General features: G+C 72.5%; 45 protein-coding genes and 1 tRNA gene. 6 read left to right on the top strand and 40 right to left on the bottom strand.

The features are described 5' to 3' along the window. Positions 1–240 precede the first annotated feature (240 nt). From Q1V71_RS02645 to Q1V71_RS02620, 6 genes are all read right to left on the bottom strand, one after another. A complete protein-coding gene (locus Q1V71_RS02645; protein ID WP_300640400.1) occupies positions 241–1,191 on the bottom strand; it encodes a hypothetical protein in 951 nt (316 codons plus the stop codon). A 309-nt stretch (positions 1,192–1,500) separates the two neighbouring features. Continuing rightward, entirely contained in the window at positions 1,501–2,280 is a 780-nt protein-coding gene (pstB, locus tag Q1V71_RS02640; RefSeq protein WP_300640397.1) for a phosphate ABC transporter ATP-binding protein PstB, read from the bottom strand. Positions 2,281–2,327: 47 nt separating this feature from the next. Beyond that, positions 2,328–3,425 (bottom strand): phosphate ABC transporter permease PstA, encoded by a 1,098-nt coding sequence (gene pstA, locus Q1V71_RS02635; RefSeq protein ID WP_300640395.1) that lies wholly within the window; start codon positions 3,423–3,425, stop codon positions 2,328–2,330. A 9-nt stretch (positions 3,426–3,434) separates the two neighbouring features. Then, a complete protein-coding gene (gene pstC / locus Q1V71_RS02630) occupies positions 3,435–4,388 on the bottom strand; it encodes a phosphate ABC transporter permease subunit PstC (protein WP_300640392.1) in 954 nt (317 codons plus the stop codon). A gap of 136 nt (positions 4,389–4,524) precedes the next feature. Continuing rightward, positions 4,525–5,643: a phosphate ABC transporter substrate-binding protein PstS gene (locus tag Q1V71_RS02625; RefSeq protein WP_300640389.1), complete on the bottom strand. Its 1,119-nt coding sequence runs from the start codon at positions 5,641–5,643 to the stop codon at positions 4,525–4,527. Positions 5,644–5,856: 213 nt separating this feature from the next. Next, positions 5,857–6,741, bottom strand: coding sequence for an NUDIX domain-containing protein (locus Q1V71_RS02620; RefSeq protein ID WP_300640386.1), 885 nt, complete (start codon positions 6,739–6,741; stop codon positions 5,857–5,859). A 47-nt stretch (positions 6,742–6,788) separates the two neighbouring features. On the opposite strand from Q1V71_RS02620, the gene Q1V71_RS02615 reads away from it, so the two are divergent. Further along, positions 6,789–7,832 carry a hypothetical protein gene (locus Q1V71_RS02615; protein ID WP_300640383.1) on the top strand — a complete coding sequence of 348 codons (1,044 nt, stop codon included), beginning with the start codon at positions 6,789–6,791 and terminating at the stop codon, positions 7,830–7,832. Between the two features lie 178 nt (positions 7,833–8,010). Here Q1V71_RS02615 and Q1V71_RS02610 read toward each other — a convergent pair whose 3' ends face one another. The 5 genes from Q1V71_RS02610 to Q1V71_RS02590 all read right to left on the bottom strand — a co-directional run bounded on the left by Q1V71_RS02610 (position 8,011) and on the right by Q1V71_RS02590 (position 11,518). After that, entirely contained in the window at positions 8,011–10,227 is a 2,217-nt protein-coding gene (locus Q1V71_RS02610) for a cation-translocating P-type ATPase (RefSeq protein ID WP_300640403.1), read from the bottom strand. Positions 10,228–10,268: 41 nt separating this feature from the next. Then, the gene (locus Q1V71_RS02605) at positions 10,269–10,478 is read right to left on the bottom strand and encodes a heavy-metal-associated domain-containing protein (protein ID WP_300640381.1); all 210 of its coding nucleotides are present in this window, start codon (positions 10,476–10,478) and stop codon (positions 10,269–10,271) included. 23 nt (positions 10,479–10,501) lie between these two features. Beyond that, complete coding sequence (locus tag Q1V71_RS02600) at positions 10,502–10,801, bottom strand: metal-sensitive transcriptional regulator (protein WP_300640378.1); 300 nt, start codon at positions 10,799–10,801, stop codon at positions 10,502–10,504. 58 nt (positions 10,802–10,859) lie between these two features. Further along, positions 10,860–11,054, bottom strand: coding sequence for a hypothetical protein (locus Q1V71_RS02595; protein ID WP_300640375.1), 195 nt, complete (start codon positions 11,052–11,054; stop codon positions 10,860–10,862). 260 nt (positions 11,055–11,314) lie between these two features. Further along, positions 11,315–11,518 (bottom strand): cold-shock protein, encoded by a 204-nt coding sequence (locus tag Q1V71_RS02590; RefSeq protein ID WP_300640371.1) that lies wholly within the window; start codon positions 11,516–11,518, stop codon positions 11,315–11,317. A gap of 337 nt (positions 11,519–11,855) precedes the next feature. Between Q1V71_RS02590 and Q1V71_RS02585 the strand changes: the two genes are divergently transcribed. Continuing rightward, positions 11,856–11,928, top strand: a tRNA-Lys gene (locus Q1V71_RS02585). 140 nt (positions 11,929–12,068) lie between these two features. On the opposite strand, the gene Q1V71_RS02580 is transcribed toward Q1V71_RS02585, so the two are convergent. The 3 genes from Q1V71_RS02580 to Q1V71_RS02570 all read right to left on the bottom strand — a co-directional run bounded on the left by Q1V71_RS02580 (position 12,069) and on the right by Q1V71_RS02570 (position 13,872). Next, positions 12,069–12,698, bottom strand: coding sequence for a response regulator transcription factor (locus tag Q1V71_RS02580; RefSeq protein ID WP_300640368.1), 630 nt, complete (start codon positions 12,696–12,698; stop codon positions 12,069–12,071). A gap of 200 nt (positions 12,699–12,898) precedes the next feature. Continuing rightward, positions 12,899–13,579: a response regulator transcription factor gene (locus tag Q1V71_RS02575; RefSeq protein WP_300640365.1), complete on the bottom strand. Its 681-nt coding sequence runs from the start codon at positions 13,577–13,579 to the stop codon at positions 12,899–12,901. A gap of 20 nt (positions 13,580–13,599) precedes the next feature. Continuing rightward, positions 13,600–13,872 (bottom strand): Rho termination factor N-terminal domain-containing protein, encoded by a 273-nt coding sequence (locus tag Q1V71_RS02570; protein ID WP_300640362.1) that lies wholly within the window; start codon positions 13,870–13,872, stop codon positions 13,600–13,602. 156 nt (positions 13,873–14,028) lie between these two features. Here Q1V71_RS02570 and Q1V71_RS02565 point away from each other — a divergent pair, with 156 nt between their 5' ends. After that, positions 14,029–14,634, top strand: coding sequence for a TetR/AcrR family transcriptional regulator (locus tag Q1V71_RS02565; protein WP_300640359.1), 606 nt, complete (start codon positions 14,029–14,031; stop codon positions 14,632–14,634). Here the strand turns inward: Q1V71_RS02565 and Q1V71_RS02560 are convergent. Further along, positions 14,631–15,419: a hypothetical protein gene (locus tag Q1V71_RS02560; RefSeq protein ID WP_300640356.1), complete on the bottom strand. Its 789-nt coding sequence runs from the start codon at positions 15,417–15,419 to the stop codon at positions 14,631–14,633. The genes Q1V71_RS02565 and Q1V71_RS02560 overlap by 4 nt on opposite strands. An 83-nt stretch (positions 15,420–15,502) precedes the next feature. On the opposite strand from Q1V71_RS02560, the gene Q1V71_RS02555 reads away from it, so the two are divergent. Next, a complete protein-coding gene (locus tag Q1V71_RS02555; RefSeq protein ID WP_300640353.1) occupies positions 15,503–16,375 on the top strand; it encodes an A/G-specific adenine glycosylase in 873 nt (290 codons plus the stop codon). 103 nt (positions 16,376–16,478) lie between these two features. Here the strand turns inward: Q1V71_RS02555 and Q1V71_RS02550 are convergent, their stop codons facing one another. The 12 genes from Q1V71_RS02550 to Q1V71_RS02495 all read right to left on the bottom strand — a co-directional run bounded on the left by Q1V71_RS02550 (position 16,479) and on the right by Q1V71_RS02495 (position 30,036). After that, positions 16,479–19,046, bottom strand: a complete 2,568-nt coding sequence (locus Q1V71_RS02550; protein ID WP_300640350.1) for an ATP-dependent Clp protease ATP-binding subunit — start codon at positions 19,044–19,046, stop codon at positions 16,479–16,481. A gap of 255 nt (positions 19,047–19,301) precedes the next feature. Beyond that, positions 19,302–19,994: a response regulator transcription factor gene (locus Q1V71_RS02545; protein ID WP_300640347.1), complete on the bottom strand. Its 693-nt coding sequence runs from the start codon at positions 19,992–19,994 to the stop codon at positions 19,302–19,304. Then, entirely contained in the window at positions 19,987–21,156 is a 1,170-nt protein-coding gene (locus Q1V71_RS02540; protein ID WP_300640344.1) for a histidine kinase, read from the bottom strand. The genes Q1V71_RS02545 and Q1V71_RS02540 overlap by 8 nt, the downstream gene beginning before the upstream one ends. A 284-nt stretch (positions 21,157–21,440) precedes the next feature. After that, entirely contained in the window at positions 21,441–21,773 is a 333-nt protein-coding gene (locus Q1V71_RS02535) for an Lsr2 family protein (protein ID WP_300640341.1), read from the bottom strand. Between the two features lie 147 nt (positions 21,774–21,920). Next, complete coding sequence (locus tag Q1V71_RS02530; protein ID WP_300640338.1) at positions 21,921–22,739, bottom strand: type III pantothenate kinase; 819 nt, start codon at positions 22,737–22,739, stop codon at positions 21,921–21,923. A gap of 3 nt (positions 22,740–22,742) precedes the next feature. Next, on the bottom strand, positions 22,743–23,663 hold the full coding sequence (nadC, locus tag Q1V71_RS02525) for a carboxylating nicotinate-nucleotide diphosphorylase (protein ID WP_300640334.1): 921 nt from the start codon (positions 23,661–23,663) through the stop codon (positions 22,743–22,745). Beyond that, a complete protein-coding gene (locus Q1V71_RS02520; protein ID WP_300640332.1) occupies positions 23,660–25,408 on the bottom strand; it encodes an L-aspartate oxidase in 1,749 nt (582 codons plus the stop codon). Before Q1V71_RS02520 ends, nadC begins: the two co-directional genes overlap by 4 nt. A gap of 40 nt (positions 25,409–25,448) precedes the next feature. Beyond that, the gene (gene panD / locus Q1V71_RS02515; protein ID WP_300640329.1) at positions 25,449–25,886 is read right to left on the bottom strand and encodes an aspartate 1-decarboxylase; all 438 of its coding nucleotides are present in this window, start codon (positions 25,884–25,886) and stop codon (positions 25,449–25,451) included. A 24-nt stretch (positions 25,887–25,910) separates the two neighbouring features. Further along, positions 25,911–26,795: a pantoate--beta-alanine ligase gene (gene panC, locus Q1V71_RS02510; RefSeq protein ID WP_300640326.1), complete on the bottom strand. Its 885-nt coding sequence runs from the start codon at positions 26,793–26,795 to the stop codon at positions 25,911–25,913. Then, a complete protein-coding gene (locus Q1V71_RS02505) occupies positions 26,792–27,748 on the bottom strand; it encodes a Rossmann-like and DUF2520 domain-containing protein (RefSeq protein ID WP_300640323.1) in 957 nt (318 codons plus the stop codon). The genes panC and Q1V71_RS02505 overlap by 4 nt, the downstream gene beginning before the upstream one ends. A gap of 236 nt (positions 27,749–27,984) precedes the next feature. Continuing rightward, on the bottom strand, positions 27,985–28,899 hold the full coding sequence (locus tag Q1V71_RS02500) for a hypothetical protein (RefSeq protein WP_300640321.1): 915 nt from the start codon (positions 28,897–28,899) through the stop codon (positions 27,985–27,987). 15 nt (positions 28,900–28,914) lie between these two features. Next, positions 28,915–30,036, bottom strand: coding sequence for a sulfotransferase family protein (locus Q1V71_RS02495; RefSeq protein WP_300640318.1), 1,122 nt, complete (start codon positions 30,034–30,036; stop codon positions 28,915–28,917). A gap of 67 nt (positions 30,037–30,103) precedes the next feature. Between Q1V71_RS02495 and Q1V71_RS02490 the strand changes: the two genes are divergently transcribed. Beyond that, positions 30,104–31,225 carry a glycosyltransferase gene (locus Q1V71_RS02490; protein ID WP_300640315.1) on the top strand — a complete coding sequence of 374 codons (1,122 nt, stop codon included), beginning with the start codon at positions 30,104–30,106 and terminating at the stop codon, positions 31,223–31,225. A gap of 200 nt (positions 31,226–31,425) precedes the next feature. Here Q1V71_RS02490 and Q1V71_RS02485 read toward each other — a convergent pair whose 3' ends face one another. From Q1V71_RS02485 to Q1V71_RS02475, 3 genes are read right to left on the bottom strand one after another with little or no spacing between them, the layout of a single operon-like run. Continuing rightward, positions 31,426–32,394, bottom strand: a complete 969-nt coding sequence (locus Q1V71_RS02485; RefSeq protein WP_300640312.1) for an ABC transporter substrate-binding protein — start codon at positions 32,392–32,394, stop codon at positions 31,426–31,428. Next, positions 32,391–33,173, bottom strand: a complete 783-nt coding sequence (locus Q1V71_RS02480; RefSeq protein ID WP_300640308.1) for an ABC transporter permease — start codon at positions 33,171–33,173, stop codon at positions 32,391–32,393. The genes Q1V71_RS02485 and Q1V71_RS02480 overlap by 4 nt, the downstream gene beginning before the upstream one ends. Then, positions 33,170–33,967: an ABC transporter permease gene (locus Q1V71_RS02475; protein ID WP_300640305.1), complete on the bottom strand. Its 798-nt coding sequence runs from the start codon at positions 33,965–33,967 to the stop codon at positions 33,170–33,172. Before Q1V71_RS02475 ends, Q1V71_RS02480 begins: the two co-directional genes overlap by 4 nt. A gap of 4 nt (positions 33,968–33,971) precedes the next feature. Between Q1V71_RS02475 and Q1V71_RS02470 the strand changes: the two genes are divergently transcribed. Then, positions 33,972–35,012: an ABC transporter ATP-binding protein gene (locus tag Q1V71_RS02470; RefSeq protein ID WP_300640302.1), complete on the top strand. Its 1,041-nt coding sequence runs from the start codon at positions 33,972–33,974 to the stop codon at positions 35,010–35,012. Positions 35,013–35,059: 47 nt separating this feature from the next. Here Q1V71_RS02470 and Q1V71_RS02465 read toward each other — a convergent pair whose 3' ends face one another. From Q1V71_RS02465 to Q1V71_RS02420, 10 genes are all read right to left on the bottom strand, one after another. After that, positions 35,060–36,166 carry a GNAT family N-acetyltransferase gene (locus tag Q1V71_RS02465; protein WP_300640300.1) on the bottom strand — a complete coding sequence of 369 codons (1,107 nt, stop codon included), beginning with the start codon at positions 36,164–36,166 and terminating at the stop codon, positions 35,060–35,062. Between the two features lie 165 nt (positions 36,167–36,331). Beyond that, positions 36,332–36,961 (bottom strand): hypothetical protein, encoded by a 630-nt coding sequence (locus tag Q1V71_RS02460; RefSeq protein WP_300640297.1) that lies wholly within the window; start codon positions 36,959–36,961, stop codon positions 36,332–36,334. Positions 36,962–36,971: 10 nt separating this feature from the next. Further along, positions 36,972–37,454 (bottom strand): DUF3180 domain-containing protein, encoded by a 483-nt coding sequence (locus Q1V71_RS02455; RefSeq protein WP_300640294.1) that lies wholly within the window; start codon positions 37,452–37,454, stop codon positions 36,972–36,974. Continuing rightward, entirely contained in the window at positions 37,451–38,020 is a 570-nt protein-coding gene (folK, locus tag Q1V71_RS02450; RefSeq protein WP_300640291.1) for a 2-amino-4-hydroxy-6-hydroxymethyldihydropteridine diphosphokinase, read from the bottom strand. The genes Q1V71_RS02455 and folK overlap by 4 nt, the downstream gene beginning before the upstream one ends. After that, the gene (folB, locus tag Q1V71_RS02445; protein WP_300640288.1) at positions 38,017–38,388 is read right to left on the bottom strand and encodes a dihydroneopterin aldolase; all 372 of its coding nucleotides are present in this window, start codon (positions 38,386–38,388) and stop codon (positions 38,017–38,019) included. Before folB ends, folK begins: the two co-directional genes overlap by 4 nt. Beyond that, a complete protein-coding gene (gene folP / locus Q1V71_RS02440; RefSeq protein ID WP_300640285.1) occupies positions 38,381–39,214 on the bottom strand; it encodes a dihydropteroate synthase in 834 nt (277 codons plus the stop codon). The genes folB and folP overlap by 8 nt, the downstream gene beginning before the upstream one ends. Before the next feature lie 58 nt (positions 39,215–39,272). Beyond that, the gene (folE, locus tag Q1V71_RS02435) at positions 39,273–39,896 is read right to left on the bottom strand and encodes a GTP cyclohydrolase I FolE (protein WP_300640282.1); all 624 of its coding nucleotides are present in this window, start codon (positions 39,894–39,896) and stop codon (positions 39,273–39,275) included. Between the two features lie 145 nt (positions 39,897–40,041). Beyond that, positions 40,042–42,099: an ATP-dependent zinc metalloprotease FtsH gene (gene ftsH, locus Q1V71_RS02430; RefSeq protein ID WP_300640279.1), complete on the bottom strand. Its 2,058-nt coding sequence runs from the start codon at positions 42,097–42,099 to the stop codon at positions 40,042–40,044. A 103-nt stretch (positions 42,100–42,202) separates the two neighbouring features. Further along, positions 42,203–42,754 (bottom strand): hypoxanthine phosphoribosyltransferase, encoded by a 552-nt coding sequence (gene hpt / locus Q1V71_RS02425; protein WP_300640276.1) that lies wholly within the window; start codon positions 42,752–42,754, stop codon positions 42,203–42,205. A gap of 89 nt (positions 42,755–42,843) precedes the next feature. Next, positions 42,844–43,653, bottom strand: a complete 810-nt coding sequence (locus Q1V71_RS02420) for an Ig-like domain-containing protein (protein WP_300640273.1) — start codon at positions 43,651–43,653, stop codon at positions 42,844–42,846. Between the last annotated feature and the right edge of the window lie 337 nt (positions 43,654–43,990).

The following is a 43,990-nucleotide window of genomic DNA, read 5'->3' as shown; positions in this document are numbered from 1 at the left end:
GCACGGGTAGCGTCGTGCACGTCGAGGTCTTTCGGGTGGCTGGCGTAGGAACCGCCATCTTCGAAAGACCTCGACCCTTCTCACCGCAGCGACGCGCCGGCCCGACCGCGACCTCCGCTACACCCTCATCTGGGAAGAGCCGGTTTCACGCCCGCACAACCTGCAATCGCAGTCGGACTACCCCACCTCGACGGCGCACCCACGCCGACTCCGCGCTCGGGTCGCACCGGGTGGGAGTGGTCAGGCGGCCGGGTCGAGTTGGCGATGTGCCAGCAGGATCCTCCGTTGGTGCGGCGAGAGCCCGCGGCGCTGGGCGACGGTCTCCGTCGACGTCCAGCTCGGCGGGTCGTCGAGCGTCCACCGCCGTTCGGAAGCGGGCTGACGGGCCGCGCGGGCGTACGCGGAGCGCAGCCGGATCAAGAACCGGGTCGGCTCCTCGCCGGCGACCCGCTCGACGTACTCCAGCCCGTGGTCGCGCAGCAGCGCCTCGCGGGCGATGTCACGCCGTCGCTGATCCCGCTCGAAGTGGTGCCCGCCCTGGTACTCACCGACGACCCCGGCGGCCGGGTCGAAGAGGTCCGGGGTGATGAGGTGACGGCCATGGAGGTCGAAGATCGGCACGTTGCACCGCACGGGACCCAACTCGCCGGTCTGGGTCCAGAGCATCCGGAAGCGCACCTCCGCCGGCGACCAGACGTTCTCGTCGGCGAGCGACAGAGCGTCGCGGGCCTGCTGGATGCCGGTCCACCCCTTGCCTTCATCCACCCACGACCTGACCTCGGCCAGGGACACCAGGTCGTTGAAGCAGGCCATGTCGAGCGAGGTGACGGCGGCGACCACGGAATCCGCGTGGCGCATCTCGAAGGTCACGGCACGCACCGCTGTGGTGACGCTCAGCCCGTCCACCCGCTGGAGGTCCGAGGGCCGCAGCCGCTCCTTGGACTGCCGGATGCCCGCCGTGTGGTTGCGGTGGGTGCAGAGCACCGTGATCGGGATGTCCAGCGGCGAGCCCCCGACATCGGTGCCGGTGAACCACCGCCCCCCGAGCCACCTCAGGGCCGCCCATCCCGTCACCGCTCCGTCCTCCGGGACTCGGTAGGACGCCTCGACGATGCGCTGCTCCACGGATGCGGGCGGCTCGACGGGGCGGAACCACCCGGGGCCGACAGCGCGCCAGTACCTGCCGTCCACCTGACCCTTGGTGGGTCCCCTGTCACCCCGCGGGTCCACGCGGTAGGCCCGCTCGAGCATCGGCCGAGCGGGGTGCCACATCACCGGTTCGGGAAGAGGAGTCCTGGTTCGCATGGACCGACCTTGGCCCGCGGCGTGCTCTCAGCGGTGAGCACGAGGGCCGTCTGGGGACGAACCACCCATCCAAGGCGGCTGTGGACGGATGGGGGCCCGTCACGAAAGGAAGCCGGGATAGTCCGACTGCAATTGCAGGTTATGCCCGCGGCAAACCTGGAATGGCAGTCGGACTATCCCGGCTCGCGCCCAGCCTCAGCCGAACCGACCCGAGATGTACGCCTCGGTCGCCTCGTTGTCGGGGTTGGTGAACATCTTCTTGGTGGGGTTGAACTCCACCAGCTGCCCCGGCTCGCCGGTGGCCTTGAGGTTGAAGAAGCCCGTGTCGTCGGAGACCCGGGCGGCCTGCTGCATGTTGTGGGTGACGATGACGATCGTGTACTCGGACTTCAGCTCGTGGATGAGGTCCTCGATCGCGGAGGTCGAGATCGGGTCGAGCGCGGAGCACGGCTCGTCCATGAGCAGGACCTGCGGGCGCACGGCGATGGCGCGGGCGATGCAGAGGCGCTGCTGCTGGCCGCCGGAGAGGCCCATGCCCGGCTTGGAGAGGCGGTCCTTGACCTCGTTCCACAGGTTGGCGCCCTTGAGGGAGCGCTCGACGATGTCGTCGGCCTCGGACTTCTTCATCTTGCGGGCGTTGAGCTTGTTGCCGGCCAGGACGTTGTCGTAGATCGACATCGTCGGGAACGGGTTGGGCCGCTGGAAGACCATGCCGATCTGCCGGCGCACCGCCACCGGGTCGACCGAGGGGTCGTAGAGCGACTGGCCGTCGACGACGACCTTGCCCTCGACCCGGGCCCCGGGGATGACCTCGTGCATGCGGTTCAGGGTCCGCAGCACCGTGGACTTGCCGCAGCCCGACGGTCCGATGAACGCGGTGACCTGGCGTGCCTTCACGGTCATGTTGACCCCGGAGACGGCCAGGAAGTCGCCGTAGTAGATGTTCAGGTCGGAGACGTCGATGCTCTTCGCCATGGGTGGTAGCTCCTTGCGCTGTCTGGTCGCTGGTGGTCGGTGCGGTCTCAGCGACCGGTCTTGGGGCTGAAGAGGCTGCCGACCACGCGGGCCAGCAGGTTCAGCAGCATCACGATCATGATCAGGACGAGCGCGGCACCCCAGGCACGCTCGATCTGGAACGGGACGTACTCGGCGAGCCCGCCGCGGGTCGCCTCGCCGAAGATCAGCACCGGCAGGGTCTGCATGGCGCCGTCGAAGGGGTTGAAGTTCGTGCCGCGCAGGGTGCCGGCGATGAGCAGCAGCGGCGCGGTCTCGCCCGCGACCCGTGCCACCGCCAGGGTGGCGCCGGTGACGATGCCGCCGAGCGCGGTGGGCAGCACGACCTTGGTGATGGTGCGCCACTTGGGTACGCCGAGCGCGAGCGCGCCCTCGCGCAGCTCCTCCGGCACCAGCTTCAGCATCTCCTCGGTGGAGCGCACCACGATCGGGATCATCAGCACCGACAGGGCGATCGAACCGCCGATGGCGATGCGCGGCAGGGGCCCGAGCAGCAGCGTGAAGAGCGCGAGCGCGAAGAGGCCGGCCACGATCGAGGGGATACCGGTCATGACGTCGACCAGGAAGGTCAGCGTCCGCGAGAGCCGGTTGTTCTTCCCGTACTCCACGAGGTAGACCGCCGCCATGATCCCGATGGGGATCGAGATCACCGACGCGATCACCGTGATGATCAGGGTGCCCATGATCGCGTGGTAGATGCCGCCGCCCTCACCGAGGACGCCCTGCTGGGAGGCGGTGAAGAACTCCACCGACAGCGCCCCGGCGCCCCGCTCGACGACGGTGTAGATGACGGCGACGAGCGGCAGCATCGCCAGCGCGAAGGTGCTCCACACCAGGATCGTGACCAGGCGGTCCACCGCCTTGCGACCGCCCTCGATGAGGCCGGACCAGGTGGGCAGCGCGAGGACGAACAGGATCCAGCCGACCACCACCCAGCCTGCGATCGGCCAGGACAGCAGGAGGGCCGGCAGCCCGGCCAGGCCCCAGGAGACCGCCGCGGCCAGGGTGGTCGCGATCGACGGCAGCTGCGGCTTGGTCAGCGGGACGTGGGTGCTGAGGTCGGTGCTGGGGTCGGTGTGGAAGGGCTCGTGCAACGTGTCGGTCATGACTCCTCCTCAGGCCTTCGCCCGGCCCCGGGCCGCGAGGTAGCGGCCCAGGAAGTTGACGGCGAAGGTCACCAGGAACAGCACCAGACCGCCGGCGATCAGGACGTTGACCTTGGTGCCGGAGGCGTTGGCGTAGTTGAGGGCGATGTTGGCAGCGATGGTCGAGGGGTTCTGCGAGGAGATGAGGTTGAAGGTCACGATCCCCGACGCGGAGAGCACCAGCGCCACGGCCATCGTCTCGCCGAGCGCCCTGCCCAGGCCGAGCATGACCGCCGACGTGATGCCGGAGCGGGCGTAGGGGAAGACCGCCATCCGGATCATCTCCCACCGGGTGGCGCCGAGCGCGAGGGCGGCCTCCTGGTGCATCACGGGGGTCTGCAGGAAGACCTCGCGGCACAGCGCCGTGATGATCGGCAGCGCCATCACCGCGAGGACGACACCGGCGGTGAGGATCGTGCGGCCGGTGGTGACCGGACCCTCGAAGAACGGCAGGAAGCCCAGGTTGTCGTGCAACCAGTCGTAGATCGGGAAGACCCAGCCCTGCAACGTCTCGCGGCCCCAGAGGCCGTAGACGACGCTGGGCACGGCCGCGAGCAGGTCGATGAGGTAGCCCAGGAGCCGGGCGATGCGCCGCGGGGCGTAGTGGCTGATCACCAGCGCCACACCGATGGACAGCGGCGCGGCGATGACCAGGGCGATGACGGCCGCCAGGACGGTGCCGAACAGCAGCGGCCAGATGTAGACGACGATGTTGTCCGCGCCGTACGCCTGCTCGCCGCTCGCACCGAGAGCCGGGATCGACTGCAGCACCAGGAAGATCGCGACGCCGGCCAGCGCCAGCATGATGATCATCCCCGCGCCCGTGGCGAGGCCGCGGAAGATCGAGTCACCGGCGCGGCCGGTGGATCCCTCCTCCTGCAACGGGTCGCTCGGCGGGGCCGGGTCGGCCTGGATCGTGGACAAGGGTTCTCCCTCTGCTGCCGTGGGGGATGTGGTGCGGTGTGCTCGGTGCAGTGGTCGCGGTGAAGGCCCCGGACCGTCCCAGGTGTCTACCTGGGCGGCCGGGGCCTCCGACGCTAGCGGCTCGGCCGCTCTTTCGTCAGCCGGCCGAGATCGTCTCGACGATGGCCAGCGCCTCCTCCTGGAGGCTGTCGGCCAGCGGCGCGGAGCCGGCCTCGCTGGCGGCGAAGTCCTGACCCTCGTCGCTGAGGATGTAGGAGAGGTACGCCTTGGCGACGTCGGCCTCGGCCTGGTCCTCGTACGACGGGCAGGCCAGCATGTAGCTGGTCAGCACGATCGGGTAGGTGCCGGACTCCTCGGTGTTGTAGTCGAGGTCGAAGATGAGCTGCTGCTCCCCGGCGTTGTCGGCCTGCGGGGAGACCTCGAGGATGTTGGCGGCCGCCTCCGGGGTGGGGCCGACGAACTCGTCACCGACACCGATGTTGGCCACGGCCAGGTCGCCGGCCTGCGAGGCGTCGGCGTAGCCGATGGCGTTCTGGCCGTCGGTCACGGCCGAGACGACGCCGGAGGTGCCCTGCGCGCCCTCGCCGCCGAACTCGCTCGGCCAGGTCTCGACCTCGCCGGCGGTCCAGGTGTCCGGGGTGCGCACCGAGAGGTAGTTGGTGAAGTTGCCGGTGGTGCCGGACTCGTCGGAGCGGTGCACCGCGTTGATCGGGGCGTCCGGCAGGTCGGCGTCGGCGTTGGTCTCCGCGATGGCCGGGTCGTTCCACTCGGTGATGTCACCGGCGAAGATCGCGCCCAGGGTCTCGGGGGTCAGGTTGAGCTCGTCGACACCGTCGACGTTGAAGATGACCGCGATCGGCGAGACGTAGTTGGGGATCTGGATCGGGGCGTCGCCGCCGCAACGCTCCGTGGCGTCGGTGAGCTCACCCTCGTCGTCGGTGAGGTAGGAGTCGCTACCTGCGACGATGTAGCCGCCGGCGATGAAGTTCTCGCGGCCGCCACCGGAGCCGACCGGCTCGTAGGTCATCGTCACGTCGGGCTGGACCTCGGTGAAGCCGGTGGTCCACGCCAGCTGGGCGGCCTCCTGCGAGGAAGCGCCACCGATCGTGTACTGACCGGACAGCGAGCCCGCCTCGACGCCGCCGGTCGACTCCTCGGCGTCGCCACCCTCGTTGGAGGCGGAGCAGGCGGAGAGGGCCAGGGCCAGGGCTGCCACGCCGGGCAGGACCGCGCGACGGATGGTGTGGGTCTTCACGAGAGTGTTCTCCTGATGGATGTTCGTGGGGGTGTCGGCGGCGACGCTAAGCAGGCCAGGTGACCGGCTCCGTGGCCGTCGGTGAACGCGGGGTGAACCCGGTCGACACGTTCGATGACGCGCCCCCGAGGTCGAGACGTACGTCACGTGAACTCGCCCCGGGAACGCCTTCCGGGTCTTGACGGGCCCGCCGTCGACGGGCCCGAGCGGGGCTCAGCCCACGAGGTGCTGCTCGGTCGCCACGACCCGGCCCCGGCGCAGGTGCACCACGACCATCTCGCCCGGCTCCAGCCCCGGATCGGGCAGCCCGAGCGCGGCGAAGACGCCCGGCAGCACGGGCCGGTGGCTGCACAGCACCGCTCCCCCACGGTCGACCTGCACGGCCTCGGCCAGGCGTCGGACGGTGCGCGTCACCCGGGCCGGGTCGTTGCCCTCCTCGGACAACTCGGGGCGCACCTCCAGGTCCAGGCCGACGGTCTCGACGTACGGCCCCACGGTGTCGTCGCAGCGCGTCGCGCCCGAGCTGACGACCCGCTCCACGTCGTACGCCGCCAGCACCGGCACCAGGCGGAAGGCCTGGTCCATGCCCGAGCGCAGCAGCGGGCGTGCGCGGTCCTCGCCGCGCCAGGCCTTGCGGGAGCGGGCCTGGCCGTGGCGCAGCACGACCAGTGCCTGGGTGGGCTTGCGCAGGGTCAGGGCGTCCTCGAGCAGCGCCCGGTCCCGGGCGTAGCTCAGCCGCTCCAGCGCCTCCGCGGCCGGCACCCAGGCGACCCGGTCGATCTCCGCGTTGGGCTCGTACGCCGTCACGTCGTCGTCCCCGACCACGCGACCCTGCCAGTAGTGGACGGTCTTCATCCGCCCGGCGTTCTCGTAGCGCATGGTCGTCAGCGGCGGCCCCAGGCGCACGTGCAGGCCGGTCTCCTCCATGACCTCGCGCACCGCGGCGGTGGTGGCGTGCTCCCGGGGGTCGAGCTTGCCCTTGGGGAAGGACCAGTCGTCGTACTTGCTGCGGTGCACCAGCAGCACCTCGCGCCCGGGGCGGAAGACCACGGCACCGGCGGCGACGACGTCCGCGAGGCGACGGGGCTGCGAGGCCATGCCCGTAGTCTCACACCCGTCCCCGAGGCAGGAGAGCACCGACCCTCATGCGCAGCCGCATCCTCATCACGTCCGCCGTGGCGCTCGTGCTGGTCGTCGGTGGGCTCGTCGCCGCCCGCCTGCTCCAGGGCCCCGGGTCCCCGCTGGAGCAGGCGGTCGCCCTCGCCCCGGCCGACACCCAGCGCTACACCTTCACCGACTGGGCCGCGGTGCGCGACGAGCTCGGGCTCGATGCCTCGGAGGACGACCTGGAGGCGCTCCTCGCCGACGGTTTCGACGCCGACCTCACCGCAGCCTCCGGGCTGGTGGGGTCCGCGCCGCTGCTCGCGGCGCAGTTCGGCTGGTCCCCCGCCACGGTCGCCTGGGAGCTGCTGGCGCAGTCGCCCCAGGGCGCGGTCGAGATCGTGGCCCTCGGCGACGTCGACCCCGAGACCGTCACCGACCGGCTCGCCGCGCTCGGCTACCAGGCTCCGGCCGAGGAGGACGGCGTGTGGGTCGGTGGCGCCGAGCTGCTGGCGCGGCTCTCCGCGCAGACCGGGCTGGTCGGCACCCCGACGCTGCAGTTCGTCGCCGTCGACGCCGAGGCCGGACTCGTGCGGGCCAGCGACCGCCAGCCCTTCCTGGAGCAGGTGCTCGCCGACGACGCCGAGCCGACCGAGGGCGTCGAGCAGGTCGTCTCCGCGCTCTCACAGCCGCCCACCGCGGCCGTGGTCTACACCGCCGACCAGGCCTGCGAGTCGCTGGCGATGGGCCAGGCCGACGAGTCCGACCAGGCGACCGCCGACGAGCTGGTCGCGCGCGCCGGCGAGCTCAACCCGGTCACCGGCTTCGCCATGGCGCTGCTGCCCGGCGGCGCCGTCGAGGTGCTGCTCGGCTTCGAGAACGACGAGCAGGCCCGGACCAACGCCGACACCCGGGCCGTCCTCGCCGCCGGCCCGGCGCCGGGCCAGGGCGGGGAGTTCGGCGACCGCTTCACCGTCGACGAGGTGAGCGCCGAGGGGTCGCTCGTGCGGCTCGCGCTGGACCCGGTCGACGGAGCGTACGTGCTGTCCGACCTGTCCTCGGGGCCGGTGCTGTTCGCTTCTTGCTGAGGCCCTCGCTGATGGCGTTGCGGCCGGGTTTGTCGGCTACCCGACAAACCCGGCCATCCCACGACAGAACTTCGTCGTCGAGCTGCCGGGTATCGACCACAACCCCCGGGACACCCGGAAGGTTCGTCGGCTACCCGACAATTCTCGCGACGTCGGACCCTCCCCCGCCCGCCGACCCTCAGCGGAACCCCCGCAGCCGCAGGCTGTTGCCGACGACCACGAGCGAGGAGACCGCCATGGCAGCCCCGGCGATCATCGGGCTGAGCAGCCCGGCGACGGCGACCGGGATCGCGGCGACGTTGTAAGCGAACGCCCAGAACAGGTTCGCCCGGATCGTGCCGAGGGTGCGGCGTGAGAGGCGGACGGCGTCGGCCGCGACCCGCAGGTCGCCCGAGACCAGCGTCAGGTCCGAGGCCTCCATCGCCACGTCCGTGCCGGTGCCGAGGGCGATGCCCAGGTCGGCGGCGGCCAGGGCAGCGGCGTCGTTGACGCCGTCGCCCACCATCGCCACGACCCGGCCCTCGGCCTGCAGCCGGCGGACCTCGGCGAGCTTGTCGCCGGGCAGCACGTCGGCCACGACCCGGTCGATCCGCACCTCGGCGGCCACCGCGCGGGCCGCTCGCTCGTGGTCACCGGTGAGCAGCACCGGCTCCAGGCTCAGCGCCCGCAGCCGCTCGACGGCCTCCGCGGAGGTCTCCTTCACGGTGTCGGCGACGACGAGCACGCCCCTCGCCTCGCCGTCCCAGCCGACCAGCACGGCCGTGCCGCCGCCGACGCGGGCGTCCTCGATCGCATCGGCCGCTGCCTCGCCGACGACCAGGCCGCGGGACTCCAGCAGGGCCGGCTTGCCGACGACGACGGCCCGCCCCTCGACGGTGCCCGTGACCCCCAGCCCCTCGTGGTTGGCGAAGCCGGTGACCTCGGGCCGCTCGCCGGGCCAGCCGGCGGCCACCGCACGGGCGACCGGGTGCTCGGACGCCGACTCCAGCGCCGCCGCGATCCGGCGTACGTCGTCCTCGGCCGCCCCGACGGGCACGACGTCGACCAGGCTCATCACGCCCGTCGTCACGGTACCGGTCTTGTCGAGCACCACGGTGTCGACGCGGCGGGTCTGCTCGAGCACCTCCGGCCCGCGGATCAGGATGCCCAGCTGCGCCCCGCGGCCGGTCCCGACCATGAGTGCCGTCGGGGTGGCCAGACCGAGCGCGCAGGGGCAGGCGATCACCAGCACCGAGACCGCGGCCGACAGCGCGACGGTCCAGCCCTCGCCGGCGACCAGCCAGCCGACGACGGTCAGCAGCGCGAGCCCGACCACGACCGGCACGAAGACCGAGGAGACCCGGTCGGCCAGCCGCTGGACCTCCGCCTTGCCCTGCTGGGCCTCCTCGACCAGGCGCGCCATCTGCGCGAGCGCGGTGTCGGAGCCGACCCGGGTGGTGCGCACGAGCAGGCGTCCGGAGGTGTTCAGGCACCCGCCGCTCACCTCGTCGCCGGGTCCGACGTCGACCGGGACGGGTTCGCCGGTGAGCATCGAGGCGTCCACGCCCGAGGCGCCGGACTCCACGACCCCGTCGGCGGCGACCCGCTCCCCGGGGCGGACCACGAGCAGCTCGCCCACGCCGAGCTCGTCGGCGCCCACGCGCACCTCACGGCCCTCGCGCAGGACGGTGGCCTCGGAGGCCGAGAGCGCGAGCAGGGCCCGCAGGGCGGCGCCGGCCCGACGCTTCGCCCGCTTCTCGGCGTACCTGCCGGCGAGCAGGAAGGTCGTCACGCCGGCCGCGACCTCGAGGTAGACCAGCGACAGCCCGTCGCCGCGCTCGGCGGTCCAGGAGAAGCCGTGGGTCATGCCGAGGTGGCCGGCGTCGCCGATCGTGAGCGCCGCGACCGACCAGGAGTACGCCGCGGTCACACCCAGCGAGACGAGCGTGTCCATCGTGACCGCACCGTGGCGCAGGTTGGTCCACGCGGCGCGGTGGAAGGGCCAGGCCGCCCAGGTGGCGACCGGGGTCGCCAGGGCCAGGGACCACCACTGCCAGGCATAGACCTGCAGGGCCGGCACCATCGCCATCGCGATGACCGGCACCGACAGCACGGCGGCCGCGACCAGCCGCACCCGTAGCGCGGCCGTCTCGTCCGGGCCGTCGCCCACGTGGGAGGCGGGCTGCGGGACGGCCGCGGAGTAGCCGGCGGCGGCCACGGTCTCCAGCAGCACATCGGTCGCGAGCCCGGCCGGGTAGACGACGTGCGCCTTCTCCGTGGCGTAGTTGACGCTCGCCTCGACGCCCTCGAGCTTGTTGAGCTTGCGCTCGATCCGGTTCGCGCACGAGGCACAGGTCATGCCGGTGACCTGGAGGTCGACCTGACGGACCTGGTCGGCGAGCGGGTCGGGGCCCACGCCGGTGTCGGCGCCTGTCCGGGTGTCGGTGCCCACGGGGATCAGGCCAGCTGGTAGCCGGCCTCGGTGACCGCGGCCTCGACGGCCTCACGGGTCAGCGGCTCGGCGCTCGTGACGACGACCTCACCGGTCTCCAGGGTGACGGCGACGTCCTGCACGCCGTCGACCTCCTGCAGCTCCTCGGTGACCGAGGCGACGCAGTGGCCGCAGGTCATGCCGGTGACGGTCCAGGTGGTGGTGCTGGTGCTCATGGGGTTCTCCTCGTCGTACGTCGTCAGGACCGGACCAGGCGCGCGACGGCGTCCATGGCCTCGGTCACCTTCTGCTCGGCCTCCTCGTCGGAGGAGCGGGCGGCCTGCACCACGCAGTGCCCCAGGTGCTCCTCGAGCAGCCCCAGCGAGACGGCGTGCAGCGCCTTCGTCATCGCCGAGACCTGGGTGAGGATGTCGATGCAGTACTGCTCCTCCTCGACCATCCGCTGCAGGCCGCGGGCCTGGCCCTCGATGCGGCGCAGGCGCTTGAGGTAGTCGTCCTTGCGCTGGATGTATCCGTGCTGGTGCTCGCTCACACTCATAGGGTACCCCCCTATGGTATTCACACAAGCCTCGAACAGGAGGGCGGGCCCGGGGCGCTCAGGCCTCGGTGCGCGGCTGCGGGACGACGCCGAGGATGGAGTCGATCTCCGCCTGGCTCAGGTGCTCGTCGCACTCGGACGCAGCGATGATGAGGTTGGTGGTCAGCTCGACCTCGCCGAGCAGGTCGGCGTCCTCGAGAGACACGTCGAACTGGTCGTGCACCCGGCCCTCACCTAACTTCTGGACGTCCATCGGCACCAGACTGCCCGAGCCACCACCCGGCCAAACACGCCGTAGGCAAAGTGATCCGTCCGGGTCCCTGCAACCACCCAGACGGACTACCAGGAGGTACGGACCACCTCGGTCCGCCGGGTTGGCGCGGGGCGGCGAGGGCCGTCGACACGGCCGCCCCCCGGCGTACGACGCGGACGGGCCCGGACGCGACGCGGGGCCCCAGCCGAACGGCTGGGGCCCCGCGCGTGGTGCGTCACCCGGAGGTGCGCGACCTCAGGTCAGATCGGGCGGACGTTCTCCGCCTGCGGACCCTTCGGGCCCGACGTGACGTCGAACTCGACCTTCTGGTTCTCGTCCAGGGACTTGTAGCCCTGGGTCTGGATCGCCGAGTAGTGAACGAAGACGTCGTCGCCGCCGTCCTCCTGAGCGATGAAGCCGAAGCCCTTCTCGGCGTTGAACCACTTCACGGTGCCCTGAGCCATTGTGCTCGTTACTCCTTTGTCGGGGCGAGAGCCGTCACCTCGACGGCCCACAACACATGCGGTGACACGTCGCTCCGACTTGCAATGGTCTGGGACCGGATGACACGAAGGAACGCCGTTGGATCACAAACTCCGCAGGCGTCTACCAGCTGGAACTTGCATCTGCTGCGGGCACGACATTACCGGTTTCGTGGTCGGCGCCAAGAGGACCTGCGGGTGAATTTCGCGGCGCGCCGGTGAAGATCTCGTATCGCGCGCGTGACCCGCGCCGCGCCCGCCGCGACGCCCCGGGTCGCGCCCCGTCTAGGCTGACGGCGGAGCGGTCACGCACCGCCCCGGGCCCCTAGCTCAATGGGCAGAGCAGGAGACTTTTAATCTCTTGGTTGTGGGTTCGAGTCCCACGGGGCCTACTGATCTCGTCTCCACCACTGTCGCTGTCGGTCGCGCACCGCAGGCGCACCTGTCGTGCCGGCCGACCCGGGGCCCGCGGACGTCATGCGGAATCCAGTCGCGACGTCCGGGCCGCTTCGCCGGTCGGCCGGCGATGCGTTCAGCCGCCGGTGACGTCGGACTCCGCGAGGGGCGCGAGCCCGTGCTCCATGCCCCAGGCGACGGCCTGGGCGCGGCGGGTGACCTCGATCTTGCGGTAGGCCGCCCGGATGTAGGTCTTGACCGAGTTGATCGACAGGTAGAGCTGCGCGCCGATCTCGGCGTTGGTGAGGCCCTGCGTGACCAACGAGAGGATCTCGGCCTCGCGGGGCGTGAGCTCGTAGTCGCGCTGCCGGGTCTTCTTGATGACGTTGAGCGGACCGTGGTCGCTGGGCATCCGGCGCATCGGCGAGACGTCGCCCCCGTCGGCCAGGGCCTCGATCGCCGACACCAGGTCGGAGGCCGGCAGGGCCTTGGAGAGGTGGGCGGCGAAGGAGCCGACGGAGTCGCCGTCGCGGTCGCGCCAGGAGTAGACGACCGCGGACTTCTGCGAGGCGCGCACGAGGTCGCGCAGCATGCCCTGCGAGGTGGGGGTCTGACGGACCGGCTCGTAGAGGATCACGTCGACCGAGGACGGCTTGGTCATCGCCGTGCCGAGGTCCAGGAGCGCGACCCGGCCGCCGAACGGTCCTAGCAGGCTGCGCAGGCCCGCCACCGACACCTCGAAGTTGTCGATGAGGGCGACACGCACTGGTCTCGAGCCACTCACCATTCGAACGTAGCCGTGCATCTGCCGATAAGCCCGGTCAGAACAGCGTTAATACGGGGTCAGTCACCCGGAATGATGAGGTTTCCACTGCTTGTGGAATGCCTGTGGAAAGACGTGTGGAATGTCGGTCGAATGTTATGGGAATTGTCCTGCCACGGGTGCATCGGATCGCGCCAGGGACCTCAGCCCCGAGGTGCGGCGACCGAGGTCATCCCGCGGCCGGTGTCGGTGCGTCGGGGCTCGGGCGGCAGGAAGCCGTGCTGGATCCCCCAGCTCACCGCCTGCGAACGACGGGTGAAGCCGAGCTTGCGGTAGGCGGTGCGGATGTACGTCTTGACCGAGTTGACCGACAGGTAGGCCCGCTCGGCGATCTCGAGGTTGGAGAAGCCCTGCGTGATGAGCGCGATCATCTCCGCCTCGCGCGCCGAGAGCCCGTGCTCCTGACCGGGCCAGGCGCCGTGCTCCCGCCCCTGGGTGTCCCCGGGCAGCACCCGCTGCCCCTCGGCCACCCGCACGACCGCGTCGGCCACGCCCTCACCGTCCAGCGTCTTCGACAGGTAGCCGGCCGCGCCGCGGCGCAGCGCCTCCGAGACCAGGCTGGGCGCCAGGTTCCAGCTGTAGAGCACGACCTTCGCGCCGGTCATGGCCGCGATCTCCTCCACGTCCAGCACGTTGCCCTGGGACTGGCTGAAGGTGTCGTAGAGGACCACGTCGCAGTCCCCCATCGGCGGCACACCGGTCGCGGTCGCCACGACGCGCACCCTGTCGACGTACGGCGCCAGCATCCTCGCCACGCCGGCGACGACGATCTCGTAGTCGTTGAGGACGGCGACGCGTACCGGTCCGGCGAGCTGTGTGCTCATCGATGGCCCCCCAGCCCTGGCTAGTGCTCGCGCAGGGCGTCGATGAGCTCGCCCTTGTCCATCGAGGAGCGACCCTCGATCTCCAGCTCCGAGGCGCGCTCGCGCAGCTCCTCGACCGTCCACTCCTCGTACGCCGGCGAGCCCCCGCCCTTCTTGCCCACCTCGCTGCGCGAGGAGGCCGCTGCGGCGTTGGCGATGCGGGCCGCCTTCTCCTTGCTGTTGCCCTCCTCGCGCAGGCGCTCGTAGAGCTCGGGGTCCTTGACGCTGGGACCGGGCGACTTCTTCTCGGGCACGGGAGCTCCTCCTCGAGCGGGGCTGGTGTCCGCTCCACGCTATGACCGTGCGGGCGTCCCCTCCACGCCCGGCCGGGTGGACGGGCGAGAGCCGCGTCCACAGGGGCTGTCGACGAATCGCGCCACGGGGGGTCCCGGCGTGGGAGACTCCGCCGCATGGACCGCCCGGATTCTCGGCCGGCTGGTCGTCCCCGTGACGCCGATGCCGACGACCGCATCATCGACGCCGCGCTCGCGGAGTACGCCGCCCACGGGCACGCGGGCTACTCCCTCAACGGGGTCGCCCGACGCGCCGGGGTCGGCAAGTCCTCGATCTACCTGCGCTGGACCGACAAGGAGTCGCTGCTCGTCGGCGCCGTGCATGCCCGGGCCGAGGCGCCCTCGGTCGACACCGGTTCCCTGCGCGGCGACCTAGAGGCGGTCGTGAGTTGGCTGCTGAGGCACTTCCTCAGCGAGGTGGGCTGGGTTGCGGTCCGGATCGCCATCGACGGTGTCGAGACCGACTCCCGTGCCCCCCGGCCGGAGAAGGTCGGAGCCCAGCACGCGCTGGTCATCCAGGACGTCTGGGAGCGCGCGGTCCGCCGCGGCGAGGTCGATCCGGGCCATGCCGGGACGTGGCTGAGGGTGACTCGGATGATGTACGGCGACCTGCTGCTCGACGCGATGCTGGACCGCGGCCGGCTGCGCCGGCTCGACGAGGACGAGCGGGCAGCCGAGGCCCGCGACCTGGTCGACCTGATGATGCGGCTGCTGGAGCGCTAGCGGCCGGACCGCTTGCGGCGGGGCTCCGGGCTCGCGGTGACCGCCGCCGGCGTGGGGCTGCCCAGCTCGAACTGGGTGTCCTTGGGCTCACCGGCCAGCGGGGCGACCGTCGCGTGGTACCAGCCCGGCAGCGCCCACTCGGTCAGCCGGCTGCACTCGGTGTCCGAGCGACGCCCGCCCCAGACCAGGTCGGTGGTCGTCTCGGTGTCGCGGCGCACGACGAGCTCGCGGGTGGGCACCGCGCGCGGGCACTCCCGGCTCGTCCAGATCTCGTCGGGGCCGGAGGTGATCTTCCAGGTGAAGGTCTTCGGGGAGAGCTCCCACGTGCAGGCCTCGGCCACGCGGGTCCGCAGCCGCAGGGTGACGGTCACGGGTCGCCCGGCGACTGCGGAGGACACCTCGGGCCGGACCAGGACGTCCTGCTCCAGGCAACTGCCCTGGGGCTCGGGGAGCGCGGGGGTCTTCTGCCGATCCTTGCCCCCGCCCTTGCCCTTCGCGTCGCCGCTCCGACCGGTCGAGGGCGCCGCGTCGGCCGCGTCGTCGGTCGGGAGGGAGGAGACCGGGGCCTCCCCGGTCGCTGCCGCGGTGGCGGCAGCGGTCGGCTCCGCGCCGGTCGTGGCCGCTCCGCTCAGGGAGACCTGGGCCGGCTCGTCCGCACCGCCGGTCACCGAGCGGGTCACCCCGGCGACGAGCGAGACCACCGCGCAGAGTGTCAGCAGCGCGTAGGCACGCCGCCGCCAGTAGACCGAGGCAGGGAGCGGTCCCCGGGTCATCTGCTGGCTCATGGGGCGCAGGCTAGCCAGCCGGCGGCGTCGTACCGGGGTGCCACTCCGAGGGCCACCGACCTCGCGCCAGAATGACCCCTGCCATGCCGACCAGCCCCCTCCACGCGCCCGTCCTGGAGTGGTACGCCGTCGCCCAGCGCGACCTGCCCTGGCGGCGGCCCGGGGCCTCGCCGTGGTCGGTGCTGGTGAGCGAGCTGATGCTCCAGCAGACCCCGGTCGCCCGGGTGCTGCCCGTGCACGAGGCCTGGCTCGAGCGGTGGCCGACGCCCACCGACCTCGCGGCCGAGCCGACCGGGGAGGCCGTGCGCATGTGGGGACGGCTCGGCTACCCCCGCCGTGCGCTGCGGCTGCACGCCGCAGCGGTGGCGATCGTGGCCGACCACGACGGCGAGGTGCCGTCCTCGCACGCGGACCTGCTGGCGCTGCCGGGCGTGGGCGAGTACACCGCGGCCGCGGTCGCCTCGTTCGCCTTCGGCCAGCGGCACGCGGTGCTGGACACCAACGTGCGGCGGGTGCTGGCCCGCGCGGCGTCCGGGGTCGCGCTGCCACCCCCGTCGATGACGCGGGCCGAGCGGGACCTCGCGGAGTCGCTGCTGCCCGACGAGGACGCCGTGGCCGCCACCTGGGCGGTCGCGGTGATGGAGCTCGGGGCGCTCGTGTGCACCGCGACCTCGCCGCGGTGCGCCGCATGCCCGCTGCGGGAGCAGTGCGCGTGGGTGCTCGCCGGCTCCCCGGCGTACGACGGGCCGCCGCGGCGCGCGCAGGCCTGGGCCGGGACCGACCGCCAGTGCCGGGGCCGGCTCATGGCGGTGCTGCGCGAGGCGCTCGGCGCCGTGCACGTCTCCGCGCTCGAGGCGGCCTGGGGACCCACCGAGCAGCGCGAACGCTGCCTGGCCGGGCTGGTCGCCGACGGGCTGGCCGTGCAGGTGGGTCCGGAGACCTACGCGCTCCCCTGACCCACCGCCGAACCGTCAGGAAACCCTCGACCCGTCACTTCCGAACCGGGGTGAGGTTCGGAGATGACGGGTCGAGGGTTCGGAACTGACGGTTCGGCGGTGCCTACTCGGTCGGCCCGGACTTCTTCACGTCCGGGGCGCCGCCACCCTCGTCGCCGGGCTCGGAGGCGCCGGCGGGCTCGAGCGGGGGCACGTCGGGCAGGGCCGCGACCTTCTGGCCCTTGAAGGTGAAGGTGCGCGCGGCACCCTCGCCCTCGACGCCGACCAGCACGATCTGGCCGGGGCCGACCTCGCCGAAGAGCATCTTCTCGGCCAGGACGTCCTCGATCTCGCGCTGGACGGTGCGGCGCAGCGGCCGGGCACCGAGCACGGGGTCGAACCCCTTGTCGGCCAGCAGGTCCTTGGCGTCCTGCGTGAGCTCGAGCTGCATGTCGCGGTCGCGCAGGCGCAGCTCCACGGCGGCGATCATGTTGTCGACCATGTGGATGATCTGGTCCTTGCTCAGCGGCGGGAACACGATCACCTCGTCCACACGGTTGAGGAACTCGGGACGGAAGTGCTGCTTGAGCTCGTCCTGGACCTTGCCCTTCATCCGCTCGTAGGAGCCGGCCGCGTCGCCACCCTGGTTGAAGCCGAGGTGGACCGACTTGGCGATGTCGCGGGTGCCGAGGTTGGTCGTCATGATGATGACGGTGTTCTTGAAGTCGACGACCCGGCCCTGGGAGTCGGTCAGGCGACCCTCCTCCAGGATCTGCAGCAGGCTGTTGAAGATGTCGGGGTGGGCCTTCTCCACCTCGTCGAAGAGGACCACGGAGAACGGCTTGCGGCGCACCTTCTCGGTGAGCTGGCCGCCCTCCTCGTAGCCGACGTAGCCCGGGGGCGAGCCGAAGAGCCGCGAGACGGTGTGCTTCTCGCTGAACTCCGACATGTCGAGCTGGATCAGCGCGTCCTCGTCGCCGAAGAGGAACTCCGCGAGCGTCTTGGACAGCCAGGTCTTACCGACACCGGACGGGCCGGCGAAGATGAACGACCCGCCGGGACGCTTGGGGTCCTTCAGGCCCGCACGCGTGCGCCGGATGGCGCGGGAGAGCGCCTTGACGGCCTCGTCCTGGCCGATGACGCGCTTGTGGAGCTCGTCCTCCATCTTGAGCAGCCGGGTCGACTCCTCCTCGGAGAGCTTGACGATCGGGATGCCGGTCGCGACCGCCAGCACCTCGGCGATCAGCTCCTCGTCGACCTCCGCGACCTCGTCCATGTCCCCGGAGCGCCACTGCTTCTCGCGCTCGGCCTTCTTCAGGATGAGCTGCTTCTCCTCGTCGCGCAGGCGCGCGGCGGCCTCGAAGTCCTGGCCGTCGATCGCGGCCTCCTTGCGCTGGCGGACCTCGTCGATCTTGTCGTCGTACTCGCGCAGGTCGGCCGGCGCGGTCATCCGACGGATCCGCAGGCGCGAGCCCGCCTCGTCGATCAGGTCGATCGCCTTGTCCGGCAGGAAACGGTCGGAGATGTAGCGGTCGGCCAGGGTCGCGGCCGAGACCAGCGCCTCGTCGGTGATGGTGACGCGGTGGTGGGCCTCGTAGCGGTCGCGGATGCCCTTGAGCATCTCGATCGTGTCGGCGATCGAGGGCTCGGGGACCTGGATCGGCTGGAAGCGGCGCTCGAGCGCGGCGTCCTTCTCGAGGTACTTGCGGTACTCGTCGAGGGTCGTCGCACCGATCGTCTGGAGCTCGCCGCGGGCCAGCATCGGCTTGAGGATGCTGGCGGCGTCGATGGCGCCCTCGGCCGCACCGGCCCCGACGAGGGTGTGGATCTCGTCGATGAACAGCACGATGTCGCCGCGGGTGCGGATCTCCTTCAGCACCTTCTTCAGGCGCTCCTCGAAGTCACCGCGGTAGCGGGAGCCGGCGACCAGGGCGCCGAGGTCGAGGGTGTAGATCTGCTTGTCCTTCAGCGTCTCCGGCACGTTGCCCTTGACAATGTCCTGGGCCAGGCCCTCCACGATCGAGGTCTTGCCGACACCGGGCTCGCCGATGAGGACGGGGTTGTTCTTCGTACGCCGCGACAGCACCTGCATGACGCGCTCGATCTGCTGGCCGCGACCGATGATCGGGTCGAGCTTGCCGTCGCGGGCGTCCTGGGTGAGGTTGCGGCCGAACTGGTCGAGCACCAGGCTCGAGCTCGGGGACTCGCCGCCGCCGGTCGTCGCGGCCTGCGCGGACTGGCTGGACTCCTTGCCCTGGAAGCCCGAGAGCAGCTGGATGACCTGCTGGCGGACCCGGTTGAGGTCGGCGCCGAGCTTCTGCAGCACCTGGGCGGCGACGCCCTCGCCCTCGCGGATCAGGCCGAGCAGGATGTGCTCGGTGCCGATGTAGGAGTGGCCGAGCTGGAGCGCCTCGCGCAGGGACAGCTCGAGCACCTTCTTGGCGCGCGGGGTGAAGGGGATGTGGCCGCTGGGCGCCTGCTGGCCCTGGCCGATGATCTCCTCCACCTGGGCCCGGACGGCCTCCAGGCTGATGTCGAGGCTCTCCAGGGCCTTGGCGGCGACGCCCTCGCCCTCGTGGATCAGGCCGAGCAGGATGTGCTCGGTCCCGATGTAGTTGTGGGAGAGCATGCGGGCCTCTTCCTGGGCCAGCACGACCACCCGGCGGGCCCGGTCGGTGAACCGCTCGAACATGCGCATCGCTCCTCAAGGATTCGGGGTCCCACGCGTGGTGGGGGACGTTCCTTCCAACCCCGCAGACAGCCTACGCGTTCCCTGTTGGCCCGAAAGGGCGTCTGCTGTGAGCGAACAGGCGCTCGGGCGGGCGGGTCACCCGCGGGCGTGCCGTGCGGGTCGAGGTGCGGGTCGAGGTGCGGGTCGAGGCCTGGAGACGCGGACCTGCGCGTGCCCGCACCTCGACTCGCACCTCGAGGCACACCTCGACCCGGCTCAGCCCTCCCCGGGCGTGACCAGCCCGTGCTCGTACGCCCAGACGACGGCCTGGACCCGGTCGCGCAGGGAGAGCTTGCGCAGCACCTCGGCCACGTGCGACTTGACCGTCTCGGTCGAGAGCACGAGGGAGGCGGCGATCTCGGCGTTGGACCAGCCGCGACCGAGCAGCCCGAGCACCTCGCTCTCGCGCGGCGTGAGTCCGTACGTCGCCGGGTCGGTCGGCCCCGCGGCCCCGGCTCGTGCGGGGAGCTCGGCGAAGTCGGCGACCAGCCGCCGGGTGACGCCGGGGCCGAGGAGCATCGAACCCTCGGCCACCATCCGCACCGCCTCGACGAGCCGCTCGGCCGTGACGTCCTTGAGCAGAAACCCGCTGGCGCCGGCGCGCAGGGCCGCGAAGACGTACTCGTCGAGGTCGAAGGTGGTCAGCACCAGCACCCTGGTGCCGCCGGCGGCGGTGACCTGCTCGGTGGCGGCGATCCCGTCGAGGACCGGCATCCGCACGTCCACCACGGCGACGTCCGGGGCCGTCCGGGCGACGAGCTCGACCAGCTCGGCACCATCGGCAGCAGTGCCCACGACCTCGACGCCCTCCGCGGCCGCCAGCACGGCAGCGAACCCGGCGCGCACGACGGGCTGGTCGTCAGCGACGACCACCCGGAGCGGACCCGGCTGGATCGAGGACTCAGCCACGTGCGCCCGCGGGGATCTCGGCCTCCACGACGAAGGAGTCGGCGACCGGCCCGGCGGCGAACCGGCCCTCCAGCGCCTCGACCCGCTCGCGTGCGCCGGTCAGCCCCCGTCCCGGTGTCGGGCTGCCGAGCGGCCGCCCGACGTCGGTGACCACCCGCAGCCACATGCCGCGCCCGCCGGGGCGGCAGGTCACCTCGACCGGTCGCCCCGGAGCGTGGCGGCGGGCATTGGTGAGCGCCTCCTGGACGACGCGGTACCCGGCGTACCCGACCGCCGGCGGGATCGTGTCGAGCCCGTCGGGCTCATGGGTCCAGCGCACCTGCTCACCCGAAGCGGCAGCCCGCTCCACGAGCGATGGGATGTCCGCGGCGCTGGGCTGCGGGGCGCGGGCCGGGTCCTCGCTCGCCCGGCGCAGGACTCCGAGCACACCGCGCAGCTCGTCGAGGGCGCGGCGGGCGTCCCCGGCGATGTCGGCCAGGACCTGGCGGCCGCCGGCACCGAGGTCCTCGACGGCGTACGGCGCGGTCTCGGCGCGCACCGCGATGAGGCTGACGTGGTGGGCGACGACGTCGTGCAGGTCGCGGGCGAGCCGGGCGCGTTCGTCGAGGACGGCGGCGTCGCGGGTCACCTGACCCTCACGTGCCGTGAGTGCGATCCTGTGCGCCGCGCTCCGCCTGGCCAGGTCAGCGACGAGGACGACCAACCCCGCGGCCACCACGTAGAGGCCCAGCGTGGCCAACCGCCGGCCGTCGGAGCCGTAGACGAAGTCGGCCTGGATCGTGCCGTAGACCTCGAGGCGCCTCCAGGGCAGCAGGATGACCGGGGCGACGACCAGCAGTCCTGCAGCTGTCAGCGCTGCTCCCCCCGGCCGGTCGCGCTGCCAAGCAATCGCACCACCCAGGAGGAGTGCGACGTGGACCGTGATCGGGACACCCGTCTCGGCGTAGAGCACGAGCAGCAGCGGAGCCAGTCCGATCCCCGCCGCCAGCCCGGTCCATCGGAGGGCGACGAGCGGGACCACCGCAAGTGCCAGTCCGCTGAGCGTCAGCAACCGGTCGCCCAGCTCGAACCACTCGCTGCCGTCCGTGGCTCGGAAGGGCAGCTGGTCGATCCCCTCGGTCCAGACCCAGAGCACGATCGCGAATCCGATGGCGAAGGCCACGCGAACTGGGTGCGCGGGCAACCGCAAGGTCACGGCCCCCGAGGATGTTCCGCCCGAGAGCGACGTGGGAGAGCCCGAGAAGGAGGTCATGTCAGCAGTCTCCGCCGTCGTACGTCGCCGCCGGCACCCTCGCGGGAGCCGACCTGCTCCCCCGCACGAGGGAGATCGGCCCGGGACGCACCGCGCCCGCGGGACCGGACGGTCCCGCGGGCGGTGCGGAACCGACCGCTCGGGGGTTCAGAACTGACGGTTCGGCGGTTCAGAGGTGCCGGTTCGGCGGGGGGTCAGTGGGCGGCGTCGTAGGCCTCGCGGACCTCGGCGGGGATGCGGCCGCGGTCGGGGACGTCGTGGCCGTTCTCCCGGGCCCACTCGCGGACCTCCTTGGGGCTGGGGCCGGAGCCGCCGGAGGACTTGGTGCTCGTGCGGCGGCCGCCGCGGGAGCCGGTGACCTTGCGGGCGTGCCCGACGTACGGCGCCAGCGCCTCGCGCATCTTCGTGGCGTTGGCCTCGTTGAGGTCGATCTCGTAGGAGGTGCCGTCGAGGGCGAACGAGACGGTCTCGTCGGCCTCGCCGCCGTCGAGGTCGTCCTCGAGGATGATCTGGACCTTCTGTGCCATGGGAATTCCTTTTCCGTGTGCGGCGTCATCGGCGCGCAATGTCGGATAAACCGACGTCGCGCTCGCGACTATGCCACAGCGAAAAGCGCCGGAAACCCCTCGGTGGGGGTTTATGGACTTCCGTGGACGAAGTTTTGCGATAAACGCTCAGGAATTCTTCACGTTGCGCGCGAATATGAGTCCGAGACCCTGCAGCGTCAACCACGGGGAATGGTCGGTGAAGCACCCGCACTCGCCCACGACGAGCGGGGCGAGGTAGCCGGTGGAGATGACGCGTACGTCGGCAGCCGGCACGTCGAGCTCGGCGACCATCCGGGCGACCAGTCCCTCGACCTGGGCGGCGGTGCCGAAGACCATGCCCGACTGCAGGGCCTCGACGGTGTTGCGGGCGATGACCGTGCGGGGTCTGGCGAGCTCGACCTTGCGCAGCTGCGCACCCCGACGGCCCAGCGCCTCCAGGGAGATCTCGAGGCCGGGGGCGATGGCGCCGCCGACGTACTCCCCCTTCGCGCTGACCACGTCGAAGGTCGTCGCGGTGCCGCCGAAGTCGACGACCACCGCTGGCCCGGAGAAGAAGGTGGCGACGGCGAGGGCGTTGAGGATGCGGTCGGAGCCGACCTCGCGTGGGTTGTCGACCAGGATCGGGATGCCGGTGCGCACGCCGGGCTCGACCACCACGTGGGGCACGTCGGGGAAGTGCCCGGTGAGCATGTCGCGCCACTCGTGCAGCACCGCCGGGACCGTGGAGCAGACCGCGATCCCGTCGAGCTCGTCGCGGCGCCGGCCCAGCAGCCCACGGAGCAGGACCGCCCACTCGTCGGCGGTACGCCGCTCGTCGGTGGCGATCCGCCAGTCCTGCGTGACCGCGCCCTGGCCCGGAGCGGGGCCCGCGGCACCCTCCGCGCCGGGTTCGAGCAGGCCCAGGACCGTGTGGCTGTTGCCGATGTCGGCGACGAGGAGCGGCACGGCTCAGGCCCCGGGCCGGGCGGGCTCGCGGAAGTCCAGGCCGAGGTCGAAGACGGTGACCGAGTGCGTCAGCGCCCCGACGGAGACGAAGTCGACGCCGGTGGCGGCGATCCGGGGCGCCCGCTCGAGGGTGATGCCGCCGGAGGCCTCCAGCGTGGCCCGGGCGCCGACCAGCTCGACCGCACGGGTCATCTCCTCGTCGCTCATGTTGTCCAGCAGCACCTCCGTGCAGCCGGCCTCCACGACCGCCACCAGCTGGTCGAGGTCGGTCACCTCCACCTCGATGCGCAGGTCGGGGTGGGCGACGCGGACGGCCTCGTAGGCCTCGACCACTCCCCCGGCGGCCACGACGTGGTTGTCCTTGACCATCGCGCGGTCGGCCAGGGAGAAGCGGTGGTTGACCCCGCCGCCGCAGCGCACGGCGTACTTCTGCAGGGCGCGCCAGCCGGGGAGGGTCTTGCGGGTGTCGAGGACGCGGGTGCGCGACCCGGCCAGGGCGTCGACCCAGGCGGCGGTGGCGGACGCGACACCCGAGAGGTGGGAGGCGAAGTTGAGCGCGGTGCGCTCCCCGGTGAGCACGCCGGCGACCGGCCCGGAGACGGTCATCACCACGTCGCCGGGGGCCACCCGGGTGCCGTCGGGCACGCGGTGCTCGACGACGAGCTGCTCGCCCAGGGCGTAGCGGAAGGCGACCTCCGCGACGACCAGCCCGGCGACGACGCCGGCCTCGCGGGCCGCGACGTCCGCGACCGCGGTGCCCATGGGCGGCATCGCCGCGCTGGTGACGTCGACCGCCCCGTCGGGCAGGTCCTCCTCGAAGGCGGCCACGACGTGCTCGTAGACGGCACGGGCGTCGAGACCGGCCGCGGCGAGCTCGTCGACCAGGGGACGCGGGAGGGCGGCGAAGGAGAGGCGGGCGATCACGGCGTGGTCTCCGAGCTGTCGGGGCCGGTGGCCGGCCCGTCCGTGGGCGCGGCCGGCACGAAGGTGCAGCCGGTCACCCCGTCGCGCATGGTGATGTCGAGGTGGCCCGACCAGGCCGCGTCGTCGCGCTCGGGGAAGTCCTCGCGCCAGTGCGACCCACGGGTCTCCTCGCGCAGGGTCGCGGCGTCGGCGAGCGCCGAGGCGAGGGTCAGCAGGTTGGTGGTCTCCCAGGCGTCCAGGTCGACGGTCTCGGTCGTGCCGGCGGCCAGCCGGTCGAGCCGGTCGGCGGCCTCGGCGAGACCGGCGGCGTGGCGCAGCACACCGACCCGCGTCGACATCACGTCCTGCAGCTCGCGCCGGACCGAGCCCGGCACCAGGCCGACCGGCCTGGCGTCGTACGACGGCTCCGACCAGGGGCGCAGCTCGCCCGGCAGGACCGCGGCGATCCGGCGGGAGAAGACCAGGCCCTCGAGCAGGGAGTTGGAGGCGAGGCGGTTGGCGCCGTGCACCCCGGAGCAGGCGACCTCGCCGGTGGCGTAGAGGCCGGCGACGTCGGTGCGGCCCCACAGGTCGGTGAGGACGCCGCCGGAGGCGTAGTGGCAGGCCGGCGCGACCGGGATCAGGTCGGTGACCGGGTCGACGCCGTGGGAACGGCAGGTGGCCAGGATCGTGGGGAAGCGGCGCTGCCACTTCTCCTCGCCGAAGTGCCGGGCGTCGAGCCACATGTGCGGGCGGCCGGTCTCCATCATCCGCCGCATGATCGCCTTGGCGACCACGTCGCGCGGAGCGAGGTCGGCGAGCTCGTGCTGGCCCTGCATGAACCGCTGGCCGTCGTCGTCGACGAGGAAGGCGCCCTCGCCGCGGACCGCCTCGGAGATCAGCGGCTGCTGGCCGACCGAGTCGGCGCCGAGCCACATGACGGTGGGGTGGAACTGGACGAACTCCAGGTCGCGCAGCGTCGCGCCGGCACGCAGCGCCAGCGCCATCCCGTCGCCGGTGGAGACGACCGGGTTCGTGGTCTGGGAGAAGACCTGGCCCAGGCCCCCGCTGGCCAGGACGACCGCGCGGCAGCGGACCATGCCCACGCCGTCGCGCTGCCCCTCGCCCATGACGTGCAGGGTCACGCCGGCGACGCCACCGTCGGCACCGAGCACCAGGTCGACGGCCAGGGCGCGCTTGATGATCTCGATCTCCGGCGCCCGGCCGACCGCCTCGATGAGCGCCCGCTGGATCTCCGCGCCGGTGGCGTCGCCTCCGGCGTGGGCGATCCGGTCGCGGTGGTGGCCGCCCTCGCGGGTCAGACTGAGCTCGCCGGCCGGGTCGCGGTCGAACTGCGCGCCCAGCGCGATCAACTCGTGCACCGCGGCGGGCCCCTCGGTGACGAGGGCGCGCACGGCCTCGGCGTCGCAGGCGCCTGCGCCCGCGACGAGGGTGTCGAGCTCGTGCTCCTCGGGGGTGTCCCCCGGGCCGAGCGCCGCGGCGATGCCGCCCTGCGCCCAGCGGGTCGAGCCGGCCGCGAGCCGGTCCTTGGTGACGACGAGGACCTTGCCGCCCTCGGGACCCAGCTCCTCCTTCAGCCGCAGCGCCGCTGTGAGCCCGGCGATGCCGGAGCCGATCACGACGACGTCGGCGGTGACGGTCCACCCCGGGTCGGGCGCGGCCAGGCGGCCGGGCAGGCGGTGACCCACGTGCAGGGTCACGGGGGCGTCGATCACCTCGGCGGACCGAGGCGTGGGCAGCGGCATCGGGTCAGGCTAGCGGGGCGGGCCAGGACGGCGTACGTCGTCAGCGACCGGCGCCGCCGGCGTTCGACGACACGGTGTCGCCGCGCACCAGTCCGGCGCCGTCGAAGGTCTCGGCCGGGTCGAAGCCGGTGGCCATGATCTTGTTGTCGGCGTCGACGAAGACCACGTGGGGCTTGAGCTCCTTGGCCTCCTCGGTGGTCATCTGCGCGTACCCGATGAGGATCACCAGGTCGCCGGGGTGGACCAGGCGGGCGGCCGCGCCGTTGATGCCGATCACGCCCGAGCCGCGCTCGCCGGCGATCGTGTAGGTCTCCAGGCGGGCGCCGTTGTCGATGTCGACGATGTGCACCAGCTCGCCGGGCAGCAGGTCGGCGGCGTCGAGGAGGTCCTCGTCGACGGTCACGGAGCCGACGTAGTGCAGGTCGGCCTGCGTGACGGTCGCGCGGTGGATCTTGCTCTTCATCATGGTGCGCAGCATGGGACTGCCCTTCGGTGTCGTTCCTCAGGCGCGGGGGGCGCCGAGGATCAGGGGGAGGTTGTCGATGAGGCGGGTGGAGCCGACCCGGGCGGCGATCAGGATCCGGGCCTCGTAGCCCGGCGGCGGGTCCTCGGGGAGCGGGCCGAGGTCGGGGGTGGTGATCTCGAGGTAGTCCAGGTCGACCCCGTCGGACTCGCGCAGCACTGCCCGCGCCGCGTCCAGCGCGGGGCCGGGTCCGTAGGGGGCGGACTCGACGGCGGCGTACAGGGTGCGGGAGAGGGCGGTGGCCTGGCGGCGCTGCTCCTCGTCGAGGTAGGCGTTGCGGCTCGAGAGCGCCAGGCCGTCGGGCTCGCGGACGGTCTCGGCGCCGACCACCTCGACGCCGAGGCAGAGGTCCTCGACCATCCGGCGGATCATGACGAGCTGCTGGTAGTCCTTCTGGCCGAAGACCGCCACGTCGGGGCGGACCAGGCCGAAGAGCTTGGCGACGACGGTCAGGACGCCGCGGTAGTGCCCCTTGCGGGTGCGGCCCTCCAGCACCTTGGCCAGCGGGCCGGGGCGGACCATGACGCCGTCGTCGGCCCCCACGCCGTGGGGGTACATCTCGGCGACCTCGGGGGCGAAGACGACCGCGACGCCCTCCCGCGCGCAGAGCTGCAGGTCGGCCTCGAGGGTGCGGGGGTAGCGGTCGAGGTCCTCGCCCTCCCCGAACTGCGTGGGGTTGACGAAGACGCTCGCCACGACCGGGCCGCCCGCCACCCGCTCGCGGGCCTCGCGCAGCAGCGAGGCGTGGCCCTCGTGAAGGGCGCCCATGGTCGGCACGAACCCGGTCCGCGAACCCGCGCGGCGGTGCGGCTCCAGCAGGGCGGCGAGCTCGGCGCGGGTGGTGACGACGGCCGGGCCGGTCACCGACTCCCCCGCAGCCGGCGGTCGGCCGGGTCGGTGTGCCCGACCCGTCCGGCGGTCCACCCGGCGGCGCGGGCGGTCGCCTCGGCGTCGTCGAGCAGCTCCTTGATCTTCAGCGCCCGGATCGGCAGCAGCCGCCCGTCGGTGACCGCACGGCCGAGCGTGGCCCGCGCCAGGGCGACGTACGACGCCAGCGTCTGCGGCGCGGTGGTCCGCAGGTCCTCGAGGTGCGCGGCCACCGTGCCGGCGTCGCCGCGAACGATCGGGCCGGTGAGGGCCGCGTCGCCCCGGTCGAGGGCGTTGTCGAGGGCGGCGGTCAGCAGCGGGCGCAGCGTGCCGGCCGGGTCGGTGGCCCCCGCGGCGGTCAGGATCTCCATCGCCTCGGTCACCAGCGTGACGAGGTGGTTGGCGCCATGGGCCAGGCCCGCGTGGTAGAGCGTGCGCATCTCCTCGGGCACCCACATGGGGCGGCCGCCGAGGTCGGCGACCAGCGCCTCGGCGAAGGGCCGCTCGGCCTCGGGCGCGGTCAGGCCGAAGACGCAGCCGGAGAGCCGGTCGAGGTCGACGGAGGTGCCGGAGAAGGTCATCGCCGGGTGCACCGCGGCGGTGCGGGCCCCGACCGCGGCGGCCGGCTCGAGGACGGCCAGGCCGTGGCGGCCGGAGGTGTGCACGACGTGCTGCCCCGCGTGGAGGGCACCGGCGTGGGCCAGCGTCGTGACGACGTTGGCCAGCATGTCGTCGGGGACGGTCAGGAGCAGGACGTCGCACTCGCGTGCGACGGCCGTGGGCTTGGCGTTGGGGACCCCGGGCAGCAGGGTCGCGATCCGCTCCAGCGTGGCGTCGGAGTCGCCGGCGGCAGCCACGACGTGGTGGCCCGCGGCGCGCAGCCGGGCGGCGAGGACGGCCCCGACGCGACCCGCGCCGACGACGCCCACCCGCAGTGCGGGGTGAGGCATGGTCTGAACCTTTCGTTCCAGTCCCTCCGACCACCCGGGGGTCCCGGGCCGGGGTGGGTACCGGACGTCGTGCTCGTCTGGTGTGTGTGGCTGTCCTGCAGCGTCAACGGTACGCACAGGCGGCCGCGCCCGTCACCGGTCCTTTGGTGTGACCTGTCCGACACGGCTCGGGGTGGCGTGGGTCGACCCTGTGTCGCCGAGCCGGCTCGTCGGAAGAAGGGTCGGCGCGGACTCTCTCAGCCCACCTCGAGGGGGCGGGGGGCGCGGGGCAGCCAGGTCCGGGTGACGTGGTCCACGATGTGCACGCCCTCGGGGGCGGTGATCTCGTGGACGCCTGGGGGCACCGTGCCCTCCTTGAGGGCGTGGAAGACCGCCCACTCGCGGCGCTTGCGGCGGTTGCGCCAGGAGGTCGCGAAGGACTCCGGGTCGGTCCAGTGCGCGAACTCGTCGCCGTGGAGGTACTTCAGCTCCACGCACAGGCCCTGCGGCAGGCCGATCGAGCGGCAGCCCTCGGGCGTGGAGCGGATCTCCCACTCGAAGGCCTTGGTGAACACGAAGTCCGGGCCGACCGGGTAGCCCCACTCCTCGGCGTTGCGCAGCCCGAGGTCGAGGTAGCCGTGGAAGTCGGAGTCGAGGTAGAGACCGTGCCGCGGGACCCGGATGATCGACTGCACGCCGCCGACCTGCCAGGTCAGGTCCGCCATCGAGATCTCGCCCTCGGTGGTGAGGACCATGTCGCCGTCCCACTTCCACGAGTAGCGGGTCTGCACCTGCGCGAAGCACCAGTTGTAGAAGTACGACAGCGAGTGCACCGACAGCTCGTGCTGGTCGAGGTGCTCGGCGCCGGCACGGGCGACCTCGAAGGGGTAGGAGAGCTGGGTCAGCTTGTGCGCCAGACCTGCCTTCGCCGCGGCCTCCGCCGTGACCTCCGGGGTGCCGTCGGTCGAGCCGTTGTCGACCACGACGACGTGGTCGGTCGCGCGCAGCAGCGGCGGCAGGACGAACGGCAGCGAGGGCGCCTCGTCCTTGACCCGCAGCACCGCGGTCGCCCCGGCGCGCAGGCCGCCGGGGCGGTTCCACGGCCAGGTGATGTCGAACTCGGTGTGGCCCTCGAGGTTGGTGAGGCCCTCGGGGTTGCGGATCGCGTTCACGTCGTCAGCCGGTGCTCAGCGCTCGCGGCCGACGGCCTTGCGCAGGCCGCGACGGACCCCCGGTGGGATGGCGGCACGCAGGCCGTGCGGGATCCTGTCGGCGACGTACGCCGGGTCCGCGGCGTCCTTGGCGCCGGGCTCGCCCGCGGGGCCCTCGCCCTTGTCGCGGCCACGACGCGTCTTCTGCTCGGCGGCCACGACCGAGGAGCGCGAGATCGCCTCGGACTCCTCGTAGAGCTCGACGTAGCCCTCGCGGAGCTGGTCGAGCGCCTCGTGCACGGCCGGGGTGTCGCCGTCGTGGTCGGCGAGCTTGTTGAGCTCGTTCCAGGTCTCGGCGACCAGCTCGTGCAGCCGCTTCGGCAGCCCGAGGTCGTCGAGGGTGCCGGAGACGCGGCGCAGGCCGGGGTCGACGAAGCGGTGCGCGTCGCGGATCCGCTCGGACTTGGCGTGCAGGATGTGCTGGAGGCCCAGCTGCTCGCCGGTGTACATCACGGCCTTGGTCCAGTCGTCGAGCAGGTCGGCGTACCGGATGAACACGCGCCCGCCGTCGGCGACCGACTCGCGGGTGGCGCGCTCGGTGTGCAGCAGCATGTTGAGCCAGGAGGCCGCGAGGTGCGCGGAGCCGAGCCGGTTGGCGTAGTACTTCTGCTTCGAGCCGACGACCTCGCTCGGCGGGCGCAGCATCGTCGCGAACACGGGGGTGGCGCCGCAGCGGATCGCCGCGACCCGCCACAGGCTGAGGAACCAGGAGAGCCGCGGGTCCTTCACGACCAGCTCGGGGTTGACCGCGAAGTGCCCCTCCAGCCACTCGGCGGTCTTGATCCGCTCGGGCTCGCGGGTGGCGACCCGGCCGGTCTCGAACCACGCGTCGGGGCGGGAGTCGCTGACCTGCACGACCGCCTCGCGCAGCAGTCGCGAGTGGTGCTCGACGACCCACGCGGGCTCGGCGAAGCCCCTGGGGTTGGTCTCGTCGGGCTCGACCTCGGGCTGCGGCACGTGCAGGCCCATGATCTTCATCAGCCCCGCCATCGTGCTCGTGCCGGAACGACCGGCTCCGGCGACGAAGAGGACCTTGCGGTCGTACGACATCGGGTCGGGGTCGGCGGGCACGGTGAAGGCGTCGGGCTGGGCACTCACGGGAGGGGACTCTATCGCCGCGCGGGCCTCGCCTGGCATCGACGGGCTCGGCGCTAGCGTTCGCACCATGGTCTCCTGGCGCCGCGAGCGGCCGCTGCTGTCGGTCGTGGTGCCGGCGTACGACGTCGAGGACTACCTCGCGGAGTGCCTCGACAGCCTGCTGGCACAGACCTACGCGCCGCTCGAGGTGGTGGTCGTCGACGACGGGTCGACCGACTCCACCGGCCGGGTCGCCGACGCGTACGCCGCCGCCCACCCCGACGTCGTGCGGGTGCTCCACACCAGCAACCACGGGCTCGGCGCGGCGCGCAACGCCGGCGTCGCAGCTGCACGCGGGGCGCTGCTGGCCTTCGCGGACAGTGACGACGTCGTGCCGCCGACGGCGTACGAGGTGCTGCACAAGCAGATGCGGCGCGGCGGCTGCGACCTGGTGACCGGCTCGATCGCGCGGTGGTTCCCGCACGAGGGGGACCTCCTCGACGAGCCGCGCTGGATGCGGCGGCTGCACCCGCGACGGATGGCCTTCATCGACCAGCACCCCGAGATCCTGGGTGACGTCTTCGCGTGGAACAAGCTCTTCACGCGCGAGTTCTGGGACCGCGCGGGGCTGTCGTGGCCCGAGGGCGTGCGCTACGAGGACCAGCCGACGACGACCCGGGCGTTCCTGGCGGCGCGGCGCTTCGGGGTGGTGCCGGACATCGTCTACCACTGGCGGATCCGCGCCGACGGTTCCTCGATCACCCAGCAGCGCTCCTCGATCGAGGACCTGCGCGACCGGTGGCGCACCAAGCAGATGACCCTGGCCTCGGTCGAGGACTACGGCGACGCCAAGGTGACCCGGGTGCTGCGGGAGAAGGTGCTCGCCGGCGACATGCACCGCTACTTCACCGAGATCCCCGGGTGCAGCGACGAGTGGTGGGCGCTGCTCCGCGACGGGGTGCTGTCCATCTGGGGCGGGGACCGCTCGCTGACCCGTTCGATCCTGCCTCCGGTGCACCGGCTCTGCGGGTGGCTGGTCGAGCAGGGGCGGCGCGAGGAGGCCGCGCTGCTGATGACGCGGCTGGGCGAGGGCCCGATCGGCCGGCGGCGGGCGGGGGGGCCCGACGGGGACACTGTGCTGCTGGACGTGCCGTTCCTGGACGTCGCCACGATCGCTCGGTCGGCGCTGGTGGTGCGGCCGGGCGAGTAGGGCTGGGGTGAGCACCCGGACGGCCGCCGCCGAGGGGCGCTCCCGGCGCCTCAGGGGCCACTCATCGGGAGATTTGTCGGGTGGCCGACAAACCCGGGCGCCCGGGTTTGTCGGCTGACGTCAGAACCCGGAAGCGCCACGACAGAACTTCGTCGTCGTACTTCCGGGTTTGTCGGGTAGCCGACAAACCCGGAAGCGCCTCAGATGAGGCCCTCGGACTCCAGGAAGTCCCGGGCCACGTCCTCGGTCTGCTCGCGGTCGACGGTGATCCGGCCGTTGAGCTCGGTGAGCTTCTCGGTGGTCAGCGCGGCCATCAGCGGCTCGAGGATGTCGGCGACGTCGGGGTTCTCCTCGAGGAAGTCGGTGGCGACGGCGGGGACGAGGTTCTGCGCGGGCTGGATCTCGCGGTCGTCCTCGAGGACGACCAGGCCGAGGGAGTCCAGGGTGCCGTCGGTGGTGGCGGTCAGGCCCAGGTCGGACTCGCCGTCGATGACCGACTGGTAGGTCTGGTCGGAGGCGTAGCCCAGCGGCAGGATCTCGGTGATGTCGATGCCGTACTCGTCGGTGAGGCCGCCCTCGCAGTCGAGGCGACCCTCGCAGTCGGGGGCCGCGGCCAGGACGACGGACTCGCCCTCGAGGTCGGACAGGGCGGTCCAGCCCTCCTCCTCGGCGCGCTCCTGGGTGACGAAGAAGGCGTTGGTGTCGGTGGCCTCGGAGAGCTCGAGCAGGGTGATGCCCGCCTCGTCGAGCAGGTCGGCCCCCTGGTCGGCGAGCTCCTGGCCGTCGCCGGCGACGAACGGCTCGGCGTCGTCGCCGTTGGCGCGGCTGTTGAGGAAGTTGACGATGCCGCCGACGTACTCCGGCACCACGTCCACCGACCCGGGGAAGTCGGCCATGTAGGCGTCACGGGCGTCGACGAGGTTGACGGTCGGCTCGTAGCCGGCGTCGGCGAGCAGCTGCTCGTACATCGAGGTGACCAGCGCGGCCTCCGGGAAGGACTGGCTGGCGATGGTGACCGGGCCGCCGCCGGAGGCGGACGGGGTGGTGTCGTCGGAGCCGGTGTCCTCGGCGAGGTCGTCGCCGGCGCAGGCGGTGGCGGTCATGAGGAGGACGGTGCCGACCGCGAGGAGCGGGGCGAGGCGTCGGTGCAGGGAGCGTCGGAGCGTCATGGGCCAACCGTAGGGGCGTCCGGGGACGTGCGCCGGGACCGTCCGGGTGAGGCGGCGCCTGCGTTTCCCGCCGCGCCGGGTGGGGTGACGGCGCGCTGCACCCCCGCGGCGAGCAGCTCGAGCACCAGCGCCACGGCCGCCACGACGAGCGCGCCGGCGATGCCCTTGCCGTACTGCGTGCGGAAGAAGCCGTCGGTGATGACCCGGCCCAGGCCGGGCCCGGCGACCAGCGCGGCGATCGTGGCGGTCGCCCAGACCTGCACCAGCGCCAGGCGCACTCCAGAGGCCACGAGCGGCAGCGCCAGCGGCCACTCCGCGCGGCGGAACACCTGCCAGCCGTTCATCCCCATGCCCCGGGCGGCCTCGCGCACCTCGGCGGGCACCTCGCGCACGGCGGTGTAGGCGTTGGTGATGATCGGCGGCAGCGCGAAGAGCGCCAGCGCGACCAGGGTCGCGGCGCCGCCGCGCCCGAAGGGCCCGAGGGTGGCGGTGCCCGGGAAGAGGTCACCCGTCCAACCCCACGGGTCGGCGGTCACCAGCAGCGCCAGCAGCGCGAAGGTCGGGACGGCGCGCCCGACGTTGGTGATGTTGATGGCGAGGAAGCCGCCGCGGCCGACGTGCCCCAGCCACAGCGCCAGCGGCAGGCCGACGAGCACCGCGATCCCCAGCGCGCCCGCGGTGAGGAGCAGCTGCTCTGCCAGCAGCGCCAGCATCCCGCCGTCCCCGGTCCAGCTGCTGGCGTCGGTGAGGTAGCGCCACGCGTCCTGGAGGACCCTCACGCGCTCGCCCCCTGCCCCTGCCGCCCGCGGGTCCACGGTGTCGCGGCCCGCTGCACCAGCACCAGCAGCACGTCGAGGAGCACCGCCAGCGCGACGCAGAGCACCGCGGCGGTCATCAGCTCGGCGCGGAAGTTGCCCTGGACCCCGTCGCGGATGAGGTTCCCCAGCCCGCCGTAGGAGACCAGGCTGCCCACGGTCGTGAGCGCCACGGTCGAGACGGTGGCCACGCGCAGCCCGGCGACGAGGACGGGTACGGCGAGGGGCAGCTCGACCCGCAGGAGCAGCCGCCCGGCGCCGTACCCCAGGCCGCGCGCGGCCTCGCGCACGTCCTCCGGGACCGCGCGCAAGCCCTCGAGCAGCGCGCGCACCAGGATCGTCAAGGCGTAGAGCGCCAGCCCGATGACGACGGTCGTGGCGCTGAGGCCGGTGAACGGCACCAGCAGCGGGAAGAGCGCGATCGAGGGCACGGTGTAGAGCCCGGTGCTGACGCCGAGGATCGTGCTCTCGAGGCGGGGGTAGCGACGCGCTAGCAGCGCCAGCGGGAAGGCGATGACCAGCCCGAGCAGCACCGCGGCGAGCGTGATGAGCAGGTGCTGGACGGTGGCGTCGAGGATCTCGGGCCGGTAGTCGCGGACGTAGTCCCAGCAGAACCACTCGTTGACCAGGCGGCTGTAGCAGCGGGGCTCCGTGCCCGCGTCGACGGCCGCCGCCTGCTCGCCCACCCGCTCGCCGACCCGCCCGCCGAGGAGCCCGCTCGCCGCCCGGGGGGCGAGGGTCGCCGCGAGTAGGGTCACGCGCATGGACGCTACCGGCTCCGACGCCGCTGCCCGGGTGGGGCGCGACGCGCCCGGGCCTGTCGCGCACCGCTCCGCCGACCCGATGATCCGCCTGTCCGGGGTCTCGAAGAGGTACGACGACGGAACCGTCGCCGTGCACGACCTCGACCTCGAGGTCGGTCGCGGGGAGACGGTCGTGCTCGTGGGGCCGTCGGGCTGCGGCAAGTCGACGACGCTGAAGATGGTCAACCGGCTGATCGAGCCCACCACCGGCTCGATCGAGATCGACGGCCGCGACGTCACCGGGGTCGACCCGGTCGAGCTGCGCCGCGGCATCGGCTACGTCATCCAGCAGGTCGGGCTCTTCCCGCACCAGAGGGTCGTCGACAACGTCATGACCGTGCCGCTCATGGTCGGCACGTCCCGCCCTTCGGCCCGGTCCCGGGCAGAGGAGCTGCTCGCGCTGGTCGGGCTCGACCCCGCCGCGCACGGCTCGCGCTACCCCCACCAGCTCTCCGGCGGCCAGCGCCAGCGCGTCGGCGTGGCCCGCGCGCTCGCGGCCGACCCGCCCGTGCTGCTGATGGACGAGCCGTTCGGTGCGGTCGACCCGGTGGTGCGGGTGCGGCTGCAGGAGGAGTTCCGCGCGCTGCAGCGCTCGCTGGGCAAGACCGTCGTCATGGTCACCCACGACATCGACGAGGCCGTGGCGATGGGCGACCGGGTCGCCGTCTTCGCCGAGGGCGGGCGGCTGGCCCAGGTCGGCACCCCGCTGGAGCTGCTGGCCCGCCCGGCCGACGACCAGGTCGCGGGCTTCGTGGGCTCGGAGTCCGGGCTGCGCCGGCTCTCCGTCGTACCCCTGCGGGTCGAGGACCTCGAGCCGCTCGAGGGTGTCACCGGCGGTCAGCTCGGCGCCGCGATCCCGCTGGACTCCACGCTCGAGCAGGCGCTCGCCGCGATGCTGCGCGAGGACCGGGCGATGGTGGGGGTGCGCGACGGTGCGGCGTTCGTCGGGGTGCTCACGCCCGCCGGGGTGCACCGGGCGTTGCGGCGGGCCTTGGCCTGACCCGAGCGCGGCCAGGTTCAGCGGCCACGCGTCGGCCCCGCAGCGACTCACTCGACCGGCACGTCCAGGTGCCAGGACTCCGTGACGTACTTCGTGCGCCAACCCATCGACTCGTAGAGCTGGTGGGCGTGGGTGGAGGAGTCAGCGTCGACCTCGAGCCCGACCGAGACCCGGCCGCGACGGGCGGCGTCGGCGATGACGGTGCGCAGCAGTCCCTTGGCGACCCCACGGCCGCGGGCGGCGTCGACGACCCCGATGTAGGAGACGTACGACGAGTCCGGACCCGTCGCGTTGTGGGAGACCGTCCCGATCAGGGCCCCCACCGCGGGGTGGCGGCCGGCGGGCGCGTCCAGGCCCTCGGGGACGTCGTCGACGAGCTCGGCCAGCCACCAGTGGTTCCAGCGGTGGCCGGGGTCCTCGCGCAGCCGGTGCAGGAACTCGGCGTAGGACTCCTCGAAGGAGTTGAAGTGGTCGGTGAACGCGGCCTCGAGGACGTCGTGCACCGCGCGCAGGTCCTCCTCGTCGGGGAGCCCCTGCCCCTCCCGGTCGACCAGCCGGAACCGGGCGCCGCGCGCCTCCCACTCGTCGGGGTCGGGCACCAGCTCGACCTCGTGCGGCTCCACCGGGCGGGTCATCTGCCACCAGGTGCGGACCTTGCGGAAGCCGGCGCTGGTGAGCCAGGCGTACTGCCGGTCGTCGCCCTCGAAGGCACCGGTGTCGATCTGCTGGGTCTCCAGCCCCCGCGCCGCGCCCACCGCGCGGGCCTGGCCGCGCGCCCACTCGATAAGGACGTCGGAGCACTTGCGCGCGATCGGGTGGGCCAGCTCGCGGGAGACGATGTGGACGTAGAGCATCCGCCCGCCGGCGCGGTCGTGCACGCTGCCCCAGGCCTGGATCTGGCCCTCGGGGTCGCGGACGACGACGTTCTCGCGCGTGCGCAGCCCGTGCTCGGACACCTCGACCAGCACGTCGTCGACGCTGGCCCCGGCCCAGCCGCGCCCGTGGCGCTCGTGGGCCCGCAGCAGGTGCGTCAGGCGGGCGACCTCGAACCGGTCGGTCGCGTCCGGCGTACCGATCTCCCAGCCGTCAGGCAGCGGCGGGTCCCCCACCAGCTCCTCGGGATCGGACTCGAAGCGGCTCTCCTCGGGGATCACGCGGCCTCATCATGCCGCAGGTCGTCTCACCCGGGCGGCCGGTGCGGGCTGCGCCGCTGTCGGTCGAGCAGCGCCGTCCGCGCGCGGAAAGTCCGAATCATTTCTGATGCTCCACGCGAGCTGAGCATCAGAATTGATTCGGAGTAGCCCCGACCCGCCCCGGGCTCAGGCGTGCTTGCGACGCCCCTCGGCGGCGTGCCAGGCGGCGGTGACCGTGTCGAGCTCGGCGCGCAGGACGTCGACCTCCTGCTCGAGCTCGGCCACGCGCATGATCGCGTCAGTGGTCTGCTCGGAGGCGGCGTCCAGGGCGCGGGTGGCGACGAGGAGGTCCTCCTCGAGGCGGTCGGTGCGGCGGCGCTCGGCGGCGAGGTCGCGGGCCGCGTCGGCGGCCTGGCGCTGGGTCGCGGACAGGACGGTGCCGAGCTCGGTGAGCGCCTGCTCGCGCTCGGCGATGCGGGAGCGGAGGTCCTCGACGCGGGCGGTGTGCTCGGCGGAGCGCTCCTCGGCGAGGCGGCGGTAGGCCTGCGCCTGCTCGGCCCGGTCGCGGGCGGCGTCGCGGCGCGACTGCACGAGCTCGGCGTGGGTGATGCGCGTCGCGGCGGCGCCGAGCACCACGGCCCCGGCGGCGGCGAGCACCAGCAGCAGCCACGAGCCGGACGCGGCGGTGCCGGCGACCAGGGTCGCGGAGACGACCAGCAGCAGGGTGGCAACGCTCAGCCGGGTCGAGCGCTGGCGCCGTCGGGCGGTCGCGGCCGACGTGACCTGTGTGACGGGAGTGGCCGCTGGGGAAGTCATGCCGTCCAGGTTAGGGCGCGGAGTCGTCCAGCCGGACGCGACACGCACGCTCGAGCAGCACGCCGCACGCGACGACCGCCACAGCCGCGAGCGCCGCGAGGCCCGACCAGAGCACCCGGTCACCGGCCAGCGGGCCGCGCGAGCCGAGCCAGGCCAGGGCGTAGCCGGCGTACCCGCCACCCGCCACGCTCCCGACGTACGACGCCGCCCGGCCGAACGCGAGCCGGTTGACCGCCCGGTGCGGCTCGAGGAGGTCGGGGCGGCGCTTGAGCGTGCGGCGGGTGTCCCAGGCGAACCGCCCGAGCGCGACCGCGACGAACGCCAGCAGCGTCGGCTGCGGCCAGGTGACGACGGGGGCGACCCCGCGCAGCTCGACCGAGACCGGGCGCAGCAGCCACCCGAGCACCAGCCCGGCCAGGGCCAGCAGCACGAGCACGACCGGGGAGACCGGCCGGATCGTGCCGGTCGGAGCCTCCCGGGGCGGCTCGGTCACTCCAGCCCGAGGGCCAGGTCGTCGCGCAGGGTGACGCCGTCGAGGCCCACCGCGGCCAGCAGGTCGGCGATCGGGCCGCGGTCGGGGATGACGGCGTCGGGCTCGAGGTCGAACCACGGCTTCAGGACGAAGGCGCGCTCGGCCGCCCGCGGGTGCGGGAGCTGCAGCTCGTCGGTGGCGCTGCGGCGGTCGCCGACGACGATCAGGTCCACGTCGAGGGTGCGCGGGGCGTTGCGGACCTCGCCGCGCTCACGGTCGAAGGCGTCCTCGATCGCCAGGGCGCGGTCGAGCAGGCGGGTCGCGGCCAGCGTGGTGTCGATGAGGACGACGGCGTTGAGGAAGGGCTTGGAGCCCTCGGGGCTGTCGACCGGCTCGGTCTCGTAGACCGGGGAGACACCGGTGACCCACACGTCGGGGGTGTCGGCGATCGCGTTGACCGCGCCCTGCAGGGTCGCCATCCGCTCGCCGAGGTTGGAGCCGATCGCCAGGACCGCGCGCCGGATCGGGCGCATCTCGCCGGTCAGGGTGTCGGCGTCGATGATGTGCGGGTTGGGCACCTCGGTCACGAAAGCTCCTCGCGGGTCCTGGTCGTCGTGAGCGTGACGTCCGAGAACGTCGCGTCGATGGGGGCGTTCGGCTTGTGCACCGTCACCCTCGCCCACTCCACTCGGCTGTCCATGAGGCACACCTCCGAGATGCGGTGGATGAGGGTCTCGATCAGGTCGACCGGGTCGCGCTCGACCGCGGCCTTCACCTGCGCCACGAGACTTCCGTAGTCCACGGTGTCGCGCAAGTCGTCGGACGCGGCGGCCGGACGGGTGTCCAGGCCGAGCTGCAGGTCGATGACGAAGGGCTGGCCCTCGCGCCGCTCGTGCTCGAAGACGCCGTGGTGGCCCCAGCACTCGATGCCGGTGACGGACAGCTCGTCAGCCACGTGCCCCTCCTTCCTCCAGCGCCTCCCAGGCGGAGAGCGCGTCGCATGACGAACCTACGTCGTGCACCCTCACCCCCCACACCCCGGCCCGGGCGCAGTGCAGCACCACGGCCAGGTGGGCCGCCTCCCGGTCGTCGACGGCCCGCGGCTCGCCCGCGGCGTCGGCGAGGAGCCGGCCCAGGAAGGACTTGCGGCTGGCGCCCACGAGCAGCCGGTGCCCGAGGGAGTCCAGCGCGGCCAGCCCGCGCAGCAGCTCCCAGCTCTGCTCGGCGGTCTTGGCGAAGCCCAGGCCGGGGTCGAGCACGAGCCGGTCCGCGTCGATCCCCGCCGCCAGCGCGGCCTCGACCCGCTGCGCGAGCTCGGCCACCACGCCGGGCACGACCCCGCCGTGGGCGGAGTAGTCGGTGTGGGCACTCATCCGGTCGGCGTGCGCGCGCCAGTGCATCGCGACGTACGTCGCCCCGCTGGTGGCCACGAGCGGGAGCATGTCGGGGTCGGCGAGCCCGCCGGAGACGTCGTTGACGATGCTCGCGCCCGCCTCGAGGGCGGCCGCGGCCACCTCGGCGCGCATGGTGTCGACCGAGACCGTCGCGCCGGCTGCCGCCAGCTCGGTGATCACCGGGACGACCCGGGCGAGCTCCTCGGCCACCAGCGGCCGGGTGGCCCCCGGCCGGGTCGACTCACCACCCACGTCGAGCAGGTCGGCGCCCCGCTCCAGCAGCGCCAGGCCGTGGGCCACGGCAGCGCGCGGCTCGACGTACCGACCGCCGTCGGAGAAGGAGTCGGGGGTCACGTTGACCACGCCCATCACCAGCGGTCGGGGCATCGGCTGCTCGGACCTCCTCGGGACGTGCCGATCGGTGTCGCGCTGCGCCGCGATCGGCTCAGCGGGCGCCGCGGGTGCCGTGGATGAGCGCCATGGCCTCGCTGCGCGTGGGGTGGTTGTGCATGATGCCGCGCACCGCCGACGTGATGGTGCTCGCCCCGCCCTTCTTCACCCCGCGCATGGTCATGCACAGGTGCTCGGCCTCGATCACGACGATGACGCCGCGGGCCTCGAGGATGTCCATGAGGGCGTCGGCGACCTGGGTCGTGAGCCGCTCCTGGACCTGAGGACGCTTGGCGTAGACGTCGACCAGCCGGGCCAGCTTGGACAGGCCGGTGATCTTGCCGGACGTCGCAGGGATGTAGCCGACGTGCGCGACACCCGTGAAGGGCACCAGGTGGTGCTCGCACATCGACCACAGCTCGATGTCGCGGACCAGCACCATCTCGTCGTGACCGAGGTCGAAGGTGGTGGTCAGCACCTCCTGCGGGGTTATCCGCAGCCCCGCGGTCAGCTCGGCGTACGCCCGGGCGACGCGGGCCGGCGTGTCGCGCAGCCCCTCGCGGTCGGGGTCCTCGCCGATGGCGGCGAGCAGCTCCCGCACGGCCGCCTCGGCGCGCGCGTGGTCGAAGGCGGGGATGTCCTGCGGGTCACGATCGGGGGTCGTGATGATGTCGGTCATGGGTGCTCGGTATCCGCTCGGGGACTCGGTGAGTCCGTCCTGGGGTGTGACCTGCGTGGTGCGACGTGGGTTCGGCCCGGTCCCCCTGCGCGGATTGACCCGATCGGGTGGGCCGCTCTGCCGGTGGCCCGTCCCGGGGCAGGCGTCAGGGGGCGTCGGGACCCGGCGGGGTCGCGTGGCCACCCGGTGCCGCGGGGCCGCCGTGCACGTCGCCGCCGGCGCCCGGGGGCGTGACGACCGCGCCCGCGGTCTGGTGCTCCGCGACGCCGTTGGCGCGCGCCCGGTCACGGATCTCCTGGGGGATCTCGACCGGGGGCATTTGCGAGGGGCGACGGGTGTCGGAGCCGGTCCACGCGGGCCGGGCCGGGCGCATCCGCAGCGCCTCGAAGATCCGGGCGATCTGCTCCTTGTCGAGCGTCTCCTTGTCCAGCAGCTCCAGGACCAGGGCGTCGAGGACGTCGCGGTTCTCCTCGAGGATGTCGAAGGCCTCCTGGTGGGCGTTCGCGAGCAGGGCCTTCACCTCCTCGTCGACGATCGCGGCGACCGACTCGGAGTAGTCGCGCGAGTGCCCCAGGTCGCGGCCCAGGAACGGCTGCGAGCCGGACTCGCCGAGCTTGATGGCACCGAGGCGCTCGGTCATGCCGTACTGCGTGACCATCGCGCGGGCCACGTTGGTGGCCTTCTCGATGTCGTTGCCGGCGCCGGTGGTCGGGTCGTGGAAGATCAGCTCCTCCGCGGCCCGTCCGCCCAGCATGTAGGCCAGCTGGTCGAGCATCTGGCTGCGGGGCTGGGAGTACTTGTCGGAGTCGGGCAGCACCATCGTGTAGCCCAGCGCCCGACCGCGCGGCAGGATCGTGATCTTGTGGACCGGGTCGTTGCCCGGGAGCGCCGCGGCGACGAGGGCGTGGCCGCCCTCGTGGTAGGCGGTGATGAGCTTCTCCTTCTCGCTCATCAGGCGCGTACGCCGCTGCGGACCGGCGATCACGCGGTCGATCGCCTCGTCCAGCGCCTCGTTGGTGATGAGCTTGGCGTTGGCGCGCGCGGTGAGCAGCGCGGCCTCGTTGAGGACGTTGGCCAGGTCGGCGCCGGAGAAGCCGGGGGTCCGGCGGGCGACCGAGAGCAGGTTGACGTCGGTGGCCAGCGGCTTCCCGCGCGAGTGGACCTTCAGGATCTGCTCGCGACCGGACAGGTCGGGGGCGTCGACCTGGATCTGCCGGTCGAAGCGGCCGGGCCGCAGGAGCGCCGGGTCGAGCACGTCGGGACGGTTGGTGGCCGCGATGAGGATGACCCCACCTCGTACGTCGAAGCCGTCCATCTCCACGAGCAGCTGGTTGAGCGTCTGCTCGCGCTCGTCGTGGCCGCCGCCCATGCCGGTGCCGCGGTGGCGGCCCACGGCGTCGATCTCGTCGATGAAGACGATGGCCGGGGCGTTCTCCTTGGCCTGCTCGAACAGGTCGCGCACGCGGCTCGCACCCACACCGACGAACATCTCGACGAAGTCGGAGCCGGAGATGGAGTAGAAGGGGACACCGGCCTCGCCCGCGACCGCGCGGGCCAGCAGGGTCTTGCCGGTGCCGGGCGAGCCGTAGAGCAGCACGCCCTTGGGGATCTTGGCGCCGACGGCCTGGAACTTGGCCGGCTCCTGCAGGAACTCCTTGATCTCGCCGAGCTCCTCGATCGCCTCGTCGCACCCGGCGACGTCGGCGAAGGTCGTCTTCGGCATGTCCTTGGAGATCAGCTTGGCCTTGGACTTGGCGAACTGCATGACGCCGCGGCCGCCGCCGCCCTGCATGTTGTTGAGCAGCCACAGGAAGACGATGAAGATGATGATCAGCGGCAGGAACGAGAAGAGGAAGGTGCCGAGCGCGCTCGGGCGGGAGACCTCGGTGCTGAGCTCCTCGATCTCCCCGGCCTCGACCTGCTGCTGGGCCTGGACGTAGAGGCGCGACTGGGTGCCGCTGATCCAGAAGGTGCGGACCTCCGCACCCTCCTCACGGACGCCGTCGTCGAGGATCGCGCGGATCTCCTGGTCACCGTCGACGAAGGTGATCTCCTTGACCTCGCCCTCGGCGATGTAGGACGTCATCTCCGAGGAGGTGATCTCGTCGCCGCCCCCGCTGGGCGCCAGGAACTGCAGGGCCAGCAGGACGCCGACCACGGCCACGACGATCCAGAGCCAGGGACTCTTGCCTATGCGCTTCACGGACTTCTCTCGTTGGGTGCACGATTCGAAGTGACGACGGTACCCGCCGCCACCGTTCCCATCCTCTCAGGAGGCTGGGAACGAGGCCCTCGAGGACTGGCGCTCAGCTGTAGACGTGCGGGGCGAGGGTGCCGATGTCGCGCAGGTTGCGGTACTTCTCGCGGTAGTCCAGGCCGTAGCCGACGACGAACTCGTTGGGGATGTCCCACCCGACGTACTTCACGTCGACGGGCATCTGCAGGGCCTCGGGCTTGCGCAGCAGGGTGGCGATCGCGACGCTCGCGGGGTTGCGGCTGCTGAGGTTGGAGGTCAGCCACGACAGCGTGAGCCCGGTGTCGATGATCTCGTCGACGATCACCACGTGCCGGCCGCTGATGTCGGTGTCGAGGTCCTTGAGGATGCGCACGACGCCGCTGGACTTGGTGCCCGAGCCGTAGGAGCTCACCGCCATCCAGTCCATCTCGATGTGGCGCTCGAAGGAGCGGGCCAGGTCGGCCATCACCATGACCGCACCCCGCAGGATGCCGACGATGAGGAGCTCCTCGCCCTCGTAGTCGCGCTGGATCTCCTGGGCCATCTCCCGCAGCCGCTGCTGGATCTGGGCCTCGGTGAACAGCACGTTGACGAGGTCGTTCTCCACGTGGGCAGAGTCCATGGGCGGCAGCCTACGACCGGTACGCCGTCGGGCGGCACGCGGCCGGGGTCCCGGCCGCGTGCCGACCCGCTCAGCCCGACCCGCTCCGCTCAGCGGCGGCCGGCCCCCGGCTTGGCGACCACGACCTTGAGGGTCCTTGCCTTGGAAGACTTCAGCCCGTCGACGCCGCGGTACTCCACCGACAGCCTGTGCGTGCCGCGCGGCAGCCGACCCAGGTCCACGGTGGCGACACCCTGGTCGGCCCTCGTCAGGCGCTGGGTGGCGAGGACCTTCTTGCCGTCCAGGACGACGAGTCGCCCACCCGTGACCTTGGCCCGCTTGCTGTCGACGGCCACCGAGACCACCACCGACTGGCGCGGGGCGACGACCGGGTCGAGGACCTCGGCGACGGTGCTGGTCGGCCAGTCGCGCAGGTCGAGGCGGAGCTCGCCGAGGCTCACCGGCTTGGCGCTGCGGACGTTCACGTCGGAGAGGAAGGTGGCGTCGTACCCGCGCTTGACCAGCACGACGTCGTACACGCCCCGGTCGACCCAGAGGTAGAAGTAGCCGTGCTGCGGTCCGGTGCGGCGGGCGCTGGCGTAGGTGAGCGCGGTCGCGACGGGCTCGCCCGTGCTGGCGTCGAGCGCCTGGACCGCGACGTTGTCGACGCCCTTGCCGTTGCCGTCGACGGCGACACCCTGGATCAGGTACGCCGGCTGGGTGGTCACGACACCGTCGTCGTCGCCGTCCTCGTCCTCGTCCTCGTCGTCACGGTCGTCGTCGCACCCCCAGGCGAGCAGCCAGCACAGGGGGCCGTCGTCGTCAGGGCCGCCCCCGCCCTTGGCGTGGGCGGTCCCGACCGGCGCGAGCGCGGACAGGAAGACGAACAGGACGGTCAGCAGGCTCAGACGCTTCTTCATGTGTGGTGCTCCCATGGCTCGGACCGCGGGCGCGGTCGACTCCCCTGACCTGAGGGTCGGCCGGTTCCGGACCGGGATGAGCCGGAATGGCGAGGCTTTGCCTGCGCGGCTGCCCGGATGGCCCTTCTGGGTCATGGGGGCTCTGGTCGGGCGGCTGGGGCGGGTGTGGGCACAGGGGATTAGCGCCCTGTGTGGTGTTCCGGTTCAAGCAGGTGGCTGTTGGGCTTTGCCTGATGGGTGTTGGGACGTGGCGGGCACGGGGGTGCCCGGAGCGGTGCTCAGGTGGTCAGTGCGTTGTTGTGAAGTCGCTGGAGGTTGACGGCTGCTGCTGCGAGGT

Origin of the sequence: Nocardioides sp. (genome assembly GCF_030149505.1) — a bacterium.
GTDB lineage: Bacteria > Actinomycetota > Actinomycetes > Propionibacteriales > Nocardioidaceae > Nocardioides.
This window is presented reverse-complemented; position numbering and strand designations above follow the sequence as displayed.

What these genes read in the sequence shown, in the direction of transcription:
- pstB (WP_300640397.1), bottom strand. Translation starts at nt 2,280, where the DNA reads ATGGCGAAGAGCATCGACGTCTCCGACCTGAACATCTACTACGGCGAC.
- pstA (WP_300640395.1), bottom strand. Translation starts at nt 3,425, where the DNA reads ATGACCGACACGTTGCACGAGCCCTTCCACACCGACCCCAGCACCGAC.
- Q1V71_RS02620 (WP_300640386.1), bottom strand. Translation starts at nt 6,741, where the DNA reads ATGGCCTCGCAGCCCCGTCGCCTCGCGGACGTCGTCGCCGCCGGTGCC.
- Q1V71_RS02615 (WP_300640383.1), top strand. Translation starts at nt 6,789, where the DNA reads ATGCGCAGCCGCATCCTCATCACGTCCGCCGTGGCGCTCGTGCTGGTC.
- Q1V71_RS02605 (WP_300640381.1), bottom strand. Translation starts at nt 10,478, where the DNA reads ATGAGCACCAGCACCACCACCTGGACCGTCACCGGCATGACCTGCGGC.
- Q1V71_RS02600 (WP_300640378.1), bottom strand. Translation starts at nt 10,801, where the DNA reads ATGAGTGTGAGCGAGCACCAGCACGGATACATCCAGCGCAAGGACGAC.
- Q1V71_RS02595 (WP_300640375.1), bottom strand. Translation starts at nt 11,054, where the DNA reads ATGGACGTCCAGAAGTTAGGTGAGGGCCGGGTGCACGACCAGTTCGAC.
- Q1V71_RS02590 (WP_300640371.1), bottom strand. Translation starts at nt 11,518, where the DNA reads ATGGCTCAGGGCACCGTGAAGTGGTTCAACGCCGAGAAGGGCTTCGGC.
- Q1V71_RS02575 (WP_300640365.1), bottom strand. Translation starts at nt 13,579, where the DNA reads ATGAGCACACAGCTCGCCGGACCGGTACGCGTCGCCGTCCTCAACGAC.
- Q1V71_RS02565 (WP_300640359.1), top strand. Translation starts at nt 14,029, where the DNA reads ATGGACCGCCCGGATTCTCGGCCGGCTGGTCGTCCCCGTGACGCCGAT.
- Q1V71_RS02560 (WP_300640356.1), bottom strand. Translation starts at nt 15,419, where the DNA reads ATGAGCCAGCAGATGACCCGGGGACCGCTCCCTGCCTCGGTCTACTGG.
- Q1V71_RS02555 (WP_300640353.1), top strand. Translation starts at nt 15,503, where the DNA reads ATGCCGACCAGCCCCCTCCACGCGCCCGTCCTGGAGTGGTACGCCGTC.
- Q1V71_RS02550 (WP_300640350.1), bottom strand. Translation starts at nt 19,046, where the DNA reads ATGTTCGAGCGGTTCACCGACCGGGCCCGCCGGGTGGTCGTGCTGGCC.
- Q1V71_RS02535 (WP_300640341.1), bottom strand. Translation starts at nt 21,773, where the DNA reads ATGGCACAGAAGGTCCAGATCATCCTCGAGGACGACCTCGACGGCGGC.
- Q1V71_RS02520 (WP_300640332.1), bottom strand. Translation starts at nt 25,408, where the DNA reads ATGCCGCTGCCCACGCCTCGGTCCGCCGAGGTGATCGACGCCCCCGTG.
- panD (WP_300640329.1), bottom strand. Translation starts at nt 25,886, where the DNA reads ATGCTGCGCACCATGATGAAGAGCAAGATCCACCGCGCGACCGTCACG.
- Q1V71_RS02505 (WP_300640323.1), bottom strand. Translation starts at nt 27,748, where the DNA reads ATGCCTCACCCCGCACTGCGGGTGGGCGTCGTCGGCGCGGGTCGCGTC.
- Q1V71_RS02490 (WP_300640315.1), top strand. Translation starts at nt 30,104, where the DNA reads ATGGTCTCCTGGCGCCGCGAGCGGCCGCTGCTGTCGGTCGTGGTGCCG.
- Q1V71_RS02485 (WP_300640312.1), bottom strand. Translation starts at nt 32,394, where the DNA reads ATGACGCTCCGACGCTCCCTGCACCGACGCCTCGCCCCGCTCCTCGCG.
- Q1V71_RS02470 (WP_300640302.1), top strand. Translation starts at nt 33,972, where the DNA reads ATGGACGCTACCGGCTCCGACGCCGCTGCCCGGGTGGGGCGCGACGCG.
- Q1V71_RS02460 (WP_300640297.1), bottom strand. Translation starts at nt 36,961, where the DNA reads ATGACTTCCCCAGCGGCCACTCCCGTCACACAGGTCACGTCGGCCGCG.
- folP (WP_300640285.1), bottom strand. Translation starts at nt 39,214, where the DNA reads ATGCCCCGACCGCTGGTGATGGGCGTGGTCAACGTGACCCCCGACTCC.
- folE (WP_300640282.1), bottom strand. Translation starts at nt 39,896, where the DNA reads ATGACCGACATCATCACGACCCCCGATCGTGACCCGCAGGACATCCCC.
- hpt (WP_300640276.1), bottom strand. Translation starts at nt 42,754, where the DNA reads ATGGACTCTGCCCACGTGGAGAACGACCTCGTCAACGTGCTGTTCACC.
- Q1V71_RS02420 (WP_300640273.1), bottom strand. Translation starts at nt 43,653, where the DNA reads ATGAAGAAGCGTCTGAGCCTGCTGACCGTCCTGTTCGTCTTCCTGTCC.